This window comes from Escherichia sp. 20412-1 (assembly GCF_003027595.1).
Lineage (GTDB): Bacteria > Pseudomonadota > Gammaproteobacteria > Enterobacterales > Enterobacteriaceae > Escherichia > Escherichia marmotae.
The window spans coordinates 1-41,371 of sequence record NZ_PYQM01000033.1 but is presented as its reverse complement, the minus strand read 5'-3'; the positions used below and the strand labels follow the sequence as shown (position 1 = coordinate 41,371).

Below are 41,371 nucleotides of genomic sequence, written 5' to 3'. Positions count from 1 at the left end.
CTGGCGGAGATAGCGCGGTGGTCCCACCTGACCCCATGCCGAACTCAGAAGTGAAACGCCGTAGCGCCGATGGTAGTGTGGGGTCTCCCCATGCGAGAGTAGGGAACTGCCAGGCATCAAATTTAGCGTGCTGATATGGCTCAGTTGGTAGAGCGCACCCTTGGTAAGGGTGAGGTCCCCAGTTCGACTCTGGGTATCAGCACCACTTTTTAGGTTAAAGTTCGGCAGGTTAGAAAAGAATTTGTCTGGCGGCAGTAGCGCGGTGGTCCCACCTGATCCCATGCCGAACTCAGAAGTGAAACGCCGTAGCGCCGATGGTAGTGTGGGGTCTCCCCATGCGAGAGTAGGGAACTGCCAGACATCAAATAAAGCAGAAGGCCATCCGGAAGGATGGCCTTTTTGCATTTTGAAACCACATCCAATTTAATGGATTACCTGCGATAAAAACGCCTGCGTGCGTTCCGATTTCGGATGTGCAAAAAACTCATCCGGCGCGGCCTGCTCAACAATCTCTCCGCGATCCATAAAAATGACCTTGTCAGCAACAGTGCGGGCAAATCCCATCTCATGCGTTACACACAGCATTGTCATACCCGACTGTGCCAGTCCAATCATCGTATCCAGCACTTCTTTCACCATCTCCGGATCGAGCGCCGACGTGGGTTCATCAAACAACATGATCTTGGGTTTCATGCAGAGTGAACGAGCTATGGCAACGCGTTGCTGCTGACCACCGGATATCTGTCCGGGAAACTTCTGTGCATGTTCGGCAATTCGTACTCTCTCAAGGTAATGCATCGCCAGAGCTTCAGCCTCTTTCTTCGGCATCTTGCGTACCCAAATCGGCGCCAGGGTACAGTTCTGTAAAACGGTCAGATGTGGGAAGAGATTGAAATGCTGAAAGACCATTCCTACTTCTTGCCTGACACGCTCAATATTGCGGATATCTTCGTTAAGTTCGATGCCATCCACTACGATTCTTCCCTGTTGATGTTCTTCCAGGTGATTAATACAACGGATGGTTGTCGATTTCCCGGAACCAGAAGGGCCACACAGAACGATTCGTTCCCCCGGTTGCACGATTAAATTTATATTCTTCAGGACATGGAATTGCCCATACCATTTGTTAACATTTTCCAGCGTAATCATCGCGTTAGCAGGTTGCAGTAAAATTTGGCTCATAGTGTCCTCAATGCGGTGTACGCTCGGTGTTAAAACGTTTTTCCAGATGTTGGCTATAACGCGACATACTGAAACAGAAGATCCAATAGATCAGTGCCGCGAAGACGTACCCTTCGGTCGACATGCCCAACCAGGCGGGATCAACGGTTGCCTGCTGAACGCTACTGAAAAGATCGAACAACCCGATAATGATCACCAGACTGGTATCTTTGAATAGTGCGATGATGGTGTTTACCAGCCCTGGAATAACCAGTTTCAGTGCCTGTGGCAGAATAACCAGTCCCTGGGTTTTCCAGTAACCCAACGCCAGCGACTCTGCAGCTTCATATTGACCTTTGGGGAGCGCCTGCAATCCACCTCGCACCACTTCCGCAACATAAGCGGACTGGAACAGGATCACTCCGACTAATGCACGGATCAGTTTGTCGATGCTGGTGCCTTCTGCCATAAATAACGGCAGCATCACTGACGACATAAACAACACGGTGATCAGCGGTACGCCACGCCAGAACTCGATAAAAATGACGGATAAGATACGCACAATCGGCATATGAGAACGGCGGCCTAACGCCAATAAAATCCCCCACGGCAGCGCCCCTGCAATCCCAACTGATGCAATAATCAAAGTAAGTGTTAGCCCACCCCATTGCCGGGTTTCAACTCGCTCAAGACCAAGAAAACCACCATACATTAGCCACCAGACAATAAGCGGGTAAATCACCGCCCATACCGCAATATAGCGACCGCGATGCGGGAGTATTTTCCAGAACATTGGTGCAATCGAAATCAGGCCAATCAGTAATGCCAGATTAATTCGCCAGCGTTGGTCGTGTGGGTAAAGCCCATACATAAACTGGCCAAATCGCTCGTGGATGAAGACCCAGCAGGCACCTGCTTGCGCGGGTTGACCCAACCCAGTTAGCCTGCAAAAAAGCCCAGTTCAGCAACGGTGGAATCAATTCCCACATCAGCCACAGGCAACCAATGGTCAGCAGACTATTACTCCAGCTTGAGAACAGATTTTTGCGCGCCCAAACTATAACGCGGCTTGGGTTATGGTTCGCCGGGCGCGGGGGATGAGACAGCAATACTTTCGTCATCATGACTCCTTAGCGTTCAACGATTGCGATACGGCGGTTATAGATATTCATCAGCAGTGAGATAGTCAGGCTGATAATCAGATAGACCGACATGGTCATGGCTATCGTCTCGATGGCCTGCTCGGTCTGGTTAAGCACGGTGCCGGCAAACAGTGAAACCATATCCGGATAGCCAATAGCGGCGGCAAGAGAAGAGTTTTTGACGATGTTGAGATACTGGCTGGTTAACGGAGGAATAATCACCCGCAGCGCCTGCGGAATAATCACCTGACGTAGTGTGACAGTATTGGGTAATCCCAGCGATCGGGCTGCTTCGTGTTGGCCATAAGGCACAGCCTGAATCCCTGCGCGGATAATCTCAGCGATAAATGCAGAGGTATAGACCGAAAGCGCCAACGTTAAGGCAGCCAGTTCAGGGATCAGCACCATACCACCGCGGAAGTTAAACCCTTGTAGGGCTGGAATGTTCCAGTGAAGTGCTGTGCCAAAAAGCCATTGCGCCAGCAAAGGTAAACCAATGATCATCACAGCGGCGACAGGCCATGTGCGACGTAGTTGACCGGTTTTTATCTGGTACGTTTTGTTGAAGCGAAATAGCCCAACAGAAATGGCTATAGCCATCACAACGGTCACGATAAACGCAAGAAATCCATCTCCCAGTTGCGGTGAGGGAATGTAAAGCCCGCGATTGCTCAAAAAGGCCAGATCAAACGCACTCACTGCCTGTCGCGGTCCGGGCAAATTGCGCAACACGGCAAAGTACCAGAAGAAGATTTGCAACAGCGGCGGAATATTACGGAAGATCTCAATATAAATTGTGGATAACTTTCGCAGTAACCAGTTCTCTGAAAGTCGCGCTAATCCAATAAAGAAGCCCAGAACAGAAGCGAACACAATACACAATGCTGAAACCAGTAGCGTATTGAGCAAACCGACAATAAAAACGCGTCCGTAGGTATCGCCCTGCTGGTAATCGATCAAATGCTGGACGATACCGAAGCCAGCGTCACGATCAAGAAAGGCAAACCCTGATGTAATGCCACGATTGCTTAGATTCGTCACGGTATTGTGAAATAGCCAACTAACAATGCCGACGACGGCAACAACGGCAAGGATTTGGAATAACCAGGCGCGAACCACAGGGTTGGCAAAGGAGAGTGAGCCTTTAACAGTTGGGCGGCGATGAGACATAGAAACCTCGAAAACCATAACGCTAAAGAGAGCGCCGCTGTAGCGACGCTCGTTACCTCACACTTACTTAACGCACGGGCGGTGCATATTGGATGCCACCGTTATTCCAGAGGTTATTTTGACCCCGTTTAATTTTCAGCGGACTTTCGGAGCCGACGTTGCGCTCAAAAATTTCCGAGTAATTACCTACCTGTTTGATGATGTTGTAGGCCCACTTGTTATCCAGTTTCAGATCCTTACCGTAATCGCCTTCTTTACCCAGTAGGTGCGCCATATCTGGTGTTGCCGGATTTGCTGCTTTTTCATCGACGTTCTGTGAATTAACGCCCATCTCTTCAGCATTCAGCATGGCGAACAGGGTCCAGCGCACAATAGAAAACCATTCGTCATCGCCACGACGAACCACCGGGCCAAGCGGTTCTTTAGAGATAACTTCCGGCAGAACAATCCATTCGGCAGGGTTACTTAATTTGATACGCAAGGCATACAGTTGTGATTGATCCGAAGCCAGAGTATCGCAGCGACCAGACTCCAGTGCCTTCGCGGATTCGTCAGAGCGATCGAAAGTCACTGGCGTGTACTTCATATTGTTTGCCTTGAAGTAATCGGCAACGTTGAGTTCGGTATCCGTACCCGCCTGAATACAGACAGTTGCGCCATCAAGTTCCTTCGCGCTTTTTAACCCTGCTTTGTCATGTGTCAGGAAACCAATGCCGTCGTAATAAGTGACGCCAGTAAATACCATTCCCATGCCTGCGTCGCGAGATGAAGTCCAGGTCGTATTACGGGAGAGTAAGTCCACTTCTCCGGATTGCAATGCAGTAAAGCGTTCTTTTGCGGTGAGCGGCGTATATTTCACTTTCGTGTCGTCGCCAAATACAGCAGCGGCAACACCACGACAAACATCAACATCAATACCAGAAAACTTACCGTCTGCATCAGCATAAGAGAACCCCGGTAATCCGTCGCTGATCCCGCATTGCACAAAACCTTTTTTCTTTACAGCATCGAGCGTCGCGCCAGCATGCGCCTGATTTGCAACGGCAAGCAGCACGCTGGCGGCAGCCAGTGTGGCTATCATCATCTTTTTCATAATGCTTCCTGTAAGGCGAAAATTATCGTTATAGAACGTTTGGGAAACGTTTTTTACCTGTCTGTGGCCATCCTCTTATAAGCAAAAGTAGTGCCAGTTTTTGCGCACGATTCCGCGACGCAATAAGCAGAGTGTAGACAGGAAATAATAGAAACAGCGCCCCGCAATGGTGCGAAAATGAAACATGCGCCACATTTTGGCGCAAAATATTTACGCGTATTTTACTAAGCAGAATAATGATTATTAGCGTGAGTATCAGAAGGGGTGATGTTATTGAAAAATAAATTCATGCGTTATTTCGATAGAAAGGCAAGCGACGAGATAAAATGCTTAATTAAAAGGGAATTAGCCAGCGGAATATAGCAATGTTTAACGTATAGAAAGATTCTGTATCGTTAAACAGAGCGCGGAAGTCCGCGCTCTGTTCAGTTATTTTGACAGAGCAATAATCCCCATTGTCAGGCCAGCGACAGCCGCTGCCCCGCCAGCAATAGCTCCGGCAGTTTCCCAGTTATCCTGCGTCGTACCTTTCATACAGGTATTGGTGTGAACCAGACGGCCCTGATCGTCATAAACCGGAACGCAAGGGGAATCGTGAGCACAACCCGCCAGCAATGCGGTGAGCAATGCCACAGAAATTAATCTTTTCATGATGTTACCTCAATAATAACGCTATCGCTTAATAAGTGAATTCTCTTATTAACGATCTGGATATTATTTTATCATTGGTAGTTATAATTCTTTTAGGATGAATAATGACAAATTATGTGAATTGTAAAAATAGTGAAGGGAGAAGGTGCAAATGAGTTGCTGGTTATAGAAAAAATAATGCTTATCCTATTAATTATTCTCATTTTTCCAGAAAATTTAAAAGGCGTCGAAGACGCCTTTATGTTTCTGATTTACCCTTTGAAGCAACGGCGGATCACGACAAAGAACACCGGCACGAAGAAAATAGCCAGCAATGTTGCAGAGACCATGCCACCCATTACACCGATACCCACTGCGTTCTGAGCGCCGCTCCCGGCACCGTTACTGATAGCCAGCGGCAACACGCCGAGTATAAATGCGAGGGATGTCATCAGGATAGGTCGCAGACGCATGCGCACCGCCATTAGCGTTGCTTCGATAACGCCTTTACTTTCTTTCTCCATCAGGTCTTTGGCGAACTCAACAATCAAAATGGCGTTTTTGGCTGATAAGCCAATTGTCGTTAACAAGCCCACCATAAAATAAACGTCATTTTTCTGATTAAAGAGTGTTGCAGCCAGCAGTACACCGACAATCCCTAATGGCACGACCAGCATAACCGAGACGGGAATTGACCAGCTTTCATAGAGCGCCGCAAGGCACAGGAAAACCACCAGGAAGGAGATTGCTACCAGGGCAGGAGCCTGGTTACCCGATAAGCGTTCCTGATACGACATCCCCGTCCAGTCATAACCAATGCCGGCAGGTAATTTTGACGCAAGATTTTCCATCAGCGCCATCGCATCACCGGAACTGGTTCCTGGCGCGGCTTCCCCCTGAATCTCCATTGAAGGCAGGCCGTTGTAGCGTTCCAGTCGTGGAGAACCATACACCCAATGTGCAGTGGTAAAGGCAGAGAATGGCACCATTTCACCGTTGGCGCTGCGGACATAAAGTTTATCGACATCTTCTGGCAGCATACGGAATTTTGCATCAGCCTGAACGTACACTTTTTTTACCCGTCCACGGTCGATGAAGTCGTTAACGTAAGTTCCGCCCAACGCCGTAGAAATGGTCTGATTGATATCAGAAAGCGAAACGCCTAATGCCTGTGCCTTTTCCTGGTCAACTTCAAGTTTGAACTGCGCGGTATCTTCCAGACCATTGGGACGTACACTGACTAAGCTGTCAGGATGTTGCGCCGCCATACCAAGCAACTGGTTGCGGGCCTGGGTTAGGGCATCGTGCCCCAGACCGGCCTGATCGATTAACTCAAAGTCGAATCCCGTTGCTGTGCCCAGTTCAACAATGGCTGGCATATTGAACGGAATGACAAAACCGTCGCGGATCTTGCCCAGCTCCATTTTGGCGCGGTGGATAACTGCTTCCGCGCTGTTTTCATCGCCACCACGCTTTTCCCACGGTTTCAGGCTAACGAAGGCCATCCCGGCGTTTTGTGCCTGGCCGCTGAAGCTAAATCCGTTAACCGTAAAGACGCTTTCAACGTTCGCTTTCTCGTTCTTCAGATAGTAATCCGTCACTTGATCCAACACTTTTTGCGTCCGCTCTTGCGTCGCGCCAGCAGGAAGTTGAATCATGGTCAGAAAGACCCCCTGATCTTCTTCCGGCAAAAAGGAAGAAGGGAGACGTAAAAACAACACTACCATTCCGGCAACTATCAGCGCATAGATCAGTAAATATCGCCCTGTGGAACCGAGGATTTTGCCAACGCTATTGGTATAGTGGTTAACGCTATGATCGAAAGTGGTATTAAACCAGCCGAAGAAACCGCTCTTTTTATCGTGATGTTCGGCAGAGACTGGTTTGAGTAGCGTTGCGTATAATGCAGGGGTGAGAATCAATGCCACCAGTACGGAAAGCGCCATTGCCGAAACAATGGTGATAGAAAACTGGCGATAAATTGCCCCTGTGGAACCGCCGAAGAATGCCATCGGAATAAAAACCGCTGACAGCACCATCGCAATACCCACCAGTGCGCCCTGAATTTGCGACATCGATTTTTCCGTCGCTTCTTTTGGCGGGAGATTATCCTCCATCATCACGCGCTCGACGTTCTCTACCACCACTATCGCATCATCGACGAGCAGCCCGATGGCAAGCACCATTCCAAACATTGTTAGTGTGTTGATGGAGTAACCAAAAGCGGCGAGGATGGCAAACGTCCCTAACAGCACTACGGGCACAGCAATGGTGGGGATCAGCGTTGCTCGCATATTCTGCAAGAACAGATACATCACCAGAAACACCAGGATAATGGCTTCAACCAGCGTTTTTACCACTTCGTGAATAGAAAGCTGGACGAATGGCGTGGTGTCATAAGGGTAGAGAACCTTCATTCCCTGCGGGAAGAATGGCTGTAATTCTGCCAGTTTCGCCTTAATGGCTTTCGCCGTATCGAGGGCGTTCGCACCAGTGGCTAGTTTAATACCCAGACCCGCTGCCGGTTTACCGTTGATACGGGCGATGACGTTATAGTTTTCACCACCAAGCTCAACACGGGCGACATCTTTCAGGCGAACCACTGAACCGTCGCTGTTCACGCGCAGGGTGACTTTGCTGAACTCTTCCGGATTTTTTAATCGGGTCTGAGCAATAATCGAGGCGTTCAACTGTTGCCCAGGCAACGCTGGTGTTCCGCCCAGTTGCCCGGCAGCTATCTGATCGTTCTGCACTTTCAACTGGTTAATCACATCAACCGGTGTCAGTTTATATTTGTTTAGCAGGTCGGCGTCCAGCCAGATACGCATCGCATACTGTGCGCCAAAGAGTTGCACGTCACCAACGCCATTCAGGCGGCTAAGCGTATCTTTAACGTTAGAGGCCACATAGTCCGAGATATCGTCCTGAGTGGTACTGGGATTATCAGAGACAAAACCTGCCACCATCAAATAACTGCTACTGGACTTTTCAACGCTAATCCCCTGTTGTTGAACTTCCTGCGGCAGCAACGGCGTGGCAAGTTGGAGTTTGTTCTGCACCTGGACTTGCGCGATATCTGGATCTGTCCCTGACTGGAAAGTGAGGGTAATTGTTACGCTACCGGCGGAATCGCTGGTGGAGGACATATACATCAGGTTATCGATACCATTCATATTCTGTTCGATAACCTGCGTCACCGTATCCTGTACGGTCTGTGCATCAGCACCCGGATAGTTTGCCGAAACAGAAACCGCAGGCGGCGCAATGGTTGGGTATTGGGCGATAGGTAATTGTAGGATCGCCAGTACGCCTGCCATCATCAGAATAATGGCCAGCACCCATGCAAATATCGGTCGTCGAATAAAAAAGTTTGCCATGTCTGATTGCCTTACTTCGACGCAGTATCTGCGGGGGTATCGGTCGTGGTTTTAACCTGTTCTCCCGGACGCGCTTTTTGCAGACCGCTGACAATGACTTGATCGCCAGATTTCAGCCCTTCGCTAATTAACCATTTATCGCCAATCGCCTGGCTGGCAACGACTGGACGCGCTTCAACCTGACTTTTCTCATTCACAATCAGCACGGTTGCATCGCCACGCGGTGTGCGGCTGACGCCTTGTTGCGGAATAAGAATGGCATCAGGTTGTACACCTTCATCAATCCGGGCGCGCACAAACATACCCGGCAGAAGCGTATGCTGTGGGTTAGGGAAAACCGCACGTAGGGTTATGGAACCAGTGCTTTCATCCACGGTCACATCGGAGAATTGCAGTGTGCCTTTCAGGGGATAAGTTTGACCGTTTTCCATGACCAGCTCTACGTTGCTGGTGGTGTTTTCCTTATGTAAATTTCCTTGCTCTACGGACTGCTTCAGTCTCATGAAATCGTTGCTTGATTGGGTCACATCGACGTAGATAGGATCGAGTTGCTGGACAGTCGCCAGTTCAGTCGTTTGCCCGTTAGTGACGAGAGCACCTTCGGTCACAGTCGATTTGCCGATACGTCCGCTAATTGGCGCGGTTACTTTGGTATAAGCGAGATTGATGCGGGCGCTTTCGACCGTGGCTTTTGCGGCAATCACGGCGGCATCGGCCTGGCGGGCATCAGCAATGGCCTGATCGTACTCCTGCTGACTGATGTATTTTGTGCCCACGAGCGGAACGTAACGTTTTACCGTCAAATGCGCGATGGAAGCGGCGGCTTCACTTTTCGCCAGTTCACCTTTCGCACTGTCATAACTTGCCTGATAGGTCGCTGGATCAATCTGGTACAGGGACTGACCTGCTTGCACATCGCTGCCTTCAGTGAAATTACGATTTAGTACGATCCCGTTAACCTGTGGGCGAACTTCGGCAATACGGAAAGCGTTGGTACGGCCAGGTAATTCAGTTTTAACTTCTAACGGGGCAGTTTTCACAACATGAACGGTAACCTGCGGTTCACCGACGTGAACTTTCTCTTCTCCCTTATCGTTGCAACCCGCGATTAACGCTGCGGAGATCATGATAAAGGGGGGCAGGAGGAAAAACCTGGCATATTTCGTCATTACTATTCCTCAAAAAAACAAAAGCGCGTTATTTGCCAGAAAAAGGCAACGCGTTAACTCGCAGAAATAAAAATACAGTTCGCTATCCTACAAATTATCGTCCGGCGATGTAATAAATAGTTATGAATACTGGCCTCTCAAGGCACATAAACACAAAAATAGATTCGTGTTCTAATGTTTTGTTTTGATGTGAATTGAAGGGAGAGGAATTGTTTTGACGCAAATTGAAACGTACATTCATTAAATAAATGTATTCTACGTCAATAATGGATTTTGTTTATTTGACGATTTATAGCAGGTGAATTTTAGCCTCTCGTATAAATAAATATTGGGTGATACATTACCTTTCATTATTTCCTTTATGTCTAATGTATTTATTTCCTGAATAATTAATCATGGCAAAAAGAACCAAAGCTGAAGCTCTGAAGACCCGGCAAGAACTGATTGAAACCGCCATCGCCCAGTTTGCGCAGCATGGTGTAAGCAAGACGACGCTCAATGATATCGCTGACGCTGCCAACGTCACGCGTGGCGCTATCTACTGGCATTTCGAAAACAAGACCCAACTGTTTAATGAGATGTGGCTGCAACAGCCTTCATTGCGGGAGTTAATTCAGGAGCGGTTGACGGCAGGGGCAGAGCATAACCCGTTTCAGCAATTGCGTGAAAAACTGATTGTTGGCTTGCAATATATTGCCGAAATTCCACGCCAACAAGCATTACTGCAAATTTTATATCACAAATGTGAATTTAATGATGAGATGCTGGCAGAGGCCGTAATACGCGAGAAGATGGGTTTTAATCCGCAGATTCTGCGCGAAATATTGCAGGCATGTCAGCAACAAGGCTGTGTGGAAAATAATCTCGATTTAGATGTAGTGATGATTATTATTGAGGGTGCTTTCTGCGGAATTGTCAAAAACTGGTTAATGAATATGGCGGGTTACGATCTTTATAAACACGCACCCGCCTTAGTCGATAACGTATTAAGAATGTTCATACCAGATAAAAATGTAGCAAAACTAATTCATAAAACAAATGAATTAGATATCGTATAAGCTTACATTCTGTTGTAGAAATCCAGTTCGTCACAGTTAACCAGCTTAAGTGGATTAACCGAATTCATATTGCGGCATTTGTCTGTTTCTGTAGCCAACAGCTCAATCCATTGCATCAGTAAAGTATCAAACAGAAAAACGGAGACAGCGAAAACGACGAGCCACCAATACTTGCGAATCATTACCTGAGCCTGTGCATGTTTAACCAAGTCTGGCAGGAAATATACACGAAATGAATAATCTGAAAACCAGGCTTACACTTCCTTTACTTTGCAATGAGATCGGGGTCAACTTCGCTGACCCGGCATCGTTTTGACAGGTTGCCGGTCTTTCTTTTTTTTACTTTCGCCAGCTCTTCCACGGAGTAATGTGACGCGATACCCAGTCGTCGGAGCCCCATCTTGATGTACTCGCTGTTAATCTCAATACCAATGAATTTTCGCCCGGTTGTGACGGCGACCGCGCCGGTGGTAAAACTGCCCGCAAACGGGTCGAGAACGATATCTCCAGGGTTTGAAGAGGCGAGAATAATGCGTTTCAGCAATGCTTCCGGCTTTTGCGTCGGATGGTTTTCATATTCATCCATCAAATAACGCACGCGCGGAAAATCCCAGACGTTGCCCGGTACTTTTTGATTATTGTAAGGCTGCGGAGGATTTTTACGATAATCGATCAACGCGCGCTGCGATCCGGTTTTGGCTTCTACCAGAATAGCATCGCTGTTAAATGTGTAGTTCTTTGCGTCTTTCACCATCATCAGGATAGGTTCGTACATGGAGCCGTAGTGTTTCTTCGCCTGTACCCCAGAACTGTCATATGACCAGACGATGCGACTTTTGATGGTAAAAAGTTTGCGACACTGGATATCGATAAAGGGCATGTTTTCGGTGCTGTTCATGATGTACATGCAGCCCTGTTTTTTAAGGATGCGGTGGCACTCTGCAATCACTTCAAATAGCCAGTTAATAAACAGATCTTCTTTCCATGCTTCGATCAGACCATCAAAATTTTTGCCGATGTTATAAGGCGGGTCGGCAAAGATCAGATCGATGCTCCCGGTGGGGATTTTTTTTAGCTCGGCTAATGCATCACCCTGAATGATCGTTTTTGTTTCATCGCCAAACCGGGTGGGTTCACATCCTGTTCTCATGGTCACTCCCTTTGTGACGCCTATAAAAAAGGCGCTTCCCCATGCCGAGTAGCGCCTTTTTAATCAAGCATTTAGCTAACCTGAATTAGTTCATGCCGTACTTTTTCAGTTTTTTACGCAGTGTACCACGGTTGATGCCCATCATCAGCGCAGCACGGGTCTGATTACCACGGGTGTATTGCATCACCATGTCCAACAGGGGCTGTTCTACTTCAGCCAGTACCAGCTCATAGAGGTCATTAACATCCTGACCATTCAGTTGAGCAAAATAGTTCTTCAGTGCCTGTTTAACCGAGTCACGCAGGGGTTTTTGGGTTACCTGATCCTGAGAGTTAACGGTAGAAACGGTCAGTACGTCAGAATTTACGCGTTGTTCGAACATAGTTCTGTCAGCTCTTTATTTCTGTTTACGCAAAATTTTCGAAGTATGCCTCCAACGCCTCCAGCTGTTCGCTGGCATCCTCAATGGCGTTGAATGTGCGCCGAAACTGGTCATTTGGAGCGTGTTCCTGGAGATACCAGGAAACGTGTTTACGTGCAATTCGGTAACCTTTCGCCGGACCATAAAAGTCATGCAGTTCCCGAACATGCGCGCAAAGCAAGCGCTTAACCTCTGCCAAAGGCAGCGGGGGCAGCAACTCCCCAGTGTCCAGATAATGCTGGATTTCCCGAAAGATCCAGGGTCTTCCCTGAGCTGCGCGGCCTATCATCAGGGCATCCGCCCCTGTATAGTCGAGCACAGCTCTGGCTTTAAGCGGGTCAGTAATGTCGCCATTCGCGATAACCGGAATGGAAACTTTCTGCTTAACTGCCCGAATACTGTCGTATTCAGCTTCTCCATTGAACAAACAGGCGCGTGTACGACCATGAATGGTCAGAGCCTGAATGCCACAGTCTTCAGCCAGTTGGGCAATCTCTTCGCAGTTACGGTGTTCCGGCGCCCAACCGGTGCGAATCTTCAGAGTGACAGGAACGTCCACTGCATTGACGACCTCGGTAAGGATCGATTTAACGACATCCGGGTACTGCAAGAGGGCTGAGCCTGCGAGCTTGCGATTCACTTTTTTAGCCGGGCAACCCATATTGATATCAATAATTTGGGCACCGCTTTCCACGTTAATACGTGCAGCATCCGCCATTTCTTTCGGATCGCTACCGGCAATTTGCACGGTGCGAATACCGGGTTCATCAATGTGCACCATCCGTAAACGAGATTTGTCGCTTTCCCAAACCTGAGGGTTAGAAGACATCATCTCGGATACTGTCAATCCGGCTCCCATCTCGTAGCACAACGTCCGAAAAGGTCTGTCTGTAATGCCAGCCATGGGCGCTGCGATCAGGCGATTTCTGAGCTGATATTGTCCGATGCGCATGAGTTAAGAAATGACCATACTGTGACTGCAAGGCGGCGTATATTACGCATTTTTTGCACGAGATGAAAGGCCAAACTTTGACCAATCCTCTGAGATGGATCAAAGAATTGCATTTAAAATGAACGCCTCGGAATAATTAGTCATAAAAATCATCACATTAGAAACAAGTGACTAAAATTTGCACTCAAAGAAATTTGAGTAAGTTCTCAATTTTTCTTTATGAATGAAAATTCAGGCACGTGAATTTGCTCAAAAAACCAGCAAATTCACGTGCCTTTTGTGATGTTGCTCGCACTTCGCGCTACACCACTATGCCGCATTGTGAAGGTTAATTCTTACGACCGGTAATGCGACACCACTCTTCTTTTTCCACAACCGGGTCGAGCGTGAAGCTATCGGCATACGCGTCACAAACGCTCTCTGCCTGGCTTGCCAGGATACCGGAAAGGCCCAGTAAACCGCCTGAAACCGGCAGGACGCTGATTAACGGCGCCAGTTCACGTAACGGGCCTGCGAGAATGTTAGCGACCACCACGTCGGCCTTCATTGCTTCAGGCTGATCTTTCGGGAGATAGAGTTCCAGTCGATCAGAAACACCATTACGTTCAGCATTGTCGCGGCTGGCCTGAATGGCCTGTGGGTCGATATCAATACCAATAGCTTTTGCTGCGCCCAACTTCAGCGCCGCGATAGCCAGAATGCCGGAACCACAGCCAAAGTCGATGACCGTTTTACCGGTTAAATCGAGGCTGTCGAGCCATTGCAGGCACAGAGAGGTGGTTGGATGAGTGCCCGTACCAAACGCCAGACCCGGATCTAACATCACGTTGACAGCATTTTCGTCTGGTACATCGCGCCAGCTTGGACAGATCCACAGACGTTCGCCAAAGCGCATCGGGTGGAAATTATCCATCCACTCGCGTTCCCAGTCTTTATCCTCCAGTTGCTCGATTTTATGCGCGAAGCCCGCGCCGAGTAGCGGATGGTTTTCCAGAATCGCCACAACTTCATTCATGTCTGTTTCTGCGTCAAACAGACCAATCACATCGGTGTCGCCCCACAGGCGAGTTTCGCCCGGCAGTGGCTCAAACACTGGCGTATCGTGGGTATCCTGAAAAGTGATAGAAACGGCACCGGCTTCCATCAGCGCATCGCTAAGATCTTCTGCATTCGCGCCGGTGGTGTTCAGTTTCAGTTGGATCCAAGGCATGGCAAAACTCTTTATTTATCAGTAGTCAAAACGGTAGCTTGCGGGACGGATGTACCGAAACGGTTTCCGACCAGGAAAGCCAGCAAACTTAGCAGTAACGAGGGCACGATAGGGTGGAAGCCCAGGTACTGAATATTTAGGGTTGCAAGTACGGCATACAGCACGCCGCCGACGATCATCGCGCTTAGCGCGCCTTTGGCGTTAGCGCGTTCCCAGTAAAGGCCCAGCACCAATGGCCACAGGAAGACGGCTTCAAGACCACCGAAGGCCAGCAAATTTAACCAGATGATCATTTCTGGCGGCTTCCAGGCGGCAAGCAGCAGCAACGCGCCGAGAACCAACGTAATCACCGCCGACATCCGCTTCAGACGCGTCTCGTTTTGCATTTGTTCCGGACGGATATTCAGATAGAGATCTTTAATGATCGTAGCGGAACTTTGCAGCAATTGGGCATTGATCGTCGACATAATCGCGGCCATTGGGGCGGCAAGGAAGATCCCGGCAGCAAACGGCGGCAACACTTTTACCATCAACGTTGGGATCACCAGATCCGGCACGGTGAGATCAGGGATCACCGCGCGGCCTAACGCGCCAGCCAGATGCATACCAAACATCAGGATCGCCACCACAATTGTACCGATGATGATCCCCCGATGTACCGCTTTGCTGTCTTTATAAGAGATACAGCGCACCGCGGTATGCGGCAGGCCAATCACCCCAAAGCACACCAGAACCCAGAACGAAGTCATGAAGGCAGGCGACAGAATATCATCAGCGCCTTGTGGTGTTACCAGTTGCGGATCAATGGATTGTAGCGTCTCTACTGCGTTGCTTAAGCCGCCAGCAGCATGGACCACGCCGACCAGTAGCACAATGGTGCCAATCAGCATCACCAGCCCTTGCATAGTGTCGTTCAGCACACTGGCGCGAAAGCCACCAAAGGCGGTATACAACGCAATACTGATGCCGAAAATCAGCAGGCCGGTTTCATAAGGAATGCCAGCAGCGGTTTCCAGTAGACGCGCACCGCCGATAAACTGCACGGTCATTGCACCAACGAATGCTACCAGCAAACTCAAACTCGCCAGCCACACCAGCAAACGGCTCTGGTAGCGGGCAAACAGCATATCGTTCAGCGTTACCGCATTGTAGCGGCGCGCGAGAATAGCGAACTTCTTGCCGAGAATACCGAGCGAAAGCCAGACAGCAGGTAGCTGAATCATCGCCAGCAATACCCAGCCCAGCCCGTATTTATAAGCAGCGCCGGGTCCGCCGATAAACGAACTGGCGCTGATATAGGTTGCGGTGAGCGTCATCGCCAGCACAATACCGCCCATAGAGCGGCTGCCGAGGAAATACTCATTCAGGAAAGTGCCCGTGTTCCGTTTACGCATCGCATAAACCGAAATCCCGAACACCACCACCAGATAGGCGACCAGCGGTAGAATCACTTCAAGCTGCATCGTCATCCTCCAGCGGAATATCGCGATAGATAAATTTCACCATCGCCCAGCACAGTCCAATAAACAGCAGCGGCGTCAGGATGCAGGCCATCTCAAACCAGCGCGGAAAACCGGTAAAACCGGGGGCAACGCCAGGTAAGTAAGCAGCTACTAACCAAACAAGCAGATACAAAAGGGTCAGCCCCAGCGCCCAGCGCGCCTCTTTATGAGCCTGAACAAAACGAGTGTCCATTTTTTGTCCCTGATGGGTGAAGAAAGCGGGGATTGTACCTTATGGGGCTTGCCGATCCCCAGAAATAAAAAAGGCCGGAAAATCCGGCCTTTTGACGCTGTTGCAGTCTTATTTTTCCTGAAGACCGAGTTTTTTCTCCAGATAGTGGATGTTAGTGCCACCATGCTGGAAGTTCTCGTCGTTCATGATGCGGATCTGCAGATCAACGTTGGTTTTGATACCGTCGATGATTAGCTCCTGCAGCGCATTCTTCATGCGTGCAATCGCCACATCACGGTTTTCACCGTAGCAAATCAGTTTGCCGATCATTGAGTCATAGTACGGCGGCACGGTGTAGCCAGCGTAGATATGAGACTCCCAACGCACGCCAAAACCGCCAGGTGCGTGGAAACGGGTGATTTTGCCCGGGCTTGGCAGGAAGGTGTTTGGATCTTCGGCATTGATACGGCATTCCACCGCATGGCCGCGAACATGAACTTCTTCTTGCTTGATCGACAGCGGTTGACCGGCAGCGATACGCAACTGCTCTTTGATCAGGTCAACGCCGGTGATCATTTCAGTAACCGGGTGTTCTACCTGAATACGGGTGTTCATTTCGATGAAATAGAATTCGCCGTTTTCAAACAGGAATTCGAAAGTACCTGCTCCGCGATAGCCGATATCAACACACGCTTTGGCACAACGTTCGCCAATGTAGCGACGCAGTTCCGGGGTAATGCCCGGTGCTGGCGCTTCTTCGACCACTTTCTGGTGACGGCGCTGCATGGAGCAGTCACGTTCAGCCAGATAGATAGCGTTGCCCTGGCCGTCCGCCAGTACCTGAATCTCGACGTGGCGAGGATTTTCCAGGTATTTCTCCATGTAAACCATATCGTTGCTGAAAGCAGCTTTCGCTTCCGCACGCGTCATGGAGATGGATTGCGCCAGTTCAGCGTCGCTGCGCACTACGCGCATACCGCGACCGCCGCCGCCGCCGGAAGCTTTGATAATTACCGGGTAACCAATGCGTTTAGCAATGGCGCGGTTTTTATCCATATCGTCGCCCAGCGGGCCGTCAGACCCCGGTACACAAGGGACGCCAGCTTTTTTCATCGCGGCAATTGCCGACACTTTGTCACCCATCAGGCGAATGGTGTCTGCTTTCGGGCCGATGAAGATAAAGCCAGAGCGTTCAACCTGCTCAGCAAAATTGGCGTTTTCGGAAAGGAAGCCGTAACCCGGATGGATTGCTACTGCGCCAGTGATTTCAGCGGCGCTGATGATTGCCGGGATGTTCAGATAGCTTTTTACTGACGGAGCAGGGCCAATACAGACCGTTTCATCTGCCAGTAATACGTGTTTTAGGTCGCGATCCGCGCTGGAGTGCACTGCGACAGTCTTGATGCCCAGTTCTTTACAGGCACGAAGAATACGCAATGCAATCTCGCCACGGTTGGCAATAACAATTTTATCCAGCATGTTCGCCTCGTTACTCGATGACGACCAGCGGCTCGTCAAATTCTACCGGTTGTCCACTTTCGACCAGAATTGCTTTCACAGTACCGGATTTGTCTGCTTCGATCTGGTTCATCATTTTCATGGCTTCAACGATGCACAGGGTATCGCCCACGTTCACTTTCTGACCCACTTCGATGAACGCTTTCGCGTCCGGGCTTGGGGTGCGGTAGAAAGTACCAACCATTGGGGAACGTACGATGTGACCACTGATTTCCGCTGCTGCTGGCGCTTCCATGGAAGGAACGGTCGCCGGAGCGGCTGCGTTAGACTGAGCTGGCTGCTGCATCATTGGTGCAGCGTAAGCTTGTTGCATCATCGGGAAACTTGCGGCAGGTGCTGCACGGCTGATGCGTACTGACTCTTCGCCTTCAGAAATTTCCAGTTCAGAGATGCCTGATTCTTCAACCAGCTCGATCAGTTTTTTAATCTTACGAATATCCATGAGTGGGTTCCGTACTCTTTGTTTAGTGTGATTGTGACAGGCGTTTCACCGCCGTCTGTAAAGCGTATGCCCCGACAGTAGCTGTATGCATAGCGATAAATTCCAGCCAGCCGGGACGCCGGTCTATTTTGCCCCAGAGTGTCAATGTGAGACTTGACGGACATTGTGCAGCGATCTGCTGCCATTCTCCGGCAAAAAACAAAATATACCTTCGTTTCGCCATTGTCACCTTTTCCGCAGCTCAAAAACTGCGTCAGGGAGAACGAGGTCGCACATTATAACGATTTCGTAGCAAATGGCAGCTAAATACTGGTCTTATCAGGGAAGATAATCAACAGCTAACATGTAAATAACTTTCAACGCCGCGTATTTTGCAACAAGCCGCACAGTTCATGAAATTAGCGCCACCATTGACGGAACTTCTTATAACGTAAGGCTAAAAGCAGTAAAGCCAGCCCAGCGTAGATGATTGGCTGTGGTGAGATAATCTTTACTGACCACAGATAATGTATGGGGGCCAGGATCGCGACAAGATAGACGAAGTTATGCAATTGTTGCCAGCGTTTGCCTAAGTTTCGCTGCATCGCCTGCGTGGAAGTGAATGTTAAAGCCAGTAAAATCAGCCAACTGATAATTCCGAGCGTTAAATAAGGTCGGGTGACTAATTCCTGACCCAATAACGTCAGATTATTCACTCCCAGCTCCAGCAAGGCATAACTGGTTAAGTGCAGCGTTGCCCAGGCGAAACACCATAAACCCAACAGGCGGCGAGTGCGAATCAATAATGGTTGTTTAGCGTAGCGCGCCAGCGGCGTAACCAACAAGGTCGCCAGCAAGAATTTCAGCGCAGTCCGACCGGTAAAATGCTGAATATCTTTCACCGGATCGGCACTTAATCCACCGTGGTTAATTGCCCACATCAGCCAGACAAACGGCAAAAATCCGGCAAGATGCAGGCAAACTTTCAGCCATGTCACTTGTTTTGCTGTCAGTCGCACTTAGAAATTCTCCCGTAAATCCAGTCCACGATAAAGCGACGCCACTTGATCGGCGTATCCGTTAAACAACAGCGTTGGCTGACGTTGTACATCAAGAATGCCACCTGAACCGATAAACCGTTCGGTAGCCTGCGACCAACGGGGATGATCAACATGCGGATTGACGTTGGCATAAAAGCCGTATTCATCGGGCGCGGCCAGATTCCAGGTGGTTGGCGGACGCTCCCGGGTCAGCTTAATACTGACAATCGATTTAATCCCTTTAAAGCCATATTTCCACGGCACAATCAGCCGTACCGGTGCGCCATTTTGCGGCGGTAACGCCTTGCCATAAACACCAACGGTCATCAGTGTGAGCGGATGCATCGCTTCGTCGAGACGTAATCCTTCTATATAAGGATATTTCAGGCCGCCGCCAATAAACCGGTCCTGCTGGCCTGGCATCTGTTCCGGCGCATAAATGGTTTCGAAGGCGACGTATTTCGCGTTACTGGTCGGTTCTGCCAGTGCCAGCAATTTGTGCAGCGGAAAACCAATCCACGGCACCACCATCGACCATGCTTCTACGCAACGCATACGATAAATCCGCTCTTCCAGCGGGAAACGACGGGTCAGTGCATCATGATCGAGGGTTAACGGTTTAGCGACTTCACCGCTGATTTTCAACGTCCACGGATCAGTTTTCAGACTGCCGGCATTCGCCGCTGGATCGGCTTTATCCAGTCCGAACTCATAGAAGTTGTTATAGCCGGAAACTTTATCTTCCGGCGTCAGTGGCAGGTTATTTTGCCAGGCGGCAGGCCTGCTGAATTCTAATGGCTTTCCGGCTGGTGCGGGCGGGCGATCGTTACCCTTAAACCAGCTAAGCAGGTCGGCATGAGTAGTGGTTGGTAGAGAAAGTGCAGCAGCGCTGATGCCTAACGTTTTCAGAATCTGCCGACGTTGCATAAAAAAAGCCGATTCGGCAGTGACATCGGCTTCTGTAAGTTGACGAATTTTTTTCATAACAGACTCCCGGTATGCTCCTGATTACTATGGCAGGGAGAATGTCAAAGTGCTGCTAAAATTCGTTAATGATATGTAAATTATTTTGTGCGAAATCTTAGCTTATTTTTACCAATGTGCGCCCTTGCACCTGGTTATTAATAATGGCTTCAGCAAACTTCGGAGCATCTGCCAGCGAAATTTCTTTTGCTGCCTGCGAATAGAATGATTCCGGTAGATCTGCGACCAGACGCTGCCAGGCTTGCGCGCGGCGTTCTGGTGGCGTCATGACTGAATCCACCCCTTGTAAACGGACATTACGCAGAATGAACGGCATTACCGTGGTTGGCAGGGCAAAGCCACCCGCCAGACCACAGGCTGCCACACAGCCACCGTAGTTCATTTGTGCCAGTACTTTCGCCAGCACTTTGTCGCCAACAGTATCAATCGCGCCAGCCCAAAGCTGTTTTTCCAGTGGACGGGATTCAGCAAACTCATCGCGCGGCAAAATACGGCTGGCACCTAACCTTTTCAGGTATTCATGGGTACTTTCACGACCAGAAACGGCAACGACCTGATAACCCAACTTATGCAACAGTGCTACGGCCGTACTGCCGACGCCGCCGCTGGCGCCCGTAACGACAATTTCGCCATCCTGCGGATGAATACCGGCATCTTCCAGCGCCATTACGCACAGCATGGCGGTAAACCCGGCAGTACCGATAACCATCGCTTTACGCGCGTCCAGACCTTGCGGCATGGCAACCAGCCAGTCACCTTTCACGCGCGCCTGCTGTGCCAGCCCGCCCCAGTGGTTTTCACCAACGCCCCAACCGGTGAGTAACACTTCCTGACCGGCATGAAAACGAGGATCTTCACTGGCGCGTACGATTCCTGCGAAGTCTATGCCAGGAATCATCGGAAAATTGCGGATGATTTTTCCTTTACCGGTAATCGCCAGCGCATCTTTATAATTCAGGCTCGACCAGTGGACATCGACCGTCACATCGCCTTCCGGCAGGCGACTTGCGTCCAGAGTCTGTACAGATGCGAGGGTTTTGCCGTCCTGCTGTTCTAAAAGTAACGCCTGCATAAGAGGTCCTCATGTGCATGATGGATTGGAAAATAATTTCTGAAGACTATACTCGCTAATGGAAAAGCAAAGCCGATGAAGCGCAATAAATTGCGAGATAAATCTGATTTGCTGGTATGCCCGCGTCCTCACTATCGGAGTTAACACAAGGATGAGATTAACGACGAAATTTTCGGCCTTTGTCACGCTGCTCACCGGGTTAACAATTTTTGTGACTCTGCTGGGCTGCTCGCTTAGTTTCTACAACGCCATTCAGTATAAGTTTAGTCATCGTGTTCAGGCAGTGGCGACGGCGATCGATACCCATCTTGTGTCGAATGACTTCAGCACATTGAGGCCACAAATCAGCGAACTGATGATGTCGGCGGATATCGTTCGCGTGGATCTTTTGCACGATAAAAAACAGGTTTATACCCAGTCCCGCAATGGCAGCTACCGTCCGGTTGGTACTAGCGATCTGTTTCGCGAGCTGACTGTACCGTTGATTAAACATCCGGGGATGTCTCTGCATTTGGTGTATCAGGACCCGATGGGCAACTATTTCCACTCGCTGATGACCACTGCACCGCTCACTGGTGCGATTGGATTTATCATTATTATGCTCTTCCTGGCTGTACGCTGGTTGCAACGGCAACTTGCCGGGCAAGAACTGCTGGAAACCCGCGCCACTCGTATCTTAAACGGTGAGCGCGGCACGAATGTGCTGGGCACCATCTATGAATGGCCGCCAGGGGCCAGCAGTGCACTGGATACGCTGCTTTGCGAAATTCAGAATGCGCGCGAACAGCACAGTCGTCTCGATACGCTGATTCGTTCCTATGCTGCGCAGGATATTAAAACTGGCCTCAATAACCGCCTCTTTTTCGACAACCAACTGGCAACGTTACTGGAAGATCAGGAGAAAGTAGGGACTCACGGGATCGTGATGATGATCCGCCTGCCGGATTTCAATATGTTGAGCGACACCTGGGGGCACAGTCAGGTTGAAGAACAACTCTTTACCCTGACAAATTTGTTATCGACATTTATGATGCGCTATCCGGGGTCGCTGCTGGCACGTTATCACCGTAGCGATTTTGCCGTGCTGTTGCCACACCGGACATTAAAAGAGGCGGAGAGCATTGCCGGGCAATTGATCAAGGCGGTTGATACCTTACCGAGTAATAAAATGCTCGATCGTGATGATATGATTCACATCGGCATCTGTGCCTGGCGTAGTGGGCAGGATACCGAACAGGTGATGGAACATGCTGAATCCGCTACGCGCAATGCCGGATTACAGGGCGGCAACAGTTGGGCCATTTACGATGACTCGTTACCTGAAAAAGGGCGCGGTAACGTTCGTTGGCGTACGCTCATTGAGCAAATGCTTAGCCGCGGCGGCCCGCGTCTTTATCAGAAACCGGCGGTTACCCGTGAGGGGCAGGTTCATCACCGCGAGCTGATGTGCCGCATCTTTGATGGTAATGAAGAGGTCAGCTCGGCGGAATATATGCCGATGGTGTTGCAGTTTGGCTTATCGGAAGAGTATGACCGCCTGCAAGTCAGTCGCCTCATCCCGCTGCTACGCTATTGGCCGCAAGAAAATCTGGCGATTCAGGTCACCGTTGAGTCGTTGATTCGTCCACGTTTCCAGCGTTGGCTACGCGATACGTTGATGCAATGTGAAAAATCGCAACGAAAACGCATAATTATTGAACTTGCAGAGGCTGATGTTGGTCAACATATCGGTCGCTTGCAACCTGTTATTCGTTTAGTGAATGCTTTAGGGGTTCGGGTCGCCGTCAACCAGGCCGGATTGACGCTGGTAAGTACCCGTTGGATCAAAGAACTTAATGTTGAATTACTCAAGCTCCATCCGGGGCTGGTAAGAAACATTGAGAAGCGAACAGAGAATCAATTGTTGGTTCAGAGCATGGTAGAAGCGTGTTCCGGGACCAACACTCAGGTTTACGCTACGGGCGTACGTTCGCGAAGCGAGTGGCAGACCCTGATTCAGCGCGGGGTTTTAGGTGGACAGGGGGATTTTTTCGCGTCCTCACAGCCACTTGATACTAACGTGAAAAAATATTCACAAAGATACTCGGTTTAACCTGCCGTTTGATCCGTTTTCACGTAGAATAATGCGCGCTGCGTTTCACGGGAGCGTGCTTGTCTGTTCGCCAGATTGTTGCAGCACATATGCAGATGAATGACCTTACGCAGTTGCAAACAGGCGAGGAATGCTACTGATGCATTTAGCCTCTCTGGACTCAGGTAGAGATTTGTAACAAAGGAAACAAACTGCACTAATTTTCACCGCAGCAGATGATTTTTGCGCCTTGTCGCTGCTGCGTGTGGTTGGTAAAGTAAGCGGATTTTCTTTTCCGCCCCAGCTTTCAGGATTATCCCTTAGTATGTTGAAAAAATTTCGTGGCATGTTTTCCAATGACTTGTCCATTGACCTGGGTACTGCGAATACCCTTATTTATGTAAAAGGACAAGGCATCGTATTGAATGAGCCTTCCGTGGTGGCCATTCGTCAGGATCGTGCCGGTTCACCGAAAAGCGTAGCTGCAGTAGGTCATGACGCGAAGCAGATGCTGGGCCGCACGCCGGGCAATATCGCTGCCATTCGCCCAATGAAAGATGGCGTTATCGCTGACTTCTTTGTGACTGAAAAGATGCTCCAGCACTTTATCAAACAAGTGCACAGCAACAGCTTTATGCGTCCAAGCCCGCGTGTTCTGGTTTGTGTGCCGGTTGGTGCTACCCAGGTTGAGCGCCGTGCTATTCGTGAATCCGCGCAGGGCGCAGGTGCCCGCGAAGTCTTCCTGATTGAAGAACCGATGGCCGCAGCAATCGGTGCAGGCTTGCCGGTATCTGAAGCAACCGGTTCAATGGTGGTTGATATCGGTGGCGGTACTACTGAAGTTGCCGTTATTTCTCTGAACGGCGTGGTTTACTCCTCTTCTGTACGTATCGGTGGTGACCGCTTCGACGAAGCGATCATCAACTACGTTCGCCGTAACTATGGCTCTTTGATCGGTGAAGCGACCGCAGAACGTATCAAACACGAAATCGGTTCTGCTTATCCGGGCGATGAAGTCCGTGAAATCGAAGTTCGTGGCCGTAACCTGGCAGAAGGTGTGCCACGCGGCTTTACGCTGAACTCCAACGAAATCCTTGAAGCGCTGCAAGAGCCGCTGACCGGCATCGTTAGCGCGGTGATGGTTGCGCTGGAACAGTGTCCGCCGGAACTCGCTTCCGACATCTCCGAGCGCGGAATGGTGCTCACTGGCGGTGGTGCGTTGCTGCGTAACCTTGACCGTTTGTTAATGGAAGAAACCGGCATTCCAGTTGTTGTTGCTGAAGACCCGCTGACCTGTGTGGCGCGTGGTGGCGGCAAGGCGCTGGAAATGATCGACATGCACGGCGGCGACCTGTTCAGCGAAGAGTAATCGGATGCAGGCAGGGGAAGCGTCTGTTTACCCTGCCTGATCTGATACGAGAATACGCATAACTTATGAAGCCAATTTTTAGCCGTGGCCCGTCGCTACAGATTCGCCTTATTCTGGCGGTGCTGGTGGCGCTCGGCGTTATTATTGCCGACAGTCGCCTGGGGACGTTTAGTCAAATCCGTACTTATATGGATACCGCCGTCAGTCCTTTCTACTTTATTTCTAATGCTCCTCGAGAATTGCTGGATGGCGTATCGCAGACGCTGGCCTCGCGCGATCAACTAGAACTTGAAAACCGGGCGTTACGTCAAGAACTGCTGTTGAAAAACAGCGAGCTGCTGATGCTTGGACAATACAAACAGGAGAACGCGCGTCTGCGCGAGCTGCTGGGTTCTCCGCTGCGTCAGGATGAGCAGAAGATGGTGACCCAGGTTATCTCTACGGTTAACGATCCGTACAGCGATCAGGTTGTTATCGACAAAGGCAGCGTTAACGGGGTTTATGAAGGTCAGCCGGTCATCAGCGATAAAGGTGTTGTTGGTCAGGTGGTAGCGGTCGCAAAACTGACCAGCCGCGTGCTGCTGATCTGTGACGCGACCCATGCGCTGCCAATTCAGGTACTTCGTAACGATATCCGCGTAATTGCAGCGGGTAACGGTTGTACTGATGATTTACAACTTGAGCATCTGCCAGCGAATACTGATATTCGTGTTGGTGATGTATTGGTGACATCTGGTCTTGGTGGTCGTTTCCCGGAAGGTTATCCGGTGGCAGTCGTCTCTTCCGTGAAGCTCGATACCCAGCGCGCTTATACCGTGATTCAGGCTCGTCCGACTGCGGGTCTGCAACGTTTGCGTTATCTGTTGCTGCTGTGGGGCGCGGATCGTAACGGCGCTAATCCAATGACGCCGGAAGAAGTGCATCGCGTTGCTAATGAACGCCTGATGCAAATGATGCCGCAGGTGTTGCCTTCGCCAGATGCAATGGGACCAAAACTTCCGGAACCGGCAACGGGAATTACCCAGCCAGATCCGCAGCAACCAGCAACGGGTACTGCCACTAACCGCTCTCCACAAGGGGTTACGCCGCCGCAAAGTGGTGCTCAACCGCCTGCACGTGCGCCGGGAGGGCAATAGTGGCGAGATATCGTAGCCAGGGACGCTGGGTTATCTGGCTCTCTTTCCTCATCGCGTTGTTACTACAAATTATGCCCTGGCCGGATAACCTCATCGTTTTCCGGCCAAACTGGGTATTACTCATTTTATTGTATTGGATCCTGGCCTTGCCCCATCGCGTAAATGTGGGCACAGGTTTTGTGATGGGTGCCATACTGGATCTGATCAGCGGTTCTACGCTCGGTGTACGGGCGTTGTCGATGAGTATCATTGCTTATCTGGTAGCGCTGAAATTCCAGCTTTTCCGCAACCTGGCATTATGGCAGCAGGCGCTGGTCGTCATGTTGCTTTCGCTGGTAGTGGATATTATTGTTTTCTGGTCAGAGTTTTTGGTGATCAACGTCTCTTTCAGACCCGAAGTGTTCTGGAGTAGTGTAGTCAATGGTGTGCTCTGGCCGTGGATTTTCTTGCTGATGCGCAAAATCCGTCAGCAGTTTGCAGTGCAATAAAGGTTTCTATGACTTCTCTGTATTTAGCTTCCGGTTCTCCACGTCGTCAGGAGTTACTTGCGCAACTTGGCCTCACTTTCGAACGTATTGTTACGGGCATTGAGGAGCAGCGTCATCCGCAGGAGAGCGCGCAGCAGTATGTTGTGCGTCTGGCGCGCGAAAAAGCGCAAGCGGGCGTCGAGCAAGCAGCGCAGGATTTGCCGGTGCTGGGGGCGGATACTATCGTGATCCTGAACGGAGAAGTGTTAGAGAAACCGCGCGACGCAGAACATGCGGCGCAGATGTTACGCAAATTATCGGGACAGACCCATCAGGTAATGACAGCAGTGGCGCTGGCCGACAGCCAGCACATTCTCGATTGCCTGGTGGTTACCGATGTGACTTTCAGAATGTTAACAGGTGAAGACATCGCGGGATATGTCGCCAGCGGTGAACCGTTAGATAAAGCAGGTGCATACGGTATTCAGGGGCTGGGTGGTTGTTTTGTCAGGAAGATAAATGGCAGCTATCACGCCGTAGTCGGCTTACCGCTGGTTGAAACGTATGAATTATTAAGTAATTTTAACGCACTGCGTGAGAAAAGGGATAAACATGACGGCTGAATTGTTGGTAAACGTAACGCCTTCGGAAACGCGAGTGGCGTATATTGATGGCGGCATTCTGCAGGAAATTCATATTGAACGTGAGGCGCGACGCGGAATCGTAGGCAATATCTACAAGGGTCGTGTAAGTCGTGTACTTCCGGGTATGCAGGCGGCTTTTGTAGATATTGGGCTGGAGAAAGCCGCGTTTCTACACGCTTCTGACATTATGCCGCACACTGAATGTGTGGCGGGCGAGGAACAAAAGCAGTTCACGGTACGCGACATTTCGGAACTGGTCCGCCAGGGGCAAGATCTGATGGTACAGGTGGTGAAAGACCCTCTGGGCACCAAAGGCGCGCGCCTGACCACGGATATCACGCTGCCGTCTCGCTATCTGGTGTTTATGCCTGGCGCATCCCACGTTGGGGTTTCCCAACGCATTGAAAGTGAATCCGAACGTGAACGCCTGAAAAAAGTGGTCGCAGAGTATTGTGACGAGCAGGGTGGGTTTATCATCCGTACCGCAGCGGAAGGTGTTGGCGAAGCAGAACTGGCTTCCGATGCCGCTTATTTGAAGCGCGTGTGGACTAAAGTGATGGAGCGTAAAAAGCGCCCACAGACTCGTTATCAACTGTATGGCGAACTGGCGCTGGCACAGCGTGTCCTGCGTGATTTTGCTGATGCCGAACTGGACCGTATTCGCGTTGACTCGCGTCTGACTTACGAAGCATTGCTGGAGTTTACCTCGGAATACATTCCTGAGATGACCAGCAAGCTGGAGCATTACACGGGCCGCCAGCCGATTTTCGATCTCTTTGATGTAGAAAATGAAATTCAGCGGGCGCTGGAGCGCAAAGTTGAGCTGAAGTCCGGTGGCTATCTGATTATCGATCAGACCGAAGCAATGACTACTGTGGATATTAATACCGGGGCGTTTGTCGGTCATCGCAATCTGGACGACACCATTTTCAATACCAATATTGAAGCGACGCAGGCTATTGCTCGCCAGTTACGGTTGCGTAACCTGGGCGGGATTATCATCATTGATTTCATTGACATGAATAATGAAGATCACCGTCGTCGCGTGCTTCATTCACTGGAACAGGCGTTGAGCAAAGACCGGGTAAAAACCAGCGTTAACGGTTTCTCGGCACTGGGACTGGTGGAGATGACGCGTAAGCGAACCCGCGAAAGTATTGAGCACGTACTGTGTAATGAATGCCCAACCTGCCACGGTCGCGGAACGGTGAAAACGGTGGAAACCGTATGTTATGAAATCATGCGAGAAATCGTTCGTGTGCACCATGCTTACGACTCTGACCGTTTCCTGGTCTATGCTTCTCCGGCAGTAGCCGAAGCCTTGAAAGGCGAAGAGTCGCACTCACTGGCGGAAGTGGAAATTTTCGTTGGCAAACAGGTTAAAGTACAAATTGAACCGCTCTATAACCAGGAGCAGTTTGATGTCGTTATGATGTAAACAGATGCTGGGTCGCCATCCGGCAAAGGGTTTTTGAGTCACATTTTTAGCAGACAAGGAGTGACGGGTGAGGCGATTGCCGGGGATTTTACTGCTTACTGGAGCCGCGCTCGTTGTGATCGCTGCGCTGCTGGTCAGCGGCCTGCGTATTGCTTTACCGTACCTCGACGCCTGGCGTCCGGAAATCCTCAACAAAATAGAATCTGCTACCGGAATGCCGGTGGCTGCCAGTCAACTCTCTGCCAGTTGGCAGAATTTTGGCCCGACGATTGAAGCACGCGACATTCGTGCAGAGCTAAAAGATGGCGGTGAGTTTTCGGTTAAACGCGTCACCCTGGCGCTGGATGTCTGGCAGAGCCTGCTGCATATGCGCTGGCAGTTTCGCGATCTCACTTTCTGGCAACTGCGCTTTCGCACCAATACACCAATTTCCAGCGACAGCGGTAATGACAGCCTGGAAGCCAGCCACATCAGCGATCTTTTTCTACGCCAGTTCGATCACTTCGATCTCCGCGATAGCGAAGTCAGCTTTCTGACGCCATCAGGCCAGCGTGCTGAACTGGCGATCCCGCAACTTACCTGGCTTAACGATCCGCGTCGGCACCGTGCGGAAGGCCAGGTAAGTCTCTCCAGCCTTACCGGACAGCACGGCGTGATGCAGGTGCGGATGGATCTGCGTGATGACGAGGGGTTGTTAAGCAACGGTCGCGTATGGCTACAGGCTGATGATATCGACCTGAAACCGTGGCTGGGTAAATGGATGCAGGACAACATTGCGCTGGAAACGGCGCAGTTCTCGCTGGAAGGCTGGATGACGATCGACAAAGGCGATGTGACCGGTGGCGACGTCTGGCTGAAACAGGGCGGCGCAAGCTGGTTGGGTGAGAAGAAAGCGCATTCGCTGTCGGTGGATAATCTGACCGCACATATTACGCGTGAAAATCCGGGCTGGCAGTTTTCTATTCCTGATACTCGTATCACTATGGACGGCAAACCCTGGCCAAGCGGGGCATTGACGCTGGCCTGGATACCGGAACAGGACGTTGGTGGGAAAAATAATAAACGCAGTGACGAACTACGTATTCGCGCCAGCAATCTGGAACTGGCTGGGCTGGAAGGCATACGCCCGTTGGCAGCGAAACTTTCACCTGCTTTGGGGGATATCTGGCGTTCCACGCAACCGAGCGGCAAGATCAACACGTTGGCGCTGGATATCCCGCTTCAGGCTGCAGAAAAGACCCGCTTTCAGGCATCGTGGAGCGATCTGGCCTGGAAGCAATGGAAATTACTACCGGGGGCGGAACATTTCTCCGGGACGCTTTCCGGTAGCGTAGAAAATGGTTTGCTTACCGCTTCCATGAAGCAGGCGAAAATGCCTTACGAAACGGTATTTCGTGCGCCGCTGGAAATTGTCGACGGCAAGGCGGCCTTAAGCTGGCTGAATAACGATAAGGGTTTTCAGCTCGATGGCCGCAATATTGATGTCAAAGCCAAAGCCGTCCATGCGCGTGGTGGTTTCCGCTACCTGCAACCGGCTAATGATGAACCCTGGCTTGGCATTCTGGCTGGCATCAGTACCGATGATGGTTCGCAAGCCTGGCGCTATTTCCCGGAAAACCTGATGGGTAAAGACCTGGTTGATTACTTAAGTGGGGCGATTCAGGGTGGTGAGGCGGAGAACGCGACGCTGGTTTATGGCGGCAATCCGCATCTTTTTCCATACAAACACAACGAAGGTCAGTTTGAGGTGTTGGTGCCGCTGCGTAATGCGAAGTTTGCTTTCCAGCCGGACTGGCCAGCATTAACTAATCTCGATATTGAACTGGACTTTATTAACGACGGTTTATGGATGAAAACCGATGGCGTTAATCTGGGTGGCGTGCGTGCCAGCAATCTCACCGCAGTGATCCCTGACTACTCGAAAGAAAAGTTGCTGATTGATGCTGACATAAAAGGTCCGGGCAAAGCTGTTGGCCCTTATTTTGATGAGACGCCGCTGAAGGATTCGCTGGGGGCGACCCTGCAAGAACTCCAGCTCGACGGCGATGTGAATGCTCGCTTACATCTCGATATCCCGCTGGACGGCGAGCTGGTTACAGCGAAAGGCGAAGTGACGCTGCGTAACAACAGTCTGTTTATCAAACCGCTTGATAGCACTCTGAAAAATTTGAGCGGCAAATTCAGCTTTATCAATGGCGATCTACAAAGCGAATCACTAACCGCAAACTGGTTTAACCAGCCACTGAACGTGGATTTTTCCACCAAAGAAGGGGCGAAAGCCTACCAGGTTGCGGTGAATCTCAACGGCAACTGGCAACCAGCGAAAACTGGCGTTCTGCCTGAAGCGCTGAATGAAGCGTTAAGCGGCAGTATGGCATGGGATGGTAAAGTGGGCATTGAGCTACCTTATCAAGCTGGCGCAACGTATAACGTTGAACTGAACGGCGATCTGAAGAATGTGAGCAGTCACTTACCTTCACCGTTAGCCAAACCTGCTGGCGAACCGTTGCCAATTAACGTTAAGGTCAACGGCAATCTCAACAGCTTTGAATTAACCGGACAGGCAGGCGCGGATAACCATTTCAATAGCCGCTGGTTGCTCGGTCAAAAGCTGACGCTCGATCGCGCCATCTGGGCGGCAGACAGCAAAACGCTCCCTCCGTTACCGGAGCAAAGTGGTGTTGAACTCAATATGCCGCCGATGAACGGTGCCGAGTGGCTGGCCTTGTTCCAGAAAGGCGCAACGGAAAAAGTTGGCAGCGCAGCGAGTTTCCCTCAGCACATTACGCTACGTACACCGATGTTGTCGCTGGGAAATCAGCAATGGAATAACCTGAGCATTGTTTCGCAACCGATGGCAAATGGTACGCAGGTCGAGGCGCAAGGGCGTGAAATCAACGCTACGCTGGCGATGCGTAATAACGCACCGTGGTTAGCGAATATCAAATATCTCTATTACAACCCGAGCGTGGCAAAAACTCGTGGTGATTCAACGCCGTCATCATCTTTCCCGACAACGGAGCGTATCAGCTTCCGTGGCTGGCCGGATGCGCAAATACGTTGCGCAGAATGTTGGTTATGGGGGCAAAAATTCGGCCGCATCGACAGTGATATCACCATTTCCGGCGATACGTTAACCCTGACCAACGGGCTGATTGATACCGGTTTCTCGCGGCTCACTGCTGATGGTGAATGGGTTAATAATCCCGGAAATCAACGGACATCGCTGAAAGGAAAACTGCGCGGACAGAAAATTGATGCTGCCGCAGAATTTTTTGGTGTTACGACGCCAATACGCCAGTCATCATTTAATGTGGATTACGATTTGCACTGGCGTAAATCGCCGTGGCAGCCAGACGAGGCGACATTGAACGGCATCATTCATACACAACTGGGCAAAGGTGAAATTACCGAAATTAGCACCGGACATGCCGGACAGTTGCTGCGCTTATTGAGTGTTGATGCCCTGATGCGTAAGCTGCGCTTTGATTTCAGGGATACCTTTGGCGAAGGGTTCTATTTTGACTCCATTCGCAGCACCGCGTGGATTAAAGACGGCGTTATGCACACTGACGACACGCTGGTGGATGGCCTGGAAGCGGATATCGCCATGAAAGGATCGGTAAATCTGGTGCGTCGCGATCTCAATATGGAAGCGGTTGTCGCGCCAGAGATTTCTGCGACAGTGGGCGTGGCTGCGGCCTTTGCGGTTAACCCGATTGTCGGCGCGGCAGTGTTTGCCGCCAGTAAAGTGCTGGGGCCGCTGTGGAGTAAGGTCTCCATTTTGCGCTATCGCATTTCTGGTTCGCTGGATGCTCCGCAAATCAACGAAGTGTTGCGTCAGCCGCGTAAAGAAAAAGCGCAATGATTTGACGAGGGCATGTAATTGCCCCAATCTCATAAGATAATCGTTGCCATAAAACCAACGAACCGGAACAAACCGCAGGCCGGATAAGGCGTTTACGCCGCACCCGGCAGCCGTAAAAAATCCTCTACCGCAGTAACTAACGAGTAGCAAAAACGATGAGTCTGAACCTGGTAAGTGAACAATTGCTAGCGGCGAACGGCCTGAAACATCAGGACTTGTTCGCGATCCTCGGTCAACTGGCCGAACGTCGCCTTGATTATGGCGATCTCTATTTTCAGTCGAGCTATCACGAGTCCTGGGTTTTAGAAGACCGCATTATCAAAGATGGTTCTTACAACATCGATCAGGGTGTTGGTGTGCGTGCAATCAGCGGTGAAAAAACCGGGTTTGCTTACGCAGACCAAATCAGCCTGCTGGCGCTGGAGCAGAGTGCGCAAGCGGCGCGCACCATCGTCCGTGATAGTGGCGATGGCAAAGTACAAACACTGGGCGCGGTAGAGCATAGCCCGCTGTATACCTCGCTTGATCCGCTGCAAAGCATGAGCCGCGAAGAGAAGCTGGATATCCTGCGCCGCGTCGATAAAGTTGCCCGCGAAGCGGACAAGCGCGTACAGGAAGTGACTGCCAGCCTGAGCGGCGTCTATGAATTAATTTTGGTCGCGGCGACTGACGGAACTCTGGCGGCGGATGTCCGCCCTCTGGTGCGTCTTTCCGTGAGCGTTCTGGTCGAAGAAGATGGTAAACGCGAACGTGGGGCCAGCGGCGGCGGCGGTCGTTTCGGTTATGAGTTCTTCCTTGCTGACCTCGATGGTGAAGTTCGCGCTGATGCATGGGCGAAAGAAGCAGTGCGTATGGCACTGGTCAATCTTTCCGCCGTTGCCGCGCCTGCGGGGACTATGCCGGTTGTTCTCGGCGCTGGCTGGCCGGGCGTGTTGTTGCATGAAGCGGTCGGTCACGGCCTGGAAGGCGACTTCAACCGCCGTGGTACATCGGTCTTTAGTGGCCAGCTCGGTGAGCTGGTGGCTTCTGAACTGTGTACCGTGGTTGATGACGGTACGATGGTTGATCGCCGTGGTTCGGTGGCGATTGATGACGAAGGCACACCAGGTCAATACAACGTGTTGATTGAGAACGGGATCCTGAAAGGTTACATGCAGGATAAACTCAATGCGCGTTTAATGGGTATGACGCCGACCGGCAATGGTCGCCGTGAATCTTACGCTCACCTGCCAATGCCGCGTATGACCAACACCTACATGCTGCCGGGTAAATCGACACCGCAGGAAATCATTGAATCCGTTGAGTATGGTATCTATGCGCCGAACTTTGGCGGCGGTCAGGTAGATATCACCTCTGGTAAATTTGTCTTCTCCACCTCAGAAGCGTATCTGATTGAAAACGGTAAAGTGACGAAGCCGGTGAAAGGCGCAACGTTGATTGGTTCCGGTATCGAAACCATGCAGCAGATTTCGATGGTGGGCAACGACCTGAAACTGGATAACGGCGTGGGTGTCTGCGGTAAAGAAGGGCAGAGCCTGCCGGTTGGCGTAGGTCAGCCGACGCTGAAAGTCGATAACCTGACTGTTGGTGGTACAGCGTAATCTGTCCAGGACGGTAAGCGTCGCATCAGGCATCGGTTGCCGGATGCGGCGTGAATGCCTTATTCGACCTGCGCTAAGGAATTACTTCTCTTTCCCACGCCCGTGCATCTCCTGAAAAAGTTTTCCTACCTCGACAAAATAATCCGTTAATGAGTTGATCACTACCTGCACCTTTAACGGCAACTTATCTTTTTCGGTATATAGCGCATAAACCGGGCGAGGATCTGACTGGTAACGCGGCAGCAGGATCTCCAGGTCCCCGCGATTGATCTCATTGATCACCCACATCAGCGGCACGTAGGCGATCCCCGCCCCAGCAGTTAGCCAGCGAACCAGCGTCATCGGATCGTTAGTGACAAATCGCCCTTGTGGGATGAGGCGCGTTGAGATCCCTTCCGGAGCGATCAGTTCAAATTCATTGTCCGGGCGCACACTGTATTCAAGCCATGAATGACTACTTAAATCGGCTGGTTTTTCCGGTACGCCATACTGTGTGAGATAGCTTTTGGCGGCGCACACCACCATTGGCATCGCGCCCAGGCGGCGGGAAAACAGGCTGGAATCTTGTAATGCGCCAACGCGGATCACCACGTCAAGGCCATCGGCAATCAGGTCAGGTGCAGGAATGCCCGTGACCAGATTTACGCTTAAGCCCGGGTACTCTTTCAGCATTTTTGCCGTCAGCCCCGCGAGAACATTTTGTGCCATAGTTGAAGAACAGCCAATACGTAGCGTGCCGATGGGCGTGTTATTGAAAGCATACAGTTGCTCATGAACATCCTGCACTTCATGGAGCATCCGGCGACAGCCTTGATAGTAAATTTTACCCGCTTCGGTCAGGCCAATGCTACGCGTGCTGCGGTTTAGTAGCTTAACCTGCAACTCATCTTCCAGTTTAGATACCGTCTGACTGATGGATGATACGCTCATCTGTAACTGCCTGGCGGCGGCGGTAAAAGAGCCAAATTCAACTACTTTGGCAAAAACCGACATGCGTTTTAGTCGTTCCATTATTCACTCTGACTTAAAAGTGATTTAGATCACATAATATAGATAACAGCATAACAGTTACGCTAATATATTAAATATTAATCTACAGCAATGTTGCTCTCGCCCGGCTTTCCATGCCCTTCTCTGCGGCGACAGATGCTGAAAATAATGACGCCTGCTCTCTCTATACAACCAAGGTCAACATGAGTCTGTTTCCCGTTATCGTGGTGTTTGGGCTGTCCTTCCCACCGATATTTTTCGAATTGCTTTTATCACTGGCGATTTTTTGGCTAGTGCGCCGGGTACTTGTGCCAACAGGTATCTACGACTTTGTCTGGCATCCGGCGTTGTTCAACACCGCTCTCTATTGCTGTTTGTTTTATTTGATATCGCGACTGTTCGTTTGAGGTTGAAGTGAAAACACTAATAAGAAAATTCTCCCGTACGGCCATTACGGTCGTATTAGTCATTCTGGCCTTCATCGCAATTTTTAATGCCTGGGTCTATTACACCGAATCTCCGTGGACGCGTGACGCGCGCTTTAGCGCCGACGTGGTGGCAATTGCGCCGGATGTCTCCGGTCTCATTACCCAAGTGAATGTTCATGATAACCAGTTGGTGAAAAAAGGGCAGGTACTGTTCACCATCGACCAGCCGCGCTATCAAAAGGCGCTCGAGGAAGCACAAGCCGACGTTGCTTATTATCAGGTGCTGGCACAGGAAAAGCGCCAGGAGGCCGGACGTCGTAACCGTCTCGGCATACAGGCGATGTCTCGCGAAGAGATCGACCAGGCCAACAACGTGCTGCAAACGGTCCTGCATCAGTTAGCGAAAGCGCAGGCGACCCGCGATCTGGCAAAACTGGATCTTGAACGCACAGTGATCCGCGCGCCAGCAGATGGCTGGGTGACCAACCTCAACGTCTATACCGGTGAATTTATTACGCGGGGATCAACGGCCGTTGCACTGGTGAAACAGAACTCCTTCTATGTGTTGGCCTATATGGAAGAAACCAAACTGGAAGGTGTACATCCAGGATATCGCGCAGAGATCACGCCGCTTGGTAGCAATAAAGTGCTGAAAGGTACGGTCGATAGCGTTGCTGCCGGAGTCACTAACGCCAGCAGCACGCGTGATGACAAAGGTATGGCGACTATCGACTCTAACCTGGAGTGGGTGCGTCTGGCGCAGCGTGTTCCGGTACGTATTCGTCTCGACAACCAGCAAGATAACATCTGGCCTGCCGGGACTACCGCCACTGTGGTGGTTACGGGTAAACAAGATCGCGACGAAAGTCAGGATTCGTTCTTCCGAAAAATGGCTCATCGCCTGCGCGAGTTTGGTTAATCACGATGGGTATTTTCTCCATTGCTAACCAACATATTCGCTTCGCGGTAAAACTGGCGACCGCCATTGTGCTGGCGCTGTTTGTTGGTTTTCATTTTCAGCTTGAAACGCCACGCTGGGCGGTACTGACAGCGGCGATTGTTGCCGCAGGTCCGGCCTTTGCAGCCGGTGGAGAACCGTACTCGGGCGCTATTCGCTATCGCGGCTTTTTGCGCATCATCGGCACATTTATAGGCTGTATTGCCGGGTTGGTGATCATTATTGCGATGATCCGCGCGCCATTGTTGATGATTCTGGTGTGCTGTATCTGGGCCGGTTTTTGTACCTGGATTTCTTCGCTGGTACGAGTAGAAAACTCCTATGCGTGGGGGCTGGCGGGTTACACCGCGCTGATCATTGTGATCACCATTCAGCCGGAACCGCTACTTACGCCGCAGTTTGCTGTTGAACGTTGCAGCGAAATCGTCATGGGTATTGTGTGCGCTATTGTGGCGGATCTGCTCTTTTCTCCGCGATCGATTAAGCAAGAGGTGGATCGTGAACTGGAAAGTTTGCTGGTGGCGCAATATCAGTTAATGCAACTGTGTATCAAACATGGCGATGGTGAAGTCGTCGATAAAGCCTGGGGTGACCTGGTTCGACGCACCACGGCGCTGCAAGGAATGCGCAGCAACCTGAATATGGAATCTTCCCGCTGGGCACGCGCCAATCGACGTTTAAAAGCGATCAATACGCTGTCGCTGACGCTGATCACTCAGTCTTGCGAAACCTGGCTGATTCAGAATTCGCGCCCGGAATTGATCACAGATACTTTCCGCGAATTTTTTGACACGCCGGTAGAAACTGCGCAGGACGTCCATAAGCAGCTAAAGCGCCTGCGGAGAGTTATTGCCTGGACCGGGGAGCGCGAAACGCCCATCACCATTTATAGCTGGGTCGCGGCGGCAACGCGCTATCAGTTGCTCAAGCGAGGCGTCATCAGCAACACCAAAATCAACGCGACCGAAGAAGAGATCCTGCAAGGCGAGCCGGAAGTAAAAGTAGAGTCAGCCGAGCGTCATCATGCGATGGTCAATTTCTGGCGCACAACACTTTCCTGCATTCTGGGGACGCTGTTCTGGCTGTGGACCGGATGGACCTCTGGCAGTGGTGCAATGGTAATGATCGCAGTAGTGACCTCGCTGGCAATGCGTTTGCCTAATCCACGCATGGTAGCGATCGACTTTATCTACGGGACGCTGGCGGCGCTGCCGTTAGGGCTGCTCTACTTTTTGGTGATTATCCCCAATACCCAACAGAGTATGTTGCTGCTTTGCCTTAGTCTGGCGGTGCTGGGATTCTTCCTCGGTATCGAAGTGCAGAAACGGCGGCTGGGATCGATGGGGGCGTTAGCCAGTACCATTAACATTATTGTGCTGGATAACCCGATGACCTTTCAGTTCAGCCAGTTTCTCGACAGCGCGTTGGGGCAAATTGTCGGCTGTGTGCTGGCGTTTATTGTCATTCTTTTAGTGCGGGATAAATCGCGTGATCGAACCGGACGCGTACTGCTTAATCAGTTTGTTTCTGCTGCTGTTTCCGCAATGACCACCAATGTTGCGCGTCGTAAAGAGAACCATCTGCCGGCGCTTTATCAGCAGTTGTTTTTGCTGATGAATAAATTTCCCGGCGATTTACCGAAATTTCGCCTGGCGTTGACGATGATTATCGCACACCAGCGCCTGCGCGATGCGCCGATCCCGGTTAACGATGATTTATCGGCATTCCACCGACAAATGCGACGTACCGCGGACCACGTTATTTCTGCCCGTAGCGATGACAAACGCCGTCGTTACTTCGGGCAGTTGCTGGAAGAACTGGAGATTTACCAGGAAAAGTTACGCATCTGGCAAGCACCGCCGCAGGTTACAGAACCGGTGTATCGGCTTACCAGTATGCTCCATAAGTATCAACATGCGCTGACCGATAGTTAAGTCAAAACCGACGGCAAAAGGTGTCAGTTGATATTGCTGATATACTCCAAATTGCCTGATGCGCTACGCTTATCAGGCCTACAAAATTGCATTATATTGAATTTGCACACCCTGGTAGGCCGGATAAAGCGTTCACGCCGCATCCGACATCAACAACGCGCACTTTGTCAATCATCTGAGCCGACGCCAAAAGCGTCGGTTTTTTCATGGCTATACTTAGCGATGATCGGCAGAACTCGCCGCGAAACGTGATGGTGGCAACAGATGAATATCTATAGCTTTGATTTTGATGAGATTGAGAGTCAGGAGGACTTTTATCGCGACTTTCGCCAAACCTTTGGTCTGGCGAAAGATAAGGTACGCGATCTCGACTCTCTGTGGGATGTGTTAATGAACGATGTCCTGCCACTACCGCTGGAGATTGAGTTTGTTCATCTGGGAGAGAAAACGCGTCGCCGTTTTGGCGCGTTAATACTGTTGTTTGATGAGGCAGAAGAAGAGCTGGAAGGACATTTGCGTTTTAATGTTCGCCATTAGCGCAAAAAAAAGCCTCCGAACCGGAGGCAATCTCGTCGGACAAGACGATGAGGGTTTATTTGTACAGTTCAGCCGTGGCGTGCCAGGTATCACCGCTACGAGCTTCAGTAATCTGGTAGGCCGTTGCGCCCTTCTCTTCCGCTTTTTTGTTCAGCATTTCACGCATATCCATCGGTGAAGAGGCAACGCCACTTACGGATACAGTACCGATAGCTTCACGATTTTGTGCTTGTGCAGCATCAATGGAATCGGCAGCGAATGCACCGAAAGAGACAACAGAAAGTACGCTTAATGCAGCAACAGTGGTTTTGATTTTCATGATTTTTACCTCGACATAATCTTTTAGTTGGGTCTTTGTTTCGTGACCCATATCACAAAATCAAGTATACACTAATTATTGAGCTAATTAATACCACGCTAACTGTTTCTATTGAATGTAAATTGTTAAAAATTTTAACCTTTATAACAAATTGGAATTAAAAATAGGGTGATTTATAGTAAATGGCATTAATTTCAATAAGATATGTTTTTTTGCATAATATGCGGTTTTTACTTTATGTATTCGATGTGTGAATTTTTTGTCTCAAGAAACGCACTATTCGTTAAATAAATGGCAGGGAAAACAAGGGGGACAGGGGACTGCAACATTTTCCCCGCCGCCAGAAGCGACGGGGCAAGAGATTAAAGCTCCTGATCGAACAGCTCTAAGATCGCTTCATACAGGTCTTTGACGGTGAAACCTTTGGCAGGGGTGGTAAAGATGGTGTCATCACCAGCAATGGTGCCAAGAATACCTTCTGCTTTGCCCAAAGAGTCCAGCAGACGCGCAATTAACTGTGCCGCGCCGGGGCTGGTATGAATCACCACAACAGCGTCGTTGTAGTCGATATCCAGCACCAGATTTTTCAGCGGGCTGGACGTGGTTGGTACGCCCAGTTCAGCAGGTAGGCAGTAAACCATTTCCATTTTGGCATTGCGGGTACGTACAGCACCAAACTTGGTCAACATCCGCGAGACTTTAGACTGATTAATATTGTCAAAGCCTTGCTCCTGCAATGCGGCGACGATTTCGCCCTGGGAGCTAAATTTCTCTTCTTTAAGTAACGCTTTAAACGCTTTAACTAATTCTTCTTGCTTAGCCGAGCTTCGCATAAGTCACCCGATATGGTGGTTGATACAACATTATTGTGCATACAGATGAATTTTTATGCAAACAGTCTGCCCTGGAGAAGGCTGAAATAATGTTATGAAAGAGCGGGATTTTATCAAATTTCGTTATTGAGAAACATGCCTGTGTCACGGCGCGTAAATTTCGCTTAAAAGTAAATTAATTGTTATCAAATTGATATTGTTTTGGCTGAACGGTAGGGTATATTGTCACCACCTGTTGGAATGTAGCTCTGATGCATAAGCGGCTGTTAATTACGTAAGTTAGCTCCCTGATTACGTCAATTAAATGCATAAACGCCAAATTTGCGTGACTACACATTCTTGAGAAGTGGTCATTGTAAACTGTGAATTTGTGGATTAAGGTCGCGGCAGCGGAGCAACATATCTTAGTTTATCAATATAATAAGGAGTTTAGGATGAAAGTCGCAGTCCTCGGCGCTGCTGGTGGTATCGGCCAGGCGCTTGCATTACTGTTAAAAACCCAACTGCCTTCAGGTTCAGAACTCTCCCTGTATGATATCGCTCCAGTCACTCCCGGTGTGGCCGTCGATCTGAGCCATATCCCTACTGCTGTGAAAATCAAAGGTTTTTCTGGTGAAGATGCGACTCCGGCGCTGGAAGGTGCGGATGTTGTTCTTATTTCCGCTGGCGTAGCGCGTAAACCGGGTATGGATCGTTCCGACCTGTTTAACGTTAACGCTGGGATCGTGAAAAACCTGGTACAGCAAGTCGCGAAAACCTGCCCGAAAGCGTGCATTGGTATTATCACTAACCCGGTTAATACCACTGTGGCTATCGCTGCAGAAGTGCTGAAAAAAGCCGGTGTTTATGACAAAAACAAGCTGTTTGGCGTCACTACGCTGGATATCATTCGTTCCAACACCTTTGTTGCGGAACTGAAAGGCAAACAACCGGGTGATGTAGAAGTGCCGGTTATTGGCGGTCACTCTGGCGTTACCATTCTGCCGTTGCTGTCGCAGGTTCCTGGCGTCAGCTTTACCGAGCAAGAAGTGGCTGATCTGACCAAACGTATCCAGAACGCGGGTACTGAAGTGGTTGAAGCGAAAGCCGGTGGCGGGTCTGCAACTCTGTCTATGGGCCAGGCGGCTGCACGTTTTGGTCTGTCTCTGGTTCGTGCGCTGCAGGGCGAAAAAGGCGTAGTAGAGTGTGCCTATGTTGAAGGTGACGGTCAGTACGCACGTTTCTTCTCTCAACCGCTGCTGCTGGGTAAAAACGGCGTGGAAGAGCGTAAATCTATCGGCACTCTGAGTGCATTTGAACAGAACGCGCTGGAAGGTATGCTCGATACGCTGAAGAAAGATATCGCTCTGGGCGAAGAGTTCGTTAATAAATAATTGATTAGTAGATAATAAAAAACCGGAGCAACGTCTCTAATGCCAGTCAGTTAAGCAACTGACTGGCTCTTTTTCGGGGCTGTGGGGTATTTCCAGGGCCTCTCCTTTACCACTCTCGGGAAGGCCCTTTCCCTTCTTGTCGGTAATTTCACAAGTTGTCCCA

36 protein-coding genes, 1 tRNA gene, 2 rRNA genes and 1 pseudogene are annotated in these 41,371 nt (G+C 50.4%); 17 read left to right on the top strand and 23 right to left on the bottom strand.

Going from position 1 to position 41,371, the window contains the following annotated elements:
• The 3 genes from rrf (C7B16_RS18380) (at position 1) to rrf (C7B16_RS18370) (ending at position 360) form a co-directional block, all read left to right on the top strand.
• Positions 1-115, top strand: a 5S ribosomal RNA gene (rrf, locus tag C7B16_RS18380).
• 14 nt (positions 116-129) lie between these two features.
• Positions 130-205: transfer RNA gene (locus C7B16_RS18375), tRNA-Thr, on the top strand.
• Positions 206-244: 39 nt separating this feature from the next.
• A 5S ribosomal RNA gene (gene rrf / locus C7B16_RS18370) occupies positions 245-360 on the top strand.
• 63 nt (positions 361-423) lie between these two features.
• On the opposite strand, the gene C7B16_RS18365 is transcribed toward rrf (C7B16_RS18370), so the two are convergent.
• The 7 genes and pseudogenes from C7B16_RS18365 to acrE form a co-directional block, all read right to left on the bottom strand.
• On the bottom strand, positions 424-1,182 hold the full coding sequence (locus C7B16_RS18365; protein WP_000078317.1) for an amino acid ABC transporter ATP-binding protein: 759 nt from the start codon (positions 1,180-1,182) through the stop codon (positions 424-426).
• Between the two features lie 7 nt (positions 1,183-1,189).
• Positions 1,190-2,282 (bottom strand): annotated as a pseudogene (locus C7B16_RS18360) (amino acid ABC transporter permease).
• A 9-nt stretch (positions 2,283-2,291) separates the two neighbouring features.
• Positions 2,292-3,473: an amino acid ABC transporter permease gene (locus C7B16_RS18355; protein ID WP_107179975.1), complete on the bottom strand. Its 1,182-nt coding sequence runs from the start codon at positions 3,471-3,473 to the stop codon at positions 2,292-2,294.
• Positions 3,474-3,540: 67 nt separating this feature from the next.
• Positions 3,541-4,566, bottom strand: coding sequence for an amino acid ABC transporter substrate-binding protein (locus tag C7B16_RS18350; RefSeq protein WP_000738562.1), 1,026 nt, complete (start codon positions 4,564-4,566; stop codon positions 3,541-3,543).
• 429 nt (positions 4,567-4,995) lie between these two features.
• The gene (locus C7B16_RS18340) at positions 4,996-5,217 is read right to left on the bottom strand and encodes a lipoprotein (RefSeq protein WP_000825670.1); all 222 of its coding nucleotides are present in this window, start codon (positions 5,215-5,217) and stop codon (positions 4,996-4,998) included.
• 251 nt (positions 5,218-5,468) lie between these two features.
• Complete coding sequence (acrF, locus tag C7B16_RS18335; RefSeq protein WP_107179974.1) at positions 5,469-8,573, bottom strand: multidrug efflux RND transporter permease subunit AcrF; 3,105 nt, start codon at positions 8,571-8,573, stop codon at positions 5,469-5,471.
• Positions 8,574-8,584: 11 nt separating this feature from the next.
• Positions 8,585-9,742: a multidrug efflux RND transporter periplasmic adaptor subunit AcrE gene (gene acrE, locus C7B16_RS18330; RefSeq protein WP_061091086.1), complete on the bottom strand. Its 1,158-nt coding sequence runs from the start codon at positions 9,740-9,742 to the stop codon at positions 8,585-8,587.
• A gap of 395 nt (positions 9,743-10,137) precedes the next feature.
• Between acrE and envR the strand changes: the two genes are divergently transcribed.
• Positions 10,138-10,800, top strand: a complete 663-nt coding sequence (gene envR, locus C7B16_RS18320) for an acrEF/envCD operon transcriptional regulator (protein ID WP_001129527.1) — start codon at positions 10,138-10,140, stop codon at positions 10,798-10,800.
• A gap of 2 nt (positions 10,801-10,802) precedes the next feature.
• Here the strand turns inward: envR and C7B16_RS18315 are convergent, their stop codons facing one another.
• The 12 genes from C7B16_RS18315 to C7B16_RS18255 form a co-directional block, all read right to left on the bottom strand.
• Positions 10,803-10,982, bottom strand: coding sequence for a DUF2556 family protein (locus tag C7B16_RS18315; protein ID WP_001517193.1), 180 nt, complete (start codon positions 10,980-10,982; stop codon positions 10,803-10,805).
• 83 nt (positions 10,983-11,065) lie between these two features.
• Positions 11,066-11,950 (bottom strand): adenine-specific DNA-methyltransferase, encoded by an 885-nt coding sequence (gene yhdJ, locus C7B16_RS18310; protein WP_001258882.1) that lies wholly within the window; start codon positions 11,948-11,950, stop codon positions 11,066-11,068.
• Positions 11,951-12,035: 85 nt separating this feature from the next.
• Complete coding sequence (fis, locus tag C7B16_RS18305; protein ID WP_000462905.1) at positions 12,036-12,332, bottom strand: DNA-binding transcriptional regulator Fis; 297 nt, start codon at positions 12,330-12,332, stop codon at positions 12,036-12,038.
• 25 nt (positions 12,333-12,357) lie between these two features.
• Positions 12,358-13,323, bottom strand: a complete 966-nt coding sequence (gene dusB / locus C7B16_RS18300) for a tRNA dihydrouridine synthase DusB (protein ID WP_001219652.1) — start codon at positions 13,321-13,323, stop codon at positions 12,358-12,360.
• Positions 13,324-13,651: 328 nt separating this feature from the next.
• Positions 13,652-14,533 carry a 50S ribosomal protein L11 methyltransferase gene (prmA, locus tag C7B16_RS18295; RefSeq protein ID WP_001517191.1) on the bottom strand — a complete coding sequence of 294 codons (882 nt, stop codon included), beginning with the start codon at positions 14,531-14,533 and terminating at the stop codon, positions 13,652-13,654.
• 11 nt (positions 14,534-14,544) lie between these two features.
• A complete protein-coding gene (gene panF, locus C7B16_RS18290) occupies positions 14,545-15,996 on the bottom strand; it encodes a sodium/pantothenate symporter (RefSeq protein ID WP_001175693.1) in 1,452 nt (483 codons plus the stop codon).
• Positions 15,986-16,228 (bottom strand): YhdT family protein, encoded by a 243-nt coding sequence (locus C7B16_RS18285; protein ID WP_000381177.1) that lies wholly within the window; start codon positions 16,226-16,228, stop codon positions 15,986-15,988. The genes panF and C7B16_RS18285 overlap by 11 nt, the downstream gene beginning before the upstream one ends.
• A 108-nt stretch (positions 16,229-16,336) precedes the next feature.
• Positions 16,337-17,686 carry an acetyl-CoA carboxylase biotin carboxylase subunit gene (gene accC / locus C7B16_RS18280; RefSeq protein WP_000884623.1) on the bottom strand — a complete coding sequence of 450 codons (1,350 nt, stop codon included), beginning with the start codon at positions 17,684-17,686 and terminating at the stop codon, positions 16,337-16,339.
• Positions 17,687-17,696: 10 nt separating this feature from the next.
• Positions 17,697-18,167 carry an acetyl-CoA carboxylase biotin carboxyl carrier protein gene (accB, locus tag C7B16_RS18275; RefSeq protein ID WP_000354618.1) on the bottom strand — a complete coding sequence of 157 codons (471 nt, stop codon included), beginning with the start codon at positions 18,165-18,167 and terminating at the stop codon, positions 17,697-17,699.
• A gap of 398 nt (positions 18,168-18,565) precedes the next feature.
• On the bottom strand, positions 18,566-19,165 hold the full coding sequence (gene msrQ / locus C7B16_RS18265) for a protein-methionine-sulfoxide reductase heme-binding subunit MsrQ (RefSeq protein ID WP_001240070.1): 600 nt from the start codon (positions 19,163-19,165) through the stop codon (positions 18,566-18,568).
• On the bottom strand, positions 19,166-20,170 hold the full coding sequence (msrP, locus tag C7B16_RS18260) for a protein-methionine-sulfoxide reductase catalytic subunit MsrP (protein WP_000723884.1): 1,005 nt from the start codon (positions 20,168-20,170) through the stop codon (positions 19,166-19,168).
• A gap of 97 nt (positions 20,171-20,267) precedes the next feature.
• Complete coding sequence (locus tag C7B16_RS18255; protein WP_001148445.1) at positions 20,268-21,242, bottom strand: MDR family oxidoreductase; 975 nt, start codon at positions 21,240-21,242, stop codon at positions 20,268-20,270.
• Positions 21,243-21,393: 151 nt separating this feature from the next.
• Here C7B16_RS18255 and csrD point away from each other — a divergent pair, with 151 nt between their 5' ends.
• The 8 genes from csrD (at position 21,394) to tldD (ending at position 33,836) form a co-directional block, all read left to right on the top strand.
• Entirely contained in the window at positions 21,394-23,334 is a 1,941-nt protein-coding gene (gene csrD, locus C7B16_RS18250; RefSeq protein WP_016249262.1) for an RNase E specificity factor CsrD, read from the top strand.
• Positions 23,335-23,638: 304 nt separating this feature from the next.
• Complete coding sequence (mreB, locus tag C7B16_RS18235; protein WP_000913396.1) at positions 23,639-24,682, top strand: rod shape-determining protein MreB; 1,044 nt, start codon at positions 23,639-23,641, stop codon at positions 24,680-24,682.
• A gap of 65 nt (positions 24,683-24,747) precedes the next feature.
• A complete protein-coding gene (gene mreC / locus C7B16_RS18230; RefSeq protein WP_000802529.1) occupies positions 24,748-25,818 on the top strand; it encodes a rod shape-determining protein MreC in 1,071 nt (356 codons plus the stop codon).
• Positions 25,818-26,306, top strand: a complete 489-nt coding sequence (mreD, locus tag C7B16_RS18225; protein ID WP_000135266.1) for a rod shape-determining protein MreD — start codon at positions 25,818-25,820, stop codon at positions 26,304-26,306. The genes mreC and mreD overlap by 1 nt, the downstream gene beginning before the upstream one ends.
• An 8-nt stretch (positions 26,307-26,314) precedes the next feature.
• A complete protein-coding gene (gene yhdE / locus C7B16_RS18220) occupies positions 26,315-26,908 on the top strand; it encodes a nucleoside triphosphate pyrophosphatase YhdE (protein WP_001517187.1) in 594 nt (197 codons plus the stop codon).
• Positions 26,898-28,367, top strand: a complete 1,470-nt coding sequence (gene rng, locus C7B16_RS18215) for a ribonuclease G (protein WP_000123205.1) — start codon at positions 26,898-26,900, stop codon at positions 28,365-28,367. Before yhdE ends, rng begins: the two co-directional genes overlap by 11 nt.
• A gap of 67 nt (positions 28,368-28,434) precedes the next feature.
• Positions 28,435-32,235, top strand: coding sequence for an AsmA2 domain-containing protein YhdP (gene yhdP / locus C7B16_RS18210; protein ID WP_107179973.1), 3,801 nt, complete (start codon positions 28,435-28,437; stop codon positions 32,233-32,235).
• Positions 32,236-32,390: 155 nt separating this feature from the next.
• Positions 32,391-33,836 (top strand): metalloprotease TldD, encoded by a 1,446-nt coding sequence (gene tldD / locus C7B16_RS18205; RefSeq protein ID WP_001517185.1) that lies wholly within the window; start codon positions 32,391-32,393, stop codon positions 33,834-33,836.
• Between the two features lie 81 nt (positions 33,837-33,917).
• On the opposite strand, the gene aaeR is transcribed toward tldD, so the two are convergent.
• The gene (gene aaeR / locus C7B16_RS18200) at positions 33,918-34,847 is read right to left on the bottom strand and encodes an HTH-type transcriptional activator AaeR (RefSeq protein WP_000440306.1); all 930 of its coding nucleotides are present in this window, start codon (positions 34,845-34,847) and stop codon (positions 33,918-33,920) included.
• A gap of 182 nt (positions 34,848-35,029) precedes the next feature.
• On the opposite strand from aaeR, the gene aaeX reads away from it, so the two are divergent.
• The 4 genes from aaeX (at position 35,030) to C7B16_RS18180 (ending at position 38,683) form a co-directional block, all read left to right on the top strand.
• Positions 35,030-35,233 carry a p-hydroxybenzoic acid efflux pump operon protein AaeX gene (gene aaeX / locus C7B16_RS18195; protein WP_000051841.1) on the top strand — a complete coding sequence of 68 codons (204 nt, stop codon included), beginning with the start codon at positions 35,030-35,032 and terminating at the stop codon, positions 35,231-35,233.
• A gap of 7 nt (positions 35,234-35,240) precedes the next feature.
• On the top strand, positions 35,241-36,173 hold the full coding sequence (aaeA, locus tag C7B16_RS18190; RefSeq protein ID WP_000854025.1) for a p-hydroxybenzoic acid efflux pump subunit AaeA: 933 nt from the start codon (positions 35,241-35,243) through the stop codon (positions 36,171-36,173).
• Positions 36,174-36,178: 5 nt separating this feature from the next.
• Positions 36,179-38,146, top strand: coding sequence for a p-hydroxybenzoic acid efflux pump subunit AaeB (aaeB, locus tag C7B16_RS18185; RefSeq protein ID WP_000510989.1), 1,968 nt, complete (start codon positions 36,179-36,181; stop codon positions 38,144-38,146).
• A gap of 264 nt (positions 38,147-38,410) precedes the next feature.
• Positions 38,411-38,683, top strand: a complete 273-nt coding sequence (locus tag C7B16_RS18180) for a barstar family protein (protein ID WP_001028998.1) — start codon at positions 38,411-38,413, stop codon at positions 38,681-38,683.
• Positions 38,684-38,738: 55 nt separating this feature from the next.
• On the opposite strand, the gene yhcN is transcribed toward C7B16_RS18180, so the two are convergent.
• Together yhcN and argR are read right to left on the bottom strand one after the other, a co-directional pair.
• Positions 38,739-39,002, bottom strand: a complete 264-nt coding sequence (gene yhcN / locus C7B16_RS18175) for a peroxide/acid stress response protein YhcN (protein ID WP_107179972.1) — start codon at positions 39,000-39,002, stop codon at positions 38,739-38,741.
• A gap of 362 nt (positions 39,003-39,364) precedes the next feature.
• Positions 39,365-39,835 carry a transcriptional regulator ArgR gene (gene argR / locus C7B16_RS18170; RefSeq protein ID WP_001257843.1) on the bottom strand — a complete coding sequence of 157 codons (471 nt, stop codon included), beginning with the start codon at positions 39,833-39,835 and terminating at the stop codon, positions 39,365-39,367.
• 434 nt (positions 39,836-40,269) lie between these two features.
• Here argR and mdh point away from each other — a divergent pair, with 434 nt between their 5' ends.
• The gene (gene mdh, locus C7B16_RS18165) at positions 40,270-41,208 is read left to right on the top strand and encodes a malate dehydrogenase (protein ID WP_001517183.1); all 939 of its coding nucleotides are present in this window, start codon (positions 40,270-40,272) and stop codon (positions 41,206-41,208) included.
• Between the two features lie 50 nt (positions 41,209-41,258).
• Here the strand turns inward: mdh and C7B16_RS25375 are convergent.
• The coding region (locus C7B16_RS25375; RefSeq protein WP_223363118.1) for a hypothetical protein at positions 41,259-41,371 on the bottom strand (113 nt) is incomplete at its 5' end.

Excerpts from the sequence above, each read along its gene's own strand:
- acrF (WP_107179974.1), bottom strand. The coding sequence starts at position 8,573 with ATGGCAAACTTTTTTATTCGACGACCGATATTTGCATGGGTGCTGGCC.
- csrD (WP_016249262.1), top strand. The coding sequence starts at position 21,394 with ATGAGATTAACGACGAAATTTTCGGCCTTTGTCACGCTGCTCACCGGG.
- C7B16_RS18285 (WP_000381177.1), bottom strand. The coding sequence starts at position 16,228 with ATGGACACTCGTTTTGTTCAGGCTCATAAAGAGGCGCGCTGGGCGCTG.
- prmA (WP_001517191.1), bottom strand. The coding sequence starts at position 14,533 with ATGCCTTGGATCCAACTGAAACTGAACACCACCGGCGCGAATGCAGAA.
- aaeB (WP_000510989.1), top strand. The coding sequence starts at position 36,179 with ATGGGTATTTTCTCCATTGCTAACCAACATATTCGCTTCGCGGTAAAA.
- C7B16_RS18350 (WP_000738562.1), bottom strand. The coding sequence starts at position 4,566 with ATGAAAAAGATGATGATAGCCACACTGGCTGCCGCCAGCGTGCTGCTT.
- msrP (WP_000723884.1), bottom strand. The coding sequence starts at position 20,170 with ATGAAAAAAATTCGTCAACTTACAGAAGCCGATGTCACTGCCGAATCG.
- accB (WP_000354618.1), bottom strand. The coding sequence starts at position 18,167 with ATGGATATTCGTAAGATTAAAAAACTGATCGAGCTGGTTGAAGAATCA.
- C7B16_RS18340 (WP_000825670.1), bottom strand. The coding sequence starts at position 5,217 with ATGAAAAGATTAATTTCTGTGGCATTGCTCACCGCATTGCTGGCGGGT.
- mdh (WP_001517183.1), top strand. The coding sequence starts at position 40,270 with ATGAAAGTCGCAGTCCTCGGCGCTGCTGGTGGTATCGGCCAGGCGCTT.
- fis (WP_000462905.1), bottom strand. The coding sequence starts at position 12,332 with ATGTTCGAACAACGCGTAAATTCTGACGTACTGACCGTTTCTACCGTT.
- acrE (WP_061091086.1), bottom strand. The coding sequence starts at position 9,742 with ATGACGAAATATGCCAGGTTTTTCCTCCTGCCCCCCTTTATCATGATC.
- tldD (WP_001517185.1), top strand. The coding sequence starts at position 32,391 with ATGAGTCTGAACCTGGTAAGTGAACAATTGCTAGCGGCGAACGGCCTG.
- yhcN (WP_107179972.1), bottom strand. The coding sequence starts at position 39,002 with ATGAAAATCAAAACCACTGTTGCTGCATTAAGCGTACTTTCTGTTGTC.
- accC (WP_000884623.1), bottom strand. The coding sequence starts at position 17,686 with ATGCTGGATAAAATTGTTATTGCCAACCGTGGCGAGATTGCATTGCGT.
- C7B16_RS18180 (WP_001028998.1), top strand. The coding sequence starts at position 38,411 with ATGAATATCTATAGCTTTGATTTTGATGAGATTGAGAGTCAGGAGGAC.
- C7B16_RS18365 (WP_000078317.1), bottom strand. The coding sequence starts at position 1,182 with ATGAGCCAAATTTTACTGCAACCTGCTAACGCGATGATTACGCTGGAA.
- C7B16_RS18255 (WP_001148445.1), bottom strand. The coding sequence starts at position 21,242 with ATGCAGGCGTTACTTTTAGAACAGCAGGACGGCAAAACCCTCGCATCT.
- panF (WP_001175693.1), bottom strand. The coding sequence starts at position 15,996 with ATGCAGCTTGAAGTGATTCTACCGCTGGTCGCCTATCTGGTGGTGGTG.
- mreB (WP_000913396.1), top strand. The coding sequence starts at position 23,639 with ATGTTGAAAAAATTTCGTGGCATGTTTTCCAATGACTTGTCCATTGAC.
- yhdE (WP_001517187.1), top strand. The coding sequence starts at position 26,315 with ATGACTTCTCTGTATTTAGCTTCCGGTTCTCCACGTCGTCAGGAGTTA.
- mreC (WP_000802529.1), top strand. The coding sequence starts at position 24,748 with ATGAAGCCAATTTTTAGCCGTGGCCCGTCGCTACAGATTCGCCTTATT.
- aaeX (WP_000051841.1), top strand. The coding sequence starts at position 35,030 with ATGAGTCTGTTTCCCGTTATCGTGGTGTTTGGGCTGTCCTTCCCACCG.
- dusB (WP_001219652.1), bottom strand. The coding sequence starts at position 13,323 with ATGCGCATCGGACAATATCAGCTCAGAAATCGCCTGATCGCAGCGCCC.
- C7B16_RS18315 (WP_001517193.1), bottom strand. The coding sequence starts at position 10,982 with ATGATTCGCAAGTATTGGTGGCTCGTCGTTTTCGCTGTCTCCGTTTTT.
- C7B16_RS18355 (WP_107179975.1), bottom strand. The coding sequence starts at position 3,473 with ATGTCTCATCGCCGCCCAACTGTTAAAGGCTCACTCTCCTTTGCCAAC.
- aaeR (WP_000440306.1), bottom strand. The coding sequence starts at position 34,847 with ATGGAACGACTAAAACGCATGTCGGTTTTTGCCAAAGTAGTTGAATTT.
- rng (WP_000123205.1), top strand. The coding sequence starts at position 26,898 with ATGACGGCTGAATTGTTGGTAAACGTAACGCCTTCGGAAACGCGAGTG.
- envR (WP_001129527.1), top strand. The coding sequence starts at position 10,138 with ATGGCAAAAAGAACCAAAGCTGAAGCTCTGAAGACCCGGCAAGAACTG.
- argR (WP_001257843.1), bottom strand. The coding sequence starts at position 39,835 with ATGCGAAGCTCGGCTAAGCAAGAAGAATTAGTTAAAGCGTTTAAAGCG.
- yhdJ (WP_001258882.1), bottom strand. The coding sequence starts at position 11,950 with ATGAGAACAGGATGTGAACCCACCCGGTTTGGCGATGAAACAAAAACG.